The sequence below is a fragment of the Desulfocurvus sp. DL1XJH-121 genome (genome assembly GCF_054819825.1).
Genome location: NZ_JBTVWW010000020.1, coordinates 1 through 56,663 on the forward strand (window position 1 = coordinate 1; position 56,663 = coordinate 56,663).

Annotated in this window: 52 protein-coding genes (1 of these 52 running past the window's edge); 30 read left to right on the forward strand and 22 right to left on the reverse strand. The window is 66.3% G+C overall.

Annotated elements, in window-relative coordinates; all coding sequences use genetic code 11:
* Nucleotides 1-530 (reverse strand): helix-turn-helix domain-containing protein (locus ACYYG1_RS13150; protein ID WP_461210783.1); only part of this gene is annotated, 530 nt, incomplete at its 3' end.
* Nucleotides 531-1,894: 1,364 nt separating this feature from the next.
* Between ACYYG1_RS13150 and rsgA the strand changes: the two genes are divergently transcribed.
* From rsgA to ACYYG1_RS13165, 3 genes are all read left to right on the forward strand, one after another.
* Nucleotides 1,895-3,004 carry a ribosome small subunit-dependent GTPase A gene (gene rsgA, locus ACYYG1_RS13155; protein WP_461210784.1) on the forward strand — a complete coding sequence of 370 codons (1,110 nt, stop codon included), beginning with the start codon at nt 1,895-1,897 and terminating at the stop codon, nt 3,002-3,004.
* 197 nt (nt 3,005-3,201) lie between these two features.
* Nucleotides 3,202-3,723: a CHAT domain-containing protein gene (locus ACYYG1_RS13160; protein ID WP_487247198.1), complete on the forward strand. Its 522-nt coding sequence runs from the start codon at nt 3,202-3,204 to the stop codon at nt 3,721-3,723.
* 244 nt (nt 3,724-3,967) lie between these two features.
* The gene (locus tag ACYYG1_RS13165; RefSeq protein ID WP_461210785.1) at nt 3,968-4,417 is read left to right on the forward strand and encodes a GNAT family N-acetyltransferase; all 450 of its coding nucleotides are present in this window, start codon (nt 3,968-3,970) and stop codon (nt 4,415-4,417) included.
* A 65-nt stretch (nt 4,418-4,482) separates the two neighbouring features.
* Here the strand turns inward: ACYYG1_RS13165 and ACYYG1_RS13170 are convergent, their stop codons facing one another.
* From ACYYG1_RS13170 to flgB, 7 genes are all read right to left on the reverse strand, one after another.
* Nucleotides 4,483-5,826 carry a FliI/YscN family ATPase gene (locus ACYYG1_RS13170; protein WP_461210786.1) on the reverse strand — a complete coding sequence of 448 codons (1,344 nt, stop codon included), beginning with the start codon at nt 5,824-5,826 and terminating at the stop codon, nt 4,483-4,485.
* Nucleotides 5,823-6,581, reverse strand: coding sequence for a FliH/SctL family protein (locus ACYYG1_RS13175; protein ID WP_461210787.1), 759 nt, complete (start codon nt 6,579-6,581; stop codon nt 5,823-5,825). Before ACYYG1_RS13175 ends, ACYYG1_RS13170 begins: the two co-directional genes overlap by 4 nt.
* Nucleotides 6,568-7,563, reverse strand: a complete 996-nt coding sequence (gene fliG, locus ACYYG1_RS13180) for a flagellar motor switch protein FliG (RefSeq protein WP_461210788.1) — start codon at nt 7,561-7,563, stop codon at nt 6,568-6,570. The genes ACYYG1_RS13175 and fliG overlap by 14 nt, the downstream gene beginning before the upstream one ends.
* Complete coding sequence (gene fliF / locus ACYYG1_RS13185) at nt 7,563-9,191, reverse strand: flagellar basal-body MS-ring/collar protein FliF (protein WP_461210789.1); 1,629 nt, start codon at nt 9,189-9,191, stop codon at nt 7,563-7,565. Before fliF ends, fliG begins: the two co-directional genes overlap by 1 nt.
* A gap of 70 nt (nt 9,192-9,261) precedes the next feature.
* Nucleotides 9,262-9,603: a flagellar hook-basal body complex protein FliE gene (gene fliE, locus ACYYG1_RS13190; protein WP_461210790.1), complete on the reverse strand. Its 342-nt coding sequence runs from the start codon at nt 9,601-9,603 to the stop codon at nt 9,262-9,264.
* A gap of 23 nt (nt 9,604-9,626) precedes the next feature.
* Entirely contained in the window at nt 9,627-10,064 is a 438-nt protein-coding gene (gene flgC, locus ACYYG1_RS13195; protein WP_461210791.1) for a flagellar basal body rod protein FlgC, read from the reverse strand.
* A complete protein-coding gene (gene flgB, locus ACYYG1_RS13200; protein WP_461210792.1) occupies nt 10,065-10,475 on the reverse strand; it encodes a flagellar basal body rod protein FlgB in 411 nt (136 codons plus the stop codon).
* A gap of 481 nt (nt 10,476-10,956) precedes the next feature.
* Here flgB and ACYYG1_RS13205 point away from each other — a divergent pair, with 481 nt between their 5' ends.
* The 3 genes from ACYYG1_RS13205 to hflX all read left to right on the forward strand — a co-directional run bounded on the left by ACYYG1_RS13205 (nt 10,957) and on the right by hflX (nt 14,173).
* Nucleotides 10,957-11,520 (forward strand): tetratricopeptide repeat protein, encoded by a 564-nt coding sequence (locus ACYYG1_RS13205; RefSeq protein WP_461210793.1) that lies wholly within the window; start codon nt 10,957-10,959, stop codon nt 11,518-11,520.
* Between the two features lie 220 nt (nt 11,521-11,740).
* Entirely contained in the window at nt 11,741-12,340 is a 600-nt protein-coding gene (locus ACYYG1_RS13210; protein ID WP_461210794.1) for an IMP cyclohydrolase, read from the forward strand.
* A gap of 228 nt (nt 12,341-12,568) precedes the next feature.
* Nucleotides 12,569-14,173 (forward strand): GTPase HflX, encoded by a 1,605-nt coding sequence (gene hflX / locus ACYYG1_RS13215; RefSeq protein ID WP_461210795.1) that lies wholly within the window; start codon nt 12,569-12,571, stop codon nt 14,171-14,173.
* A 118-nt stretch (nt 14,174-14,291) separates the two neighbouring features.
* Here hflX and plsY read toward each other — a convergent pair whose 3' ends face one another.
* Nucleotides 14,292-14,900, reverse strand: coding sequence for a glycerol-3-phosphate 1-O-acyltransferase PlsY (gene plsY / locus ACYYG1_RS13220; protein ID WP_461210796.1), 609 nt, complete (start codon nt 14,898-14,900; stop codon nt 14,292-14,294).
* 202 nt (nt 14,901-15,102) lie between these two features.
* Here plsY and ACYYG1_RS13225 point away from each other — a divergent pair, with 202 nt between their 5' ends.
* From ACYYG1_RS13225 to ACYYG1_RS13260, 8 genes are all read left to right on the forward strand, one after another.
* The gene (locus tag ACYYG1_RS13225) at nt 15,103-15,855 is read left to right on the forward strand and encodes an ABC transporter substrate-binding protein (protein ID WP_461210797.1); all 753 of its coding nucleotides are present in this window, start codon (nt 15,103-15,105) and stop codon (nt 15,853-15,855) included.
* A 102-nt stretch (nt 15,856-15,957) separates the two neighbouring features.
* Entirely contained in the window at nt 15,958-16,641 is a 684-nt protein-coding gene (locus tag ACYYG1_RS13230; protein ID WP_461210798.1) for an amino acid ABC transporter permease, read from the forward strand.
* A complete protein-coding gene (locus ACYYG1_RS13235) occupies nt 16,641-17,405 on the forward strand; it encodes an amino acid ABC transporter ATP-binding protein (protein ID WP_461210799.1) in 765 nt (254 codons plus the stop codon). Before ACYYG1_RS13230 ends, ACYYG1_RS13235 begins: the two co-directional genes overlap by 1 nt.
* Before the next feature lie 2 nt (nt 17,406-17,407).
* A complete protein-coding gene (locus ACYYG1_RS13240; protein ID WP_461210800.1) occupies nt 17,408-18,100 on the forward strand; it encodes an amino acid ABC transporter permease in 693 nt (230 codons plus the stop codon).
* Nucleotides 18,101-18,143: 43 nt separating this feature from the next.
* Entirely contained in the window at nt 18,144-19,535 is a 1,392-nt protein-coding gene (locus tag ACYYG1_RS13245) for an FAD-binding oxidoreductase (RefSeq protein WP_461210801.1), read from the forward strand.
* Nucleotides 19,536-19,715: 180 nt separating this feature from the next.
* Nucleotides 19,716-20,885: a pyridoxal phosphate-dependent aminotransferase gene (locus tag ACYYG1_RS13250; protein WP_461210802.1), complete on the forward strand. Its 1,170-nt coding sequence runs from the start codon at nt 19,716-19,718 to the stop codon at nt 20,883-20,885.
* A 102-nt stretch (nt 20,886-20,987) separates the two neighbouring features.
* A complete protein-coding gene (locus ACYYG1_RS13255) occupies nt 20,988-22,721 on the forward strand; it encodes a sigma-54 interaction domain-containing protein (RefSeq protein ID WP_461210803.1) in 1,734 nt (577 codons plus the stop codon).
* 361 nt (nt 22,722-23,082) lie between these two features.
* Complete coding sequence (locus ACYYG1_RS13260) at nt 23,083-24,531, forward strand: 4-hydroxyphenylacetate 3-hydroxylase family protein (protein WP_461210804.1); 1,449 nt, start codon at nt 23,083-23,085, stop codon at nt 24,529-24,531.
* 99 nt (nt 24,532-24,630) lie between these two features.
* Here ACYYG1_RS13260 and ACYYG1_RS13265 read toward each other — a convergent pair whose 3' ends face one another.
* On the reverse strand, nt 24,631-25,287 hold the full coding sequence (locus ACYYG1_RS13265) for a hypothetical protein (protein ID WP_461210805.1): 657 nt from the start codon (nt 25,285-25,287) through the stop codon (nt 24,631-24,633).
* Between the two features lie 296 nt (nt 25,288-25,583).
* Here ACYYG1_RS13265 and ilvD point away from each other — a divergent pair, with 296 nt between their 5' ends.
* The 9 genes from ilvD to ade all read left to right on the forward strand — a co-directional run bounded on the left by ilvD (nt 25,584) and on the right by ade (nt 37,049).
* Nucleotides 25,584-27,239, forward strand: coding sequence for a dihydroxy-acid dehydratase (gene ilvD, locus ACYYG1_RS13270; protein WP_461210806.1), 1,656 nt, complete (start codon nt 25,584-25,586; stop codon nt 27,237-27,239).
* A 74-nt stretch (nt 27,240-27,313) separates the two neighbouring features.
* Nucleotides 27,314-28,054, forward strand: coding sequence for a class I SAM-dependent methyltransferase (locus ACYYG1_RS13275; RefSeq protein ID WP_461210807.1), 741 nt, complete (start codon nt 27,314-27,316; stop codon nt 28,052-28,054).
* Nucleotides 28,055-28,179: 125 nt separating this feature from the next.
* Nucleotides 28,180-29,430: a histidine--tRNA ligase gene (gene hisS, locus ACYYG1_RS13280; protein ID WP_461210808.1), complete on the forward strand. Its 1,251-nt coding sequence runs from the start codon at nt 28,180-28,182 to the stop codon at nt 29,428-29,430.
* A gap of 245 nt (nt 29,431-29,675) precedes the next feature.
* Nucleotides 29,676-31,490: an aspartate--tRNA ligase gene (gene aspS / locus ACYYG1_RS13285; protein WP_461210809.1), complete on the forward strand. Its 1,815-nt coding sequence runs from the start codon at nt 29,676-29,678 to the stop codon at nt 31,488-31,490.
* Between the two features lie 16 nt (nt 31,491-31,506).
* Nucleotides 31,507-32,019 carry a peptide deformylase gene (gene def / locus ACYYG1_RS13290; RefSeq protein ID WP_461210810.1) on the forward strand — a complete coding sequence of 171 codons (513 nt, stop codon included), beginning with the start codon at nt 31,507-31,509 and terminating at the stop codon, nt 32,017-32,019.
* Nucleotides 31,995-32,999 (forward strand): methionyl-tRNA formyltransferase, encoded by a 1,005-nt coding sequence (gene fmt / locus ACYYG1_RS13295; RefSeq protein ID WP_461210811.1) that lies wholly within the window; start codon nt 31,995-31,997, stop codon nt 32,997-32,999. Before def ends, fmt begins: the two co-directional genes overlap by 25 nt.
* Nucleotides 33,000-33,094: 95 nt before the next feature.
* Nucleotides 33,095-33,925, forward strand: a complete 831-nt coding sequence (locus ACYYG1_RS13300) for a DUF116 domain-containing protein (protein ID WP_461210812.1) — start codon at nt 33,095-33,097, stop codon at nt 33,923-33,925.
* 9 nt (nt 33,926-33,934) lie between these two features.
* On the forward strand, nt 33,935-35,239 hold the full coding sequence (locus tag ACYYG1_RS13305) for an RsmB/NOP family class I SAM-dependent RNA methyltransferase (protein WP_461210813.1): 1,305 nt from the start codon (nt 33,935-33,937) through the stop codon (nt 35,237-35,239).
* A 79-nt stretch (nt 35,240-35,318) separates the two neighbouring features.
* Nucleotides 35,319-37,049, forward strand: a complete 1,731-nt coding sequence (ade, locus tag ACYYG1_RS13310; RefSeq protein WP_461210814.1) for an adenine deaminase — start codon at nt 35,319-35,321, stop codon at nt 37,047-37,049.
* Here ade and ACYYG1_RS13315 read toward each other — a convergent pair.
* The 3 genes from ACYYG1_RS13315 to ACYYG1_RS13325 are packed head-to-tail and all read right to left on the reverse strand — an operon-like array spanning nt 37,046 to nt 39,544.
* A complete protein-coding gene (locus ACYYG1_RS13315) occupies nt 37,046-37,450 on the reverse strand; it encodes a DnaJ family domain-containing protein (protein WP_461210815.1) in 405 nt (134 codons plus the stop codon). The genes ade and ACYYG1_RS13315 overlap by 4 nt on opposite strands.
* Before the next feature lie 24 nt (nt 37,451-37,474).
* The gene (gene rfaE1, locus ACYYG1_RS13320; RefSeq protein ID WP_461210816.1) at nt 37,475-38,551 is read right to left on the reverse strand and encodes a D-glycero-beta-D-manno-heptose-7-phosphate kinase; all 1,077 of its coding nucleotides are present in this window, start codon (nt 38,549-38,551) and stop codon (nt 37,475-37,477) included.
* A gap of 30 nt (nt 38,552-38,581) precedes the next feature.
* Entirely contained in the window at nt 38,582-39,544 is a 963-nt protein-coding gene (locus tag ACYYG1_RS13325; protein ID WP_461210817.1) for a ParB/RepB/Spo0J family partition protein, read from the reverse strand.
* Between the two features lie 87 nt (nt 39,545-39,631).
* On the opposite strand from ACYYG1_RS13325, the gene ACYYG1_RS13330 reads away from it, so the two are divergent.
* Nucleotides 39,632-40,033 carry a hypothetical protein gene (locus ACYYG1_RS13330; RefSeq protein WP_461210818.1) on the forward strand — a complete coding sequence of 134 codons (402 nt, stop codon included), beginning with the start codon at nt 39,632-39,634 and terminating at the stop codon, nt 40,031-40,033.
* Between the two features lie 37 nt (nt 40,034-40,070).
* On the opposite strand, the gene ACYYG1_RS13335 is transcribed toward ACYYG1_RS13330, so the two are convergent.
* The 7 genes from ACYYG1_RS13335 to ACYYG1_RS13365 all read right to left on the reverse strand — a co-directional run bounded on the left by ACYYG1_RS13335 (nt 40,071) and on the right by ACYYG1_RS13365 (nt 46,820).
* Nucleotides 40,071-40,838 (reverse strand): ParA family protein, encoded by a 768-nt coding sequence (locus tag ACYYG1_RS13335; RefSeq protein WP_461210819.1) that lies wholly within the window; start codon nt 40,836-40,838, stop codon nt 40,071-40,073.
* Between the two features lie 260 nt (nt 40,839-41,098).
* On the reverse strand, nt 41,099-42,106 hold the full coding sequence (locus ACYYG1_RS13340; RefSeq protein ID WP_461210820.1) for an NAD-dependent epimerase: 1,008 nt from the start codon (nt 42,104-42,106) through the stop codon (nt 41,099-41,101).
* 64 nt (nt 42,107-42,170) lie between these two features.
* On the reverse strand, nt 42,171-42,932 hold the full coding sequence (locus tag ACYYG1_RS13345) for a slipin family protein (protein WP_461210821.1): 762 nt from the start codon (nt 42,930-42,932) through the stop codon (nt 42,171-42,173).
* A 17-nt stretch (nt 42,933-42,949) separates the two neighbouring features.
* Nucleotides 42,950-44,305, reverse strand: coding sequence for an NfeD family protein (locus tag ACYYG1_RS13350; RefSeq protein ID WP_461210822.1), 1,356 nt, complete (start codon nt 44,303-44,305; stop codon nt 42,950-42,952).
* A 70-nt stretch (nt 44,306-44,375) separates the two neighbouring features.
* The gene (locus ACYYG1_RS13355) at nt 44,376-44,774 is read right to left on the reverse strand and encodes a hypothetical protein (RefSeq protein WP_461210823.1); all 399 of its coding nucleotides are present in this window, start codon (nt 44,772-44,774) and stop codon (nt 44,376-44,378) included.
* A gap of 320 nt (nt 44,775-45,094) precedes the next feature.
* Nucleotides 45,095-46,303, reverse strand: coding sequence for a bifunctional phosphopantothenoylcysteine decarboxylase/phosphopantothenate--cysteine ligase CoaBC (gene coaBC, locus ACYYG1_RS13360; protein ID WP_461210824.1), 1,209 nt, complete (start codon nt 46,301-46,303; stop codon nt 45,095-45,097).
* A gap of 16 nt (nt 46,304-46,319) precedes the next feature.
* A complete protein-coding gene (locus ACYYG1_RS13365; RefSeq protein ID WP_461210825.1) occupies nt 46,320-46,820 on the reverse strand; it encodes a hypothetical protein in 501 nt (166 codons plus the stop codon).
* Between the two features lie 174 nt (nt 46,821-46,994).
* Here ACYYG1_RS13365 and queA point away from each other — a divergent pair, with 174 nt between their 5' ends.
* From queA to ACYYG1_RS13390, 5 genes are all read left to right on the forward strand, one after another.
* On the forward strand, nt 46,995-48,080 hold the full coding sequence (gene queA, locus ACYYG1_RS13370) for a tRNA preQ1(34) S-adenosylmethionine ribosyltransferase-isomerase QueA (RefSeq protein ID WP_461210826.1): 1,086 nt from the start codon (nt 46,995-46,997) through the stop codon (nt 48,078-48,080).
* 66 nt (nt 48,081-48,146) lie between these two features.
* Nucleotides 48,147-48,371 carry a 4Fe-4S dicluster domain-containing protein gene (locus tag ACYYG1_RS13375; protein WP_461210827.1) on the forward strand — a complete coding sequence of 75 codons (225 nt, stop codon included), beginning with the start codon at nt 48,147-48,149 and terminating at the stop codon, nt 48,369-48,371.
* A gap of 3 nt (nt 48,372-48,374) precedes the next feature.
* Nucleotides 48,375-49,433: a 3-methyl-2-oxobutanoate dehydrogenase subunit VorB gene (locus ACYYG1_RS13380; RefSeq protein ID WP_461210828.1), complete on the forward strand. Its 1,059-nt coding sequence runs from the start codon at nt 48,375-48,377 to the stop codon at nt 49,431-49,433.
* A 3-nt stretch (nt 49,434-49,436) separates the two neighbouring features.
* Nucleotides 49,437-50,204: a thiamine pyrophosphate-dependent enzyme gene (locus ACYYG1_RS13385; protein ID WP_461210829.1), complete on the forward strand. Its 768-nt coding sequence runs from the start codon at nt 49,437-49,439 to the stop codon at nt 50,202-50,204.
* On the forward strand, nt 50,204-50,755 hold the full coding sequence (locus ACYYG1_RS13390) for a 2-oxoacid:ferredoxin oxidoreductase subunit gamma family protein (protein WP_461210830.1): 552 nt from the start codon (nt 50,204-50,206) through the stop codon (nt 50,753-50,755). Before ACYYG1_RS13385 ends, ACYYG1_RS13390 begins: the two co-directional genes overlap by 1 nt.
* A 923-nt stretch (nt 50,756-51,678) precedes the next feature.
* Here the strand turns inward: ACYYG1_RS13390 and ACYYG1_RS13395 are convergent.
* Together ACYYG1_RS13395 and ACYYG1_RS13400 are read right to left on the reverse strand one after the other, a co-directional pair.
* Nucleotides 51,679-53,100: a sigma-54-dependent transcriptional regulator gene (locus tag ACYYG1_RS13395; RefSeq protein ID WP_461210831.1), complete on the reverse strand. Its 1,422-nt coding sequence runs from the start codon at nt 53,098-53,100 to the stop codon at nt 51,679-51,681.
* The gene (locus ACYYG1_RS13400; RefSeq protein ID WP_461210832.1) at nt 53,084-55,678 is read right to left on the reverse strand and encodes a PAS domain S-box protein; all 2,595 of its coding nucleotides are present in this window, start codon (nt 55,676-55,678) and stop codon (nt 53,084-53,086) included. Before ACYYG1_RS13400 ends, ACYYG1_RS13395 begins: the two co-directional genes overlap by 17 nt.
* 355 nt (nt 55,679-56,033) lie before the next feature.
* Between ACYYG1_RS13400 and ACYYG1_RS13405 the strand changes: the two genes are divergently transcribed.
* Nucleotides 56,034-56,663, forward strand: partial view of an isocitrate lyase/PEP mutase family protein gene (locus ACYYG1_RS13405; RefSeq protein ID WP_461210833.1) — the 5' portion only. The gene runs 234 nt beyond the window's last position; only the first 630 of its 864 coding nucleotides appear in the window; it begins with the start codon at nt 56,034-56,036; its stop codon lies off the right edge, out of view.

Consider the following 56,663-nt stretch of genomic DNA (forward strand, 5'->3'; position numbering starts at 1 on the left):
TTGAGCGTGCCCACGAAGAACGTGTCCACGGCCACCAGGTCGCCCGTGTGGCGCGTCTCGATGTGCCGGTCACGGAATTCCGGACTGAAGCGCTCCAGGGCCCGGATCTGTTCGTCACTGAGCTTGACGGCCCGGCCGCGCACCGACTGCTCCAGCCGCAAAAGCCGTTCATGGCGCGTGAGCAGGCTGTGGCGGCTCCAGACGCCCCGGACGCCGCCCGAACTGACCTGCACCCCGCGAAGCACGAGCTGCTGCGCAACCCGCACGGCCCCGTGCGTGGGAAACTCCAGGCTGTAGGCCATGATCGCCGCTTCCGCCTCGTCGCCCACACGGTTGGGATGCGGGCCCCTGGGGCCGGGCAGCCGGTCCAGCAGCCCCTGCGACCCGTGCGTCTGGAAGTTGCGTCTGATCTCGTAGAACTGTTGCCGCGAATAGCCCATCACCTGGCAGGCTCGGCTCACATTGCCCAGTTCGGTCGCAAGCTCTAGCAAACTCAGCTTCCTTCGTGCTACCTTCTTCCTCGTGGTCATGACGTTCTCCTGGTCGAGGTTTCGGTGAAGTTTCGTAACTCCAGCCGTACCCCAACCAAGGGCGGCATGACCACGCTCATTTCATGGCCTACTGTCAGGTGATAACCATCTCAGCACAGCCTGCGGCGGACCCAAAGGGGCCGGGGGCGAGCCCCCAGGCCCCTCTGGACTCCCCTGCCCCCTTTGTTAGGCGAAGGCATTGGCGGACCAAGGGAGGGCGGAGGCTGTGCCAAGGTTTGCCCTCCCGGCATGCCGCGCGTGTCGGCGGGGCGGGGGCTTTGGCGGGGCTACACGGTACGCCCCGCGTCGCCCCCAACTGCCCCGATGGGCCGGGTGGGCGTGTGCGTCCGACAGTCGCGTAGCCGGAGGAGAATGGCCACAAAGTCATGACTACTAGGGCGCAGGCGGTCCCTGCGTAATTCCTCGGGCTACACGGTACGCCCGGGAATTCGCCTTACGGTCCCGATTTTCGGGGTGGGTATGGATGTGCGCCGTTGATGTCGGCTGACGAGTTTGGCCGTGGAGCGGATGAGGGGCAGGATCATTGGGCCTTGCCCGACGCCACGGCACATGGTCACAAATTTTCGTATCAATAGTGCCGTGACTCCCGGTCCCGGGAGGCAGCACTGTTTGCGTCCCGGCCTATAGGACTCCCCAAGCCCCGGCGCGCTGCCCGGCGCAGCGGCTGTGATGGAAATCAGCGAAGCGAAGCCGGGCTCGTGCGACGGGGCGGCATCACCTGTGCCGCGACACGAGTGGCAAAATCATCGAAGGACTGCACCACCGCAACGTCCCAGCGCCCCATGCGGGTACGGGGGGCGTAGCGGCTGTGATGGTAATCAAAAAAGCGAAGCCCCCCGTATCCGCATGGGGCGCGACCGCGCCACCTCCCCCATCATTCCCGACAAACCAAAGCCCTACCCGCGAGGAATCGCGGCGGGTGGGGAGGGAGGGCACCGTTGGTTTTGCGCCACGACAATAAAAGCCCACGAGCACCTCAAGACCGCCGCGCAACACCATGCGCGAAAGGCCACCCCGCACCTTGACACGCGTGACGGTTTCCATAAGCATTGCGCCGCCATTCACCAAGGAGTTTGGATGCTTCTCCAGTTCATGGATCTTGCCGCCCGGAATATGGATTAAGGGCACTCCGCAGGTCCACGCCGCCTTTGCGCCGCGCTTGTGCGCGGCACCCATGTGGTTGCATGCAACCAGCCCGGACTTGTTTCATCGGAAACAGGTCTCTTGGCGCGCCCTTGTTCCATATTCCCATTCCGTTCCCCTCGGCCGCCAGCCGCTGTTTCGGCTGGCCGTGATCGAACACGATCGAAGCGCGTCTTCGATGCAACAGCAATGGGATCGACATGAACACACAGGCATCTTCAGCAAGCCTACATGAACTGGCGAACCGGCTTCGCCAACTCGGCTGGAACGATCATCTCGAACGCCTGGCCGCAAGCCGGGAGCTCGACCTGAACCAAGCGGCCAGGGTCCTCAGCGCGCAGCGGGACCAGTTCCTGGTCGGCAATGGACGAGCCGAATGGCTCTGCACCCCTTCGGGAAAGACGCGCCACGACAGGCAGCTGGACTACCCGGTCACCGGGGACTGGGTGCTCGTGGACGAAAGCGTCGTAAAACGGGTCCTCCCGCGAAAGAACACCCTGTGCCGCGGCGAGGCGGGGTCGCGGGGCAGGCAAACCGGCGCGGCCCAACGCGAACAGCCCATCGCCGCGAACATCGACACGGTGTTCATCGTCTGCGGGCTGGACCGCGACTACAACCTGCGCCGGATAGAGCGCCTCCTGGCGCTGGTCTACAACTGCGCCATGAGCCCCGTGATCGTCCTGACCAAGGCGGACCTCCACGAGTCCCCGGACGCGTTCCGCGACGAGGTCGAAGGGGTCGCGATCGGCGTCCCCGTCGTGCCGACCTCGATACGGGACGGCAGCGGGGTCGGGGAGCTGCACCGCCATCTGGCCGCCGGGCGCACCGCCGCCATGGTCGGCTCTTCAGGGGCGGGCAAGTCCTCGCTGGCGAACATGCTCCACGGCAGCGACATCCAGGCCACCGGGGCCGTCAGCGCAAGCGTCGGCAAGGGACGCCACACGACCACGTCCCGGGAGCTCATCGCCATGCCTCAGGGCGGCCTGCTCATGGACAACCCGGGCATCCGCGAAATCGCGCTCGCAAAGGGCGGAGCCGGGTTGGAGGCGACGTTCTCCGACGTCCTCGAACTGGCCGAATCCTGCCGCTTCGCCGACTGCTCGCATCAACATGAACCCGGCTGCGCCGTGCTTCGGGCCGTGGATTCCGGCGAGCTTTCGCAGGCACGCCTGGACAACTACCACAAGATGCGGCGCGAAATGGAATACGCGCAGGCCCGCAGCGAGAAAAGCTCGGACTGCGTCGAAAAGGAGCGCTGGAAGGACGTGGCCATGGAGATAAAGCGCATCACCAAGCGCAAGAAGCACTGACGACGAGAAACGGGGGTTGGGAGGCTTTCCCGACCCCCGTTCATTTCAACCGAAGCCGACGGGCCCCGCTTCCCGGGGCCACGCCGCCCCGCGCTATCGCCCCAGGGAAAAATCGCCGAGAAAGTCCGAGCTGATCCACGGGCGCGGCTTGTCGCCGATCTGCCCGAGACCGCGGACGAGCTTGAAGCCATCGCCAGATATTTCGGCGGGGGAACGGGCAACCGGATATCCCTGCGCGAGCAGGCCACGGAGCGGGCCGTCAATGGCTTCGATTTCCGGGATTTTCCGTGGTCTCCTTCGCCACGCACGGGCTGAAGGCGGGCACCCTGGACGGCAAGGACGGACTGCTGACGGCCGAGGAGATACTCGGCCTCACGCTGCGGGCGGACCTGGTGATCCTCTCGGCCTGCGACACGGCCGCTCCGGAGGGGGGAAGCTCCGAGATGCTTTCGGGCCTGGCGCGCTCGTTCTTCTACGCGGGCGCGGCGTCCCTGCTGGTGAGCAGCTGGCCGGTGGACTCCGTGTCCACGGTGCAGCTGACGTCCCGGATGATGCAGGGCTACACCGCGAAATCCCGGAGCAAGGCCCAGGCGCTGCGCGAGGCCATGCTCGCCCTCATCGACGGCCCGGGCTACGTGGACGCGGCGGGCAACGCGGGCTTCAGCTACGCGCACCCGGTGTTCTTCGGTCCGTTCATGCTGGTAGGGGACGGGCAATAAGCCCCACACAGGGATTCCAAAGGGGGTTACCCCCTTTGGCCGCCGGAGGCCCTCCCGCATTTCGGCCTCATGCCCAGGCCAAACGGGAACTCATGGCCCAACATTCAAATTCAGCTTGCACTCTCGTCAAAATACAGGGAGTCATACCCGGTGCCGGGCTGTCCGCCCGCGCCGCTGCCCGGCCAACAAATGGGTGGAATCAACGGCGAATCCGAACAGCCGCCAACGTCATGGAGCATGCCCCGTGCCGCAGATTGCCGCCGTGTCCCCGGACAAGGTCCCGATGCGCCTCCTCCTGGAAGCCGATCCTTCCGAGCAAAGCATCAAGGCGTATCTTGATAATTCCCTGTGCTACGCCGCCGTGGAATCCGGCGAGGCCGTCGGCGCGTGTGTCCTGGGCCACATAGGCGACAGTACACTGGAATTATATAATATCTCCGTCCTTCCCCGCCGCCAAGGGCAGGGAATCGGGACGAAGCTGCTGCACCACGCCATTGCAGAGGCCAGGGACGCGGGCATCGGGCGCATCGAGTTGGGAACTGGAACATTCGGGTATCAGCTGGCGTTCTACCAGCGCCTCGGATTCCGGGTGCAGGAAGTGATCAGGGATTATTTCGTCGACAAGTATGCTGAACCGATTTTCGAACTGGATATCCAGCTGAAAGACATGCTGCGGCTGGCCCTCACGCTCTAAGCCCCTCCCGCGCCGAACCCGCCGAAACGAGCCCGGACCGCACCGACGGCCACGTAAACACGGCCCTACTTCTTGGCCTTGTCCTTGGGCTTGGCCGGATGGATGAGGGCGGCGAGGTCCTGATAGCTGGAGTCCAGGTCCGCGCCGTGGCCCACGGCCTGCTGCAGGTAGGCCATCTGCGGGCCGTGCATCTCGATGGCGCGGTCTATGTCGTGGTTGGAGCCCTTGTTGTAGGCCCCGATGTTGACCATGTCTTCCACACGGTCGTAGGTGGCCAGGTGGCGGATGAAGGTCTGGCCGGTCTGGATGATCTCGCCCGGGGCCACATCGGCGCGCAGACGGGAGATGGACTTGAGCACGTCGATGGCCGGGTAGTGGCCCTGGTCCGCCAGGTCGCGGGTGAGCACGATGTGCCCGTCCAGGATGGAGCGCACGGCGTCGGCCACGGGCTCGTTGAAGTCGTCGCCGTCCACGAGCACGGTGTAGATGCCCGTGATGGTGCCCTTGGTGCTGCGCCCGGCGCGCTCCAGAAGCTTGGGCAGCTGGGCGAAGACGGACGGGGTGTAGCCCCTGGTGGTTGGCGGCTCGCCCGCGGCCAGGCCCACCTCACGCGAGGCCATGGCGAAGCGCGTCACCGAGTCCATCATCAGGAGCACGTCCTTGCCCTGGTCGCGGAAATATTCGGCCATGGCCGAGGCCGCGTAGGCCGCGCGCATGCGCACCAGGGGGCCGTGGTCCGAGGTGGCGCAGACCACCACGGAGCGGGCCATGCCCTCGGGGCCGAGGTCCTTTTCGATGAATTCCAGCACTTCGCGGCCGCGCTCGCCCACCAGGGCGATGACGTTGACGTCGGCCTTGGTGTAGCGGGCCATCATGCCCATGAGGGTGGACTTGCCCACGCCGGAGCCGGCCATAATGCCCACGCGCTGGCCCTTGCCCAGGGTCAGCAGGCCGTTGATGGAGCGCACGCCCACGTCCAGGGCCTCGGAGATGCGCGGGCGCTTGAGGGGATTCAGGGGCTCGGCGTAGAGCGGATAATACTGGGACGGCGCGGGCGGGAGCCCGTCGTCGAAGGGCGTGCCAAAGGCGTCCACGCAGCGGCCCAGGAAACCCTCGCCAACGGGCAAGAGCGGCGGGGTGGACGTGTTCTTGATCAGCGTTCCCGGGCGCACGCCGCGCATCTCGCCGTAGGGCATGAGCAGACAGGCCCCGTCACGGAAGCCCACCACCTCGGCGTAGATGCCGCCGCCCTTGCGGCCGTCGGGCAGAAGTTCGCAGACCGCGCCCAGGGGGGCCTTGATGCCCTGGCCCTCGGCGATGAGGCCCACGACCTTGCAGACCTTGCCGTAGGTCTTGCAGGGGTCGAGGTCCTTGAGAAGGCTGACGCAGCCCTGGGGATTGAGGCTCACCCGGAGGTTTCCTCCTCCCCGGAGCACGCCACGCAGTCCAGCTGGTCCAGGACCGCCATGACGCTTTTCATGCGGCCCTCCATGGAATTGTCGGCCATGCCCTGGGCGGACTCCAGGATCATGCCGCCGGGGCCGAGCTTCGAGTCGGCGCGCACGCGCCAGCGGTCCAGGCCGGGATGCTGGTCCTTGGCCCGGATCAGCAGTTCGCTGACCAGCTCCTCGTCGTCCGGGCAGACGCGCACCACGAGCTGGCGCAGGGAGTCGATGGCCTCCAGGGACTGGTCCAGCACGGTGGCCAGGATCTCCTGGCGGCGCTGGTCCAGCTCCACGGCCAGGATCTTCTCCACGGCCAGACGCACCAGGGCGGTGACGTCGGCGCGCTGCTCCCGCCACAGGGCGGCTGCGCCCTCTTCCATGGCGGCCATGGCCTGGCCCAGGGTTTGGGCGTGGGCCGCGAACGCCTGATCCACCTGGGCCTGGGCCTGTTCGGCGGCGGAGGCGAAGCCCTCGGCCTCGGCGTTCTCGCGCAGGACGGCGGCGTCGGCCATGGCCTTGGAGATGATCTCCTTGGCTGCCTTGGTGGCGCGCTCGCGCACGCGGGCCATGTATTCTTCCTCGGTGCTCGAGGTCCAGCGGCTGGTGTCGCGCTGGCCCTGGAGGTCGGCCACGGTACTCTCGGACGGGCCGTGGGCGCCCATGCCCACGATGACGCGAGGGGCCCTGCGGGGCGTGCCGTCGTTTTTAGACAAAGACATCCCCGCCTCCCCGGCCGATCATCACGCGGCCCTCGGCTTCCAGCCTGCGCACGATCTTGACGATGTTCTGCTGGGCGCCCTCCACCTCGGACAGGCGCACCGGGCCCATGATCTCCAGGTCCTCGCGGATCATCGCCGAGGCGCGCTCCGACAGGTTCTTGAAGAACTTCTCCTGCAGGTCCTCGGAGGAGCCCTTGAGCGCCTTGGTCAGGTCCTCGTTGGAAACCTCCTTCAGGAGCTCGCGGATGGAGCGGTCGTCCAGGGCGTTGATGTCCTCGAACACGAACATGAGGTTGCGGATGTCCTCGGCCATCTGCGAGGATTCCTCCTCTATCTCCGAGAGCACCTCTTCCTCTGTGGAGCGGTCCACGGCGTTCAATATCTCGGCCACCGCGGCCACGCCGCCGACCTTCTTGCCTTCCTTGCCGCCCATGGCGATGAGCTGGCTTTGCAGGACCTTGTCCACTTCCATGAGCATCTCCTCGGCCACGGCCTCCAGGCGCGCCAGGCGCATGAGGATCTCCGGGCGCACGCCCGCGGGCAGGGCCTGCAGGAGCTCGGCGGCCTGGTCCGGGTGCAGGTGCCCGAGGATCAGGGCCAGGGTCTGCGGGTGCTCGTTTCTGAGGATCTGGGACAGGATACGCGGGCTGACGTTCTCCAGCTCGCGGAAGGGCGCGGGCCCGGAATCCAGCTCCAGGGCGTCCAGGATGTACTTGGCCGTCTCGGAGTCCAGGTTTTTCATGAGCAGCTTCTTGACCTGCTCGGGGCCGCCCATGAGCATTTCGGCGTTCAGGATCAGCTGGTGGTGGTACTCCCGAAGGACCTCCTCCACCTGCTCCTTGGGGATGGTTTCCATCTCGACCATGGCCTTGGATATCAAGGCGATATCAGCGCGGTCGAGGCGCTTGAACACGTCGGCCGTGAACTTCTCGCCCATGGCGAGCATCAGGATGGCCGTCTTTTGGGAACCGGAAAGAGCCATTACGCCTGGGCCTCCTGCTTGAGCCACGTCTTGATTATGGCCATGGCGCCGTCCATATTCTGCTCAGAGAGCTGCAAGGCGTGGGCGCGGATGTCGTCGATCTTTCTGAGCGCGTCCATGGCGTCCTCTTCGTCATCGCCCTCGATGAGGGCTATGCGGCCCTCGCCCTCGGGCAGGCCGGCCAGGCCCTCCACGCCCTCGACCTCGGTCTTGGGCCGGATCAGCGCCATAACGACGGGGCGCACCACCATGACCAGGAAGAGGAAGATCAGCAGGCCGTTGAGGAACGGCTTGCCCAGCCTGTGCACGTACTCCAGGATGAGCTCCATGACGTCGGGCTTGATCTCCTGGTCGGGCCCGCCGAAGGACATGCTGGAGACCTCGATGGTGTCTCCGCGCATCTCGTCCAGGCCCACGGCGTTGGCCACCAGCTGCTTCACTCGGTCCATCTCCGCGGCGCTGCGCGGGGTGAAGGCGAAGTCGCCGGGCGCGGCCTCGGCGCCGTCCGCCTGGGGCTGCTGCACGTACGTCCCGTCCACGATAACCGCGACGGTCAGGCGTTTCAACTCTCCCAGGGGGGAAATGACCTCGCGCTCGATCTTGTTGATTTCGTAGTTGGTGGTGCGGGTCTCGCGGTTGCCCTGCTGGTTGGACAGGGCGTTGCCCGCGCCGTCGCCGCGGAAGTTGGGCTCGGGCGAGCCGGACTCGATGTTGGCTTGGCCCTGCTGCGTCTCCTCGCTGCGCTGTTCGCTGCGCACCACGGCGGAGGCGGGGTCGTATTCCTCGGAATGCGTGGTCTTGTGGCTGAAATCCAGCTCCGCGTTGACCTTGGCGATGACCCGGCCCGGCCCGTACAGGGGCATGAGCATCTGCTCGATGCGGCTCTCCAGGCTCTGCTCCATGGTCAGCTTGTGCTCCATCTGGGAGGTGCTCATGCCGCCGTTGAGGCCTTCCAGGCCCTTGGGGGAGTAGAGGACCTCGCCCTTGGTGTCGGCCACGGTGATCATGTCGGGCTCCATGCCCTCCACGGCCAGGGCCACGAGGTTGACCACGCCCTGGACGTTCTCGGGCTCGAGCTTCTCGCCGCTCTTCATCTTCAGGACCACGGAGGCCGAAGGCCGGGCCTGCTCCTCCAGGAACAGGCTCTTGTGGGGCAGGACCAGGTGCACGCGGGCGCGCTCCACCTGGGGAAATTCGGATATGGTGCGGGCCAGTTCGCCCTGCAGGGCGCGCTGGTAGTTGATGCGCTGCACGAAGTCGGTCTGGCCGACCTTGACGTCGTCGAAGATCTCGAAGCCCAGGCCCTGGCCGTGGAGGTTGCCCTCGCCCGCGACCTTCAGGCGCAGGTCGTAGACCTTGTCGGCGGGCACCAGGATGGTGGAGCCGTCGTTCTCCAGCTGATAGGGGATCTTCTCGTCCTGGAGCATGCTGACCACGGTGGAGGCGTCCTCGGGGTAGAGGCGCGAATACAGGACCCGGTAGTCCGGCTGGTTGAGCCAGAAGATCAGCAGGAAAAAGGTGACGATGACCGTCAGCGTCAGGCCGCCGATGAGGATGCGCTGGGAGACGTTGGTGCGGCCCCAGAAATTTCTGACCCTTTCGGCGACGTCTGCGAATACGGGCGACATGCTTATGCTCCGGATGGAAAATCGTTGTCCGGTCCGTCAGGGACCCTTGGGTGAACGCTCGCCGCACCGCCTAGAAGGAGGTGCGCGACAGCTCCTTGTAGGCCTCCATGACCTTGTTGCGCACGGCGCTGGTCATCTTCATGGCCAGCCCGGCCTTCTGCAGGGAGATCATCAGCTCGTGGACGTTCTGGTTTTCGCCCGAGGCGAACTCCTGGATCATCTGGTGCTTCTCGGTCTGCAGGTCGTTGACGCGCTTCAGGGAGTCGGAAATGACCTCGCTGAAGCCGCCCTTGGCGTGCTGCTGCTCCTCGACGCTCCTCATGGTGCGCGTGGAGCGCTGGGCCGTGCGCTGGGCCTGGGCGGATTCCAGGGCGTTCTTGTAGGCGTTGAGAGCTACGTTCTGGATGGCCATGGCGTGTTACTCCGTATTGCTGGTTATCTGCCCAGTTCCAGGGCCTTGCTCCACATGCCCTTGATGGACGACACCGAGGCCACCGAGGCCTCGTAGGTGCGGGTCACCGAGAGCATGTTGGTCATCTCCTCCACCACGTTGATGTCCGGGTAGAGGACGTATCCTTCCTTGTCCGCATCGGGGTGCCCGGGCTCGAAGACCCGCTTCACGCGGCTGGCGTCGCGGGCGATGCCCAGGATGCGCACGCCCTTGAGCTCCCGCGTCAGGTGGTCCTGCATGGTGCGGGAAAAGGGGGAATCCACGTCCGTGGTGGCCTTGACCACGCTACGCCGCTGGAACGGCCCGCCCTCGGGGGTGCGGGTGGTCTTGGCGTTGGCCAGGTTCATGGAAATGATGTTCAAATGCGCCCGCTCCGCGGACAGGCAGGACGCGCCGATGTCGAGTGCGGTAAGGAAGTCCATTTACTTGCTCCCCTCGTTGATCACCGTCTGCAGGCCCTCGAACTTGGATTTCAGGACCGTGGTCAGGGCGTTGTACATCAGGGTGTTCTTGGCCATCACGGTCATTTCCTTGTCCAGGTCCACGTTGTCCTCGCCGGCGATGACGCGGTGGCGCAGGGTCCTGTCGATGTCCGGGCTGAAGGAGTCGGCCGTGAACACCGAAGGCATGTGTCCGGACTCGGTGCGGGACATCTTGCCCCGGGCGTCCAGGTTCAGGGCGGACTGCAGGTCCTTCTCGAACTCCAGGCGCCTGGCCGTGTATTTGGGGGTGGTGATGTTGGCCAGGTTGCTCATGACGACATTTTGACGCATGAGGCGCATGTCCAGCACCCTTCCCGTGAGGGCCATATCGGTATCGAAAAGGCCTTTCATGCCCGTTCCTCCTGTGTTCCCGCCCGACGGCCCCCTCCTGGGGCTCCACATCCGAAACTCGACGTCCGGCGGATCGCCCAGGTTATGAGCAACCCCTATGCCAACAGAGGCAACATGTCGGTATAACAATATTTTTTACTGAAAATCAAAGCCGGGCTCACGTCTAACAGGGGCCGGGCGTCGGCGCTTCGGCGCAGCGGGCCCGGTGGGCAGGTTTTTCCGCAGGCCTCGGGGGCGTGCGGAAAGTGGTGCCGGAATAGGCACCTGGGAGGGATGGAATTCCGACGCCGGCGCGCGCGGCTCCGGCCGCCTCGCGCGCGCGCATCCTAATATAGGGTGCCTGTATCCGGGGCTTTGGCACGGCGATTGCTAAGGACGCCGTACGGCGCGTTAGCGCCTTTTGAAACCTTTGGCCCGGTTGATGCAAGAGGAAGTGCACCGGGCACAGTTTGCCGTTTTCCCAAAGTGGAGGGGTAACGTTATGAGCAGCCACCTGGACTACGAAATCAACAAGGAACTCGGAGAGTGCTATCTCTTCATGGGTGACTTGGCCAAGGCCGAGGAATATTACGACAAGGCCGTGAAATCCAATGGTGTGCACCCGGATCCGTATCTCGGCCTGGCGACCATCGCCATGCAGCAGGGCGAAATGGACAAGGCCCACGCCCTGTACAAGAAGGCCGCGGACATCGAAATCGACGACAAGTCGCTGGCCGGAATGGCCCTGGTGGAGGTCGAGACCGGCCGCCAGAGCGAGGCCTTCGACCACTTTTCCCAGGCCCTTGAGCTCAACCCCGAGAACATGGTCGCCATCTTCATGCTCATCCAGCTCGGCCACGTGCTGGGTCGCATCGAGGAAGTGATTCCGCGCATGGAAAACTTCCTCGCCATCGACCCCCTGAAGCACGAGGTGCGCTATTCGCTGGCGGGCTGCCTGGCGCGCATAGGCAGGAACGGGGAAGCCAGGGAACACCTGGAGCGAATCCTTGAGGCCGACCCGGACAACGAGTCCGCGCGCGAGCTTCTGGAGCAGATCGGGTCATAACGGCCTTCCCGGGGTTATGTCGGGTTCCCTCCCTTAAGTGCTCCCCGGGACCGGCCGAGATGGCGATATAATCTCCCCTCCCCTGCTTGGTTCCCCAGCCTCGACAAGAGCTGCCGGGGCTGGGGTGCCAAGTCCATTCCGGAGAGATTGCCGCCGCGCTCCCTTCTTGCCTTCCTTCCGTACATTTGGCATCACCCCTGGAGACAGAGAGGTGCTGCTTATGGATTTTCTGCCCATCAGGCGCGCGATTTTGAGCGTGACCGACAAGACGGGTCTCGTGGACTTCGCCCGGTTTCTTTCCGACGCCGGGGTGGAGCTGTTTTCCACCGGCGGAACCCGCAGACAGCTTCTGGACGCCGGGCTCAAGGTGGCCTCGGTGAGTGACGTCACGGGGTTCCCGGAGATCATGGACGGCCGGGTCAAGACCCTGCATCCCCACATCCACGCGGGGATCCTGGCGGACAAGGACAACCCCGAACATCTGCAGACCCTGGCCGGGCTGAGCCTGGAGCCCTTCGACCTGGTCTGCGTGAACCTCTACGACTTCGCCCACGCCGCGGCCAAGGGCCTGGACCTCAAGGCCGCTGTGGAGCAGATCGACATCGGCGGGCCCACCATGCTGCGGGCCTCGGCCAAGAACTTCCACTCCATCCTCGTGGTGCCCGGCACGGAGCACTACCCCCGGGTCATGGAGGAGCTCAAGGCCAACGACATGAAGGCGCCGCTCCCCCTGCGCAAGGACATGGCCTGCGAGACCTTCGCCAAGACCAGCGAATACGACGCCATGATCACCGGCTACCTGGGGAGCCGCAACGCCTAGGACGCCCGCCGGAATGTGCCCGGAACACGCCCGGAGGCCGGTTGACACCGGCCTCCGGTTGTTGTTTGCAGAGGGTGGGGGAATGAACACGCAAACGGGCCGCCGCTATGGCCCGCCGGAGACACGGCCATCGCCCAGAAAGTTCAAGGCAACACCCAAGGCCTGAAGCCCAGCCAGCTCAAGCACCTGGCCCGCCTCTACGCCAGGCGCTATACGGACGCGGGCGTCATGAGCCCGGAGCAGGCCAAGGAGCTGTCCATGCTCTCGGCGGGCACGGGCCGCCAGCTGGGCCTGCTCATCGACCGCAAGGGCCGCCCGGAGATGGTGCTGGTGGGCGAGGCCGGGGGCCTGTTCATCCCCGAGCTGTCCAGGCAACGCCGGTTCGCCGGACGCCTGCGCGGGCTCAGGCTGGTGCACACCCACCTCGGAAACGAGCCCCTGACCCAGGAGGACCTCATGGACATGGTCTTCCTGCGCCTGGACGCGGTCATCGCCCTGACCGTGGACCCCTACGGCATGCCCCAGGAGGCCAGCTACGCGCACCTCCTGCCCCCGAACCCCGACGCCAAGCCCTACGAGATCACGGGCCCCGTGCCCTGGCACCGGGTGGACACGGACTTCCCGGCCCTGGCCGAGGCCCTGGAGGAGGAGCTGGCCCGGGGAGGCGGCACCCTGGCCGAGGACGGCGCGGCCCTGGGCGAGGCCGAGCGCGCACTCCTGGTGAGCGTGGACACGGCCCCGCGCGAGGCCCAGGAAATCTCCCTGGCGGAACTCTCGGAGCTGGCGCGCACCGCCGGCCTGGAGACCACGGGCCGCGTGGTGCAGCGGGTGCGCCAGGTGAACCCCAAGACCATCATGGGCAAGGGCAAGCTGGCGGAATTGGAGGTGCGCGCCCTGCAGGAGAACGCGGGCCTGATCCTCTTCGACCAGGAGCTGACGCCCTCGCAGATGCGCAACCTGGCGTCGGTGACGGAACGCAAGATCCTGGACCGCACCCAGCTCATCCTGGACATTTTCGCCCAGCACGCCACCACGCGCTCGGGCAAGCTGCAGGTGGAGATGGCCCAGCTGCAATACACCCTGCCGCGCCTCGCGGGCACGGGCCGGGCCCTGTCGCGGCTGATGGGCGGCATCGGCGGCCGGGGCCCGGGCGAAACCAAACTGGAGACGGACCGCCGCCGCGTGCGCGAGCGCATCACGCGCATCCGCCAGGACCTCAAAGACCTGCGCAAACGGCGCAAGGCCACGCGCCTGCGCCGGGCCAAGGCCGGGCTGCCCGTGGCCGCGCTGGTGGGCTACACCAACGCGGGCAAGTCCACGCTCCTGAACACCCTCACGGAATCCAAGGTCCTGGCCGAGAACAAGTTCTTCGCCACCCTGGACCCCACCACGCGGCGGCTGCGCTTCCCCATGGAGCGGGAGCTGATCCTCACGGACACGGTGGGCTTCATCCGCCAGCTGCCCGAGGAGTTGAAAGAGGCCTTCCGGGCCACCCTGGAGGAGCTGGAGGCCGCCGACCTCCTGATCCACGTGGCCGACGCCTCGCACCCGGAACTGGAGTCCCACGTGGCCGCCGTGGAGGACATCCTCGCGGAAATGGACCTGGCGGACATCCCGCGCCTGTTGGTGCTGAACAAATGGGACGCCGTGGACCAGGATTTCCGCGACGCGCTCCTGCACACCCATCCCGAAGCCATCCGCGCCTGCGCCCTGGACCGCGCCTCCCTGCGCGAGCTGGCCGACGCCGTCTGCGCCAAGGCCTTCCCGGGCTGGTGCGAGACCTCGCCCCTGGACCACATGCAGGCGCTGGAGGACGACGATCCCCCGGCCTGAGCCGTCCCCCCGGCCCAAAAGGTTTGGGGGAAGAGGGGGAGAAAGCGCGGGAGAGGGGGAGAAGGGGTGATTTTGAGGAAATCACCCCTTCTCCCCCTCTCCCGCAAAGAATCCCGCCCTATTCCTCTTCGGCTTCCGCGTACGCGCCCTTGCGCCAGGGCTTTTCCTCGCCCCGGGCCAGACGGGCGATGTTCTCCTTGTGCCGCCAGTAGACCAGGGCCATGACGATCAGCGAGAAGAACAGGTACGTGAACTGCCCGCTGACCAGCAGGAACACGGGCAGGGCGGTGACCAGGGTCAGGGAGCCCAGGGACACGTAGCCGGACTTGAGGATCACGCCTATGCAGGCCAGGGCCGCGAACACGGCGCTCACCGGGGCCAGGGCCAGGAACACGCCCACGGTGGTGGCCACGGCCTTGCCGCCCTTGCCGTAGAGGAACACGGAGAAGCAATGCCCGGTGATGGCCGCCAGGCCGGTGAGGCCGGGCAGGAACGCGGACTCCGCAAAGGACAGCGCCACGGCCGCGGGCACGAAGCCCTTGAGCAGGTCCAGGGCCAGGGCCAGGACACCGAACTTGAACCCGCAGAGCCGGGCCACGTTGGTGGCCCCGGTGTTGCGGCTGCCCGCTGTGCGCGGGTCCACGCCGCAAAAAACCTTCGCGACCACAAGGCCGAAGGGGACGGCCCCCAGAAGATACGCCAAAGCGATCCAAGCGAGTGATGCCATGCTGCCTCCTTTCCAGGCCGGAAATACCAGCCCCGGCGCGCCAGGGCAAGGCCGGGACACCGGGTTTTCCCCTTGCCCGGGCTGGGGCGCTCTGCTATTTCCTATGATTCCGGCTGCCGCCGGATTCGGGTCGCGGGGAAGGGGTGTTTCCCTTCGGTTCAAGACTGTTCCCACATACGAATAGAGGAAGGAGAGGACGGACATGTTCAAGAAACTGACTGCGTTTTTCGTGTGCGCGGCGGCCTGCCTGATGCTGGCGGGCGGCGCCATGGCCGCTGAGAAGACCTTCGTCAACGGCATCGACTTCGGATTCCCGCCCTTCGGGTTCGTGGACAAGGACGGCAAGCCCGCCGGCTTCGATGTGGAATCCGTGGACTGGATCGCCAAGGAAATGGGCTTCAAGGTCAAGCACCAGCCCACGGACTGGGACGGCATCATTCCCGCACTCAACGCGGGCAAGATCGACTTCATCGCCTCGGGCATGAGCGCCACGGCCGAGCGCAAGAACATCGTGAACTTCACCAACGCCTACTACAGCGTGACCCAGGTGCTGGTGGTGCGCGGCGACGAGAAGATGGACATCCAGGGCTTCCTGAACTCCACCCGCAAGATCGGCGTGCAGCGCGGCACCAACACCGCCAAGTACCTGGCCGAGCAGAAGAAGGCCCACGGCTACAAGTACGAGATCGTGCAGTACGACTCCACTGACCTGTCCATGCAGGATCTGCCCATCGGCCGCATCGACGGCTCGGGCATGGACAGCTCCATCGCCTTCGAGGTCATGAAGGACACGGACTACAAGATCTGCGGCACCTTCGACGCCGCCCCCGAGGACTACGCCTACGCCGTGCGCAAGACCGACCCCGAGCTGCTGGACCTCCTGAACAAGGGCCTCGAGAAGCTCATGGCCGATCCCTACTGGGCCAAGCTCAAGGAGAAGTGGGACATCCACTAGGCCCCACCGGCCCTGACCGCGTTTGACCGCCCGGTCGGGTTCGGGTATCCCGAACCCGCCGGGCGTTTTTCGTGCCCGGCGTACAGCACACGGAAACCGACGATGAATTTCGAAAAGGCATTCAACGCAACCCTCGACGCCCTGCCCTACATGCTCGGCGGCGTGGGCTGGACCATCGCGGCCCTGGTCGGGGCCCTGGCCCTGGGTTTCGTCATGGGCGTGCCCCTGGCCTGCGTGCAGACCTACGGCGGCCGCACCTGGCGGCGCGTGGTGGAGCTCTACATCTGGCTGTTCAGGGGCGTCCCCGTTCTCGCCCAGCTTTTTCTTTTCTATTTCGGCCTGCTGCCGCTCATCAACGTCAGCAGCGCCCTGGTCGCCGGGGTGCTGACCCTGGGGCTGACCAGCGCGGCCTACCAGTCCCAGATCGTGCGCGGCTCCATCCAGTCCCTGTCCGCCGGGCAGCTCAAGGCGGCCCGCGCCCTAGGCATGAGCGACCTGACGGCCATCAAGTCCATCATCCTGCCCCAGGCCCTGCGCCTGTCCATCCCGGGCTGGTCCAACGAATTCTCCATCCAGCTCAAGGACTCGGCCCTGCTCATGGTCATCAGCGTGCCCGAGATCATGGCCCGCACCCGCTCGGTGGCCGGGCGGACCCACGAACCCGTGGCCATGGCCCTGTTCGCGGCGGTCCTGTACTTCATCCTCACGTACCTCGGCATCCGGCTGCTGCGCTCTATCGAGCGCAAGGTGCGCATCAAGGGCTACACCCAGGAAGGGACCATCTAATGTCCGGCAACGACATCATCCTGCACGCGGAAAAAATCAACAAAACCTTCGGCCAGAACCATGTGCTGCAGGACGTCTCCCTGGAACTCAAGCGCGGCGAACTGAAGGTGCTCATCGGCCCCTCGGGGGGCGGCAAGAGCACGCTGCTGCAATGCCTGAACTTCCTCTTGCCCCCGGACACGGGCCGCATCTGGCTGGAGGGCCGGGAAATCGAGTTCGCGCGCAAGAAGGAACTCTATGCCTACCGCCAGGCCGTGGGCATGATCTTCCAGGATTTCAACCTCTTCGACCATCTTTCGGCCATGGAGAACGTGCGCATCGCCCTGGTGAAGGTCAAGGGCATGTCCAAGGCCGCGGCCACGGAGCGGGCCATGGCCGAACTGGACCGCGTGGGCCTGGCCGGCAAGGCGGGCCTGTATCCGGCGCAGCTCTCGGGCGGGCAGAAGCAACGGGTGTCCATCGCCCGCGCCCTGGCCATGGACCCGGCGGTGCTGCTCCTGGACGAGCCCACCAGCGCCCTGGACCCCGAGCTCATCGGCGAGGTCCTGGCCGTGATCAAGGACCTGGCCAAGGCGGGCATGACCATGATCATGGCCACGCACCAGATCACCTTCTCCGCGCAGCTGGCCAACGAATTCATCTTCATGGAGCAGGGCCGGATCATCGAGTGCGGCACCCCGCTGGAGCTATTGGCCGAGGGCGTGGACTCGCGCACCCAGGCCTTCTGCGCCAAGATCAACGAACTCACGGGAGAGGTGCTGTAGGCATGGAGCAGTACTGGCTGTTCGCCTCCGAGCGCATCGTCCCGGGGCTCAACGCCGCGCTGCTGGTGAGCATCAAGCTCATCGTGCCCGCCGCGCTGTACGGGATGCTCTTGGGCGTATTCACGGGCGTGGTCCGCGTGTACGGGCCGCGCTGGACGCGCCGCGTGGCGGACACCTACGTGGCCGTGTTCCGGGGCACGCCGCTGGTGGTGCAGCTCTATTTCTGGTACTTCGCCCTGCCCTACATCACCGTCCACGGGCACCGCCTGGTGCTCACGGCCACCCAGGCCGCCGTGCTGGGCTTCGCCCTGTGCAGCGCGGCCTACCAGTCGGAGTACATCCGGGGCGGGCTGCTCTCCATCCGCGCCGGGCAGTTCAAGGCCGCCCGCGCCCTGGGCATGACGCCGCTGCAGACGGTGCTCTTCATCGTGCTGCCCCAGGCCGTGCGCCGGGCCCTGCCGGGCGTGGGCAACGAGATCATCTACCTCATCAAGTATTCGTCCCTGGCCTCCATCATCACCGTGGAGGAGCTCATGGGCGCGGCCCGCAGCATCGCCAAGTCCACCTGGCGGCCCATCGAGGCCTACGGCACCGTGGCCGTCTACTACCTGCTGCTGGTGACCGTGGCCGTGTGGCTGTTGCGCTTCCTGGAGGATCGGTTCAGCATCCCCGGGTTCGAGCGCGTCAAGGAATAACGTCCCACCCCATGCGCCCGCGTCCGCGGGCCGGAGGCGTTTCATGTCCAGACCCTTTTCCTACGCATCCCTGTCCCCCGATATCCTGGAACGCATCGCCTCGGCGGTGGGCACCGAGAACCTGGACCTCACCGACGCGGCCCTCAAGAGCGCCTCGCGCGACGAGTCCACGGAAATCCTGCGCCCCGGGGCCGTGGTGCGCGCCCGCAGCGCCGGACAGGTGGCCGCGCTGCTCAGGCTGGCCAACGAATACCGCTTCCCCGTGACCCCGCGCGGCGCGGGCACGGGCCTGGCCGCCGGGGCCCTGGCCGTGCACGGGGGCGTGGTTCTGGACATGTCGGGCATGAACCGCATCCTCTGCGTGGACGAGATGAATCTCGTGGCCGAGGTGGAGCCCGGGGTCATCGTGGCGGACCTGCAGGCCGCGGCCCGGGCCAAGGGCCTCTCGTACCCCCCGGACCCGGCGAGCTTGTCCACGGCCAGCGTGGGCGGCACCGCGGCCACCAACGCGGGCGGCCCGGCGTGCGTGAAATACGGGGTCACCAAGCACTACGTGCTGGGGCTCGAAGCCGTGCTGCCCACAGGCGAGATCGTGGGCGTGGGCACGGTCACGCGCAAGGGCGTGGTGGGCTACGACCTGACGCAACTGCTGGTGGGCAGCGAGGGCACCCTGGGCGTGATCACCAAACTCTGCCTGAAACTCATTCCCGCGCCCGAGGCCACCTTCTCCCAGGTGGTGGTCTTCGATTCCCTGAACAAGGCCATGGAGGCCGTTTCCGCCGTCATGGCGGGCGGGGTGCTTCCCTCGGCCGTGGAGTTCCTGGACAGCCGCTGCCTGCACCTGGTGGGCGACCTGCTGCCCTTCGGCGATCTGCCCAAGGACGGCGCGCTGCTGCTCCTGGAGACCGACGGCGCGCGGGTGGCGGCCGAGGCCGAGATGCGCCGCGCCGAGGCCATCTGCCGCCAGGCCGGGGCCCTGCATTTCCTGCCCGCCAAGGACGAGGCCGAGCGCGAGGCCCTGTGGGACGTGCGCCGCCAGGTCTCCCTGCGCATCCACGACATCGCGCCCATCTACGTGCCCGAGGACGTGGTGCTGCCGCTGACGCGCATCGCCGGGTTCGTGGACCTGCTGCCCGGGCTGGAGGAACGCCACGGCCTCACGGTCTTCGCCTTCGGCCACTCCGGGGACGGCAACATCCACATCAACATCGCCGCGCCCGCGGACAGGGCCGCCGACGCCGAGGCCTGCGCCCGGGAAATCCTGGCCCTGGTGCTGGACATGGGCGGCACCATGAGCGGCGAACACGGCATCGGCCTGGCCAAGAAACGCTTCCTGCCCATGGAACTCTCCGAACCCTCCATGCGCGTGCAACGCGCCATCAAGGAAGCCTTCGACCCCCTTTTAATTTTGAACCCCGGCAAATTGTTCGCGTAAGAGGGGAAGTTTGCCTCCGGCGGCCCAAGGGGATAATCCCCTTGGGAATCCCTCTAGGGGCGCAACGCGATTGCGCCCGCACAACCGGACCACCCCCCATACAGGGATTCCAAAGGGGGTTACCCCCTTTGGCGGGGGGCCCGGGGGGCGGCGCCCCCCGGATAACCAAAGGACGAGACCATGACCGTTTTCAGCCGCCGCGTGCAGGCCATTCGTATTTCCGAGACCAAGCTCATGCCCATGATCGCCGCCAAGGTGGGCGGCTGCGTGTCCCTGGGGCAGGGCGTGCCGTCCTTTGCCACGCCGGAGCACGTGGTGGAGGCCGTATGCCGCTGTCTGCGCGAGGACGCGTCCTCGGGCAAGTACACGCTGCAGCCGGGCCTGCCCGCCCTGCGCGAGGCCGTGGCCGACCTGCTGGCCCGGGAAAAGGACGTGCACGCGGACCCGGACACGGAGGTGGCCATCACCGTGGGCGGCATGGAGGCGCTGTTGTGCGCCATCCTGTCCCTGGTGGAGCGCGGGGACGAGGTGCTTTTGCCGTCCCCGGCCTACGCCTCGCACGTGGAACAGGTTTCCCTGGCCGAGGGCGTGCCCGTGGCCGTGCCCCTGCGCTCCGAGGACTGGGGGCTGGATCTGGCGGCCATGGAGGCGGCCGTGACCCCGCGCACCAAGGCGGTGGTCTTCTGCAACCCCTCCAACCCCACGGGCGCGGTTTTCTCCGACGACGACGTGCGCGCGCTGGCGGATTTCTGCCTGCGCCACGGCCTGTATCTGATCACCGACGAGACCTACGATTCCCTGGTCTACGACGGCCCCATGCCGCTGAGCCCGACGTCCCTGCCGGGCATGCGCGAGCGCACGGTGCTGGTGAACAGCTTTTCCAAGCGCTACGCCCTCACGGGCTGGCGCGTGGGCTACGCCTGCGCGCACAAGGACATCATGGCCGAGATGCTCAAGGTGCACGACTGCACGGCCATTTGCGCGCCCGCGCCGTCCCAGGCAGCGGCCCTGGCCGCCCTCACGGGCCCGCAGGAGCCAATCGAGGCCATGCGCGAGGCCCTGGCCCGGCGCAGGGACCTGGCCTGCAAGCGCCTGGACGAGCTGGCCCCGCACTTCGGGTACGTGCGCCCGGGCGGCGCGTTCTACATCATGGCCCGCTACGCCATGACCGACGAGCCCTCCCTGGCCCTGGCCGCGCGCCTGATCCACGAGGCCCGGGTCATCACCATCCCCGGCGGCACCTTCGGGCGCTTCGGCGAGGGCCATCTGCGCCTGTCCTACGGCGGCGACGAGGCCGAACTCGGCGAGTGCTTCGACCGCATCGCGGCCTGGACGGCCAGCCGGGCCTGAGCGCCCCCGGCCCTTGCTCCGCCCGGATTCCCCTGCTACCTGTGAACCAAGGCTGGCAGCACCCCGAATCTCCTCCCCGAACCTCCTCCGGACGGGACCGCCATGACGCACCGCGACGCATCGGGAGCCGACGACCGTTTCGAATCCTGTCTCCACGCCCTGCACAATCCCGTGGCGGCCGTTGACGCCCACGGCCGCGTCGTGTTCGCGAACCTGGCCCTGGCGGGCCTGTTTTCCCTGACCCCGGACGCCCTTGCGGGAACCGACTGCCGGGACGCCCTCGCCCCCCTGCGGCTCATGCAGACCGTGCGCTCCGGCGCGGCGGAGCTGGCGGAGCGGCTGGACATCGGCGGCCGGACGTTCATCGCCAACCGCGCCCCCGTGCGCAGGGACGGGCGCGTCGTCGGGGCCGTGGCCCTGCTCCAGGAGATCACCGGCATCGAGGCCGAATCCAGCGAGCTGGCCCGGACCAGGCAAATCAACCAGGAGCTGGACGCCATCATCGAGTCGTCCGTGGACGGCATCTACGTCTGCGACGGGACGGGCCTCACCATCCGCGTGAACCAGGCCTACGAGCGCATCACCGGCATCCGGCGCGAGGACGTTCTGGGCAAGCGCATGCAGGCCCTTGTGGACATGGACTTCTTCAACGAGTCCGTGACGTTGCGCGTCATACAGAGCCGCCGGACCGAAACCCTGATCCAGACGAACAAGACGGGCAAGACCGTGATGGTCACGGGCAATCCGTTTTTCGACGACCAGGGCGGCATCTCCCTGGTGGTGACCACGGTGCGCGACGTCACGGAGCTCAACCGCCTGCAAGGCGACCTGGAGCGCATGGAGAGCCTGCGCGAGCGGTACGAAAGCGAGCTGGAGAAGCTGCGGGAGGGACGCGGCGACGGGCCCAACACGCTGACTCGCTCCAAGACGATGCAGGAGATCTACGACCTTGCGGTGCGCGTGGCCCAGGTCGACGCCACGATCCTGATCCAGGGCGAATCCGGCGTGGGCAAGGAGGACCTGGTCGACCTGATCCACCTGCGCGGCCCGCGGCACGACAAGCCCCTGGTCAAGATCAGCTGCGCGGCCATTCCCGAACATTTGCTGGAGTCCGAACTGTTCGGCTACGTCCCGGGGGCCTTCACCGGCGCCAGCAGGAACGGCAAGGCCGGCCTGTTCGAAACGGCCCACGAGGGGACCCTGTTCCTGGACGAGATCGGAGAGCTGCCCAAACGGCTGCAGGCCAAGCTGCTCAGGGTCCTGCAACAGCGCGAGATCATCCGCGTGGGCAGCACCGGGCCCGTGCCCGTGGACGTGCGGATCATCGCGGCCACCAACCGGGACCTCCAGGCCATGGTGGAGCGCAAGGAGTTCCGGGCGGACCTGTTCTTCCGGCTGCAGGTGGTGCCCATCCACATCCCGGCCCTCAGACGACGCAGGGAGGACATCATCCCCCTGGCCCGCCATTTCCTGGCGGCCTGCAACGCGCAGTACGGCTGCCGCAAGCGGTTCGAGCCCCGGGTGCTGGACATCCTGGCCAGCCACGACTGGCCGGGCAACGTCCGCCAGCTGAAGAACCTCGTGGAGCGGCTGGTGGTGGTCACGCCCTCGGACGCCATCCGGCCTGGGGACCTGCCCGAGGGCTTCGCTCCCGGGGCCGCACCCGCCCCGCTCCTGGCCGCCGGCTCCCTCCAGGCCGCGCTGCACGACCTGGAGCGCCGAATCCTCGAACAGGCACTGGAGACGCACAAGAGCACCCGCAAGATGGCCCGGGCCCTGGGGATCGACCAAGCCACCGTGGTCCGCAAGCTCAAGCGCCACGGCCTGCGGCCTTGACCCCCGCACCCGCCCGATGCGCAAACGCATCGGCCAAGAATCCCATCACCAGCAAAAATCGCCTCCAATGGCAATAGGTTGTGCTTTTTCAGGCCAAAATCGATGCGCCAACGCATCGCTTTAAAAGCAAGACCCGCTCCCCGACCCCGCCTTTCCGCCGTCCTAAATTACACGACAAGGTTTTGAGATAAATACACATTTTTATCATTCCAAAGACACCATCCGCTCCCAGCCGGACATGGCACCGAACTTGCGAAGGGAGGGCGGACCGCGCCCCGAGCTTGGGGCCCCGGCCGCCTGCGCCTGGATGCGCTGTCCGCATTCGTGTCCTGCAACCAACGTTCATACGAGAGGTACGGCAATGCCCATGATGACCGGCGAGCAGTACGAGGAAAGCCTCCGCAAGCTCAATCTGCACGTGTACATGTTCGGCAAGAAAGTGGAAAACGTCGTGGACGACCCCATCATCCGCCCTTCCATGAACGCGGTGAAGCTGACCTACGAACTGGCGCAGAACCCGCAGTATGAAGACCTGATGACCGCCACGTCCCACATCAGCGGCAAAAAGATCAACCGCTTCACCCACATCCACCAGAACACCGAAGACCTGGTGCGCAAGACCAAGATGGGGCGCCTGCTGGGGTCCATGACCGGCTGCTGCTTCCAGCGCTGCGTGGGCATGGACGCCCTCAACGCCGTGTCCATCGTGACCTACGACATCGACCAGGCCAAGGGCACCCGCTACCACCTGAACTATCTGGACTACCTGGCATACGTGCAGGAGAACGACCTCACCGTGGACGGCGCCATGACCGACCCCAAGGGCGACCGCTCCCTGCCCCCCCACAAGCAGCCCGACCCCGACATGTTCATGCACGTGGTCCGGGAGGTGGACGGCGGCTTCATCGTCAGCGGGGCCAAAGCCCACCAGACCGGCGCGGTCAACTCCCACGAGATCCTGGTCATGCCCACCATCGCCATGCGCGAGGAGGACAAGGACTACGCCATCTCCTTCGCCCTGCCCAGCGACGCCCCGGGCATCACCTACATCCTGGGCCGCCAGTCCTGCGACACCCGCAAAAGCGAGACGGGCGGCATGGACTGCGGCAACCGGATCTACGGCGGCCACGAGGCCCTGGTGGTCTTCGACGGGGTCTTCGTGCCCTGGGACCGCGTGTTCATGTACAAGGAGCACGAATTCGCGGGCAAGCTGGTGGAGGCCTTCGCCTCCTACCACCGCCAGAGCTACGCCTGCAAAGCCGGGGTGGGCGACGTGCTCATCGGCGCGGCCCAGAACATCGCCGAGTACAACGGGGTGGAGCGCGCCTCGCACATCAAGGACAAGATCATCGAGATGAACCACCTGAACGAGACCCTGTACAGCTGTTCCGTGGCCTGCGCCTGCGAGGGGCGGGCGGAACCCTGCGGGACCTACTTGGTGGACACCCTGCTGGCCAACGTCTGCAAGCAGAACGTGACCCGCTTCCCCTACGAGATCAGCCGCCTGGCCCAGGACGTGGCCGGGGGCCTCATGGTCACCCTGCCCTCGGAGCAGGACCTGCGCTCGCCCGAGGTGGGCAAGTGGGTGGAGAAATACTACCGCGCCTCGCCCAGGACCAACACGGAAAACAGGTTCCGCATGCTGCGGCTCATCGAAAACCTGACCCTGGGCACGGCCGCGGTGGGCTACCTGACGGAATCCCTGCACGGCGCTGGCTCCCCCCAGGCCCAGCGCATCATGATCGCCCGCCAGGCGAACATGAAACAGAAGCAGGAAGCGGCGAAAAAGCTCTGCAAGATCGAAGAATAGCCTGGCAACGCCGAGCGCCGAACGGCGGCGCGACGCACAAAGGCCGGCTCCCCCATGGAGGACCGGCCTTGCGCGTTGCGTCGCGTGAAACGGTTTTCGCTAGGCGATGGCGTTCACGCCGTCGGACGTGCCGCCCAGGGACATGGCGCCCTCGCTGGCGGTGTCGTCGGCGTTCTGCAGGTAGGCCTGGATGGCCTGGGCGATGAGATCCTTGGCGAAGTCGGACCCGGAATCGGTCTCTCCGGAGTCCGAGGGCTGGGCGGCCGCGTTGAGCACGGAGCCGAGGTCCGCCACGTCCACGCCCAGGAACTCGGCCAACTCCTCGTCCGTGACCACGCCGTCGCCGTTGGCGTCGGCCTCGTCGGTGGAATCCGAGGTCAGGGCGTCCTCGATGGCCGAGGACAGGGAGCCGCTGGTGCTGCTCTCCTCGCCGCCGGACACGCCCGTGGCGTCGTCGCTGGAGACCTCGACGGCCGTTTCGCCGCTGTCGCCGGTGGCGTTCTCCATCATCTGCTCCAGCATCTGGGCCATGAAGTCCCGCATGCTTTCGAGCTTCTCCTGCAGAGCGGCGGCCTCCTCCTCGGAAAGCTCGCCGTCGCCGTCGGCGTCGAACTCCTGGAGGAGCATGTCCTCCATGCTGGCGTCGTCGCCTCCAAGCTCGGAAAGAAGATCCATGGAGGTGACGCCCGAGTCCTGCATCAGGTCCTTGATGTCCTGCAGGGACATGGTGCTGGTGTCTACGCTGGAAATGGTCATTTCTGCCTCCTAGGCACAGGTTTCGCGGCCCCGGGGGGAGGGTCGCGTGCAAGGAAAATTCTGCCGCCGGCAGCGGCTGTGCGGGGCATCCTGCAAGAACCCTCCCCGCCAACCTGGATTTCTCCGCCTGTTCTGTTAAGAATGTTTAATAATAATAGTCGGAAACGCCACGCCGCCCCCCGGCGTCCGAAACCGCCGGGCCCGGGCTGGAGGCCATACGCGGATTGCCCTTGAACTGCGGAGAAAAGGATTCTAGGCTGGTCGTTCGAATAACCGGCTGTATCGGGAGAAAACACATGAGAAGCCACAAGATCACCAAGGGCCTGGAAAAGGCCCCGCATCGTTCCCTGCTCTACGCCCTGGGCCTGACCGAGGAGGAGATGAACCGTCCCCTCATCGGCGTGGTCAACGCCGCCAACGAGGTCATCCCGGGCCATATCCACCTGCACACCATCGCCAAGGCCGCCAAGGAAGGCGTGCGCCTGGCCGGCGGCGTGCCCCTGGAATTTCCGGTCATCGGCGTATGCGACGGCATCGCCATGAACCACGCGGGCATGAAGTTCTCCCTGCCCTCGCGGGAGATCATCGCCGACTCCATCGAGATCATGGCCACGGCGCATCCCTTCGACGCCCTGGTGATGATCCCCAACTGCGACAAGATCGTGCCCGCCATGCTCATGGCGGCGCTACGCCTGAACATCCCCACGGTGGTGGTCTCCGGCGGCCCCATGATGGCGGGCGTGGACGGCATGGACCTGATGAACGTGTTCGAGGGCGTGGGCCGCGCCAAGCGCGGCGAGATCGGCCAGGCCGAGCTGACCCGCCTGGAGCAGGGCGCCTGCCCGGGCTGCGGCTCGTGCTCGGGCATGTTCACGGCCAACTCCATGAACTGTCTCACCGAGACCATCGGCCTGGGCCTGCCCGGCAACGGCACCATCCCGGCGGTCACGGCCGAACGCGTGCGCCTGGCCAAGACCGCGGGCATGCGCGTCATGGACCTCCTGGCCAAGGACATCAAGCCGCGCGACATCGTCACGGCCAAGTCCGTGGCCAACGCCGTGACCCTGGACATGGCGCTGGGCTGCTCCACCAACACGGTGCTGCACCTGCCGGCCATCTTCGCCGAGGCGGACCTGGACCTGACCCTGGAAATCTTCGACGAGGTCAGCAAGCGCACCCCGAACCTCTGCCACCTGTCCCCGGCGGGCACGCACCACATCGAGGACCTGCACCGCGCGGGCGGCATCCCGGCGGTGATGAGCGAGCTGGTCAAGCGCGACCTCCTGAACCTGGACGTGATGACCGTCACGGGCCGCACCCTGGGCGAAAACCTGGAGGCCCTGGGCGCCAAGGTGCGGGACTACGAGGTCGTGCGGCCCATCGACGAGCCCTACAGCCAGGAGGGCGGCATCGCGGTGCTCACCGGCAACCTGGCCCCCGAGGGCTCGGTGGTCAAACAGTCCGCCGTGGCCCCGGAGATGATGCGCCGCACGGTCAAGGCGCGGGTCTTCGACTCCGAGGAGGAGGCCGGGGCGGCCATCCTGGACGCCAAGATCAAGGCCGGGGACTGCGTGGTCATCCGCTACGAGGGGCCCCGGGGCGGCCCGGGCATGCGCGAGATGCTCTCGCCCACGGCCAACATCGGCGGCATGGGCCTGGGCAACTCCGTGGCGCTGATCACCGACGGGCGCTTCTCCGGCGCCACGCGCGGCGCGGCCATCGGCCACATCTCCCCGGAAGCGGCCGACGGCGGGCCCATCGCCCTGGTCCGCGAGGGCGACGAGATCGAGATCGACATCCCCGGCCGCAAGCTGGAGCTCAAGGTGGACGAGGCCGAGCTGGCCAAGCGCCGCGAGTCCCTGGTGCTGCCGCAGAAGGTCCTGGATTCGCCGTTCCTGCGCCGCTACGGCGCGCAGGTGCGCTCGGCGGCCCAGGGCGCGCGCTACAAATAAAAAACGCCGTGGCGGCCCCGTACGCGCGCGTACGGGGCCGCCACAAAAACTCTTCGACACCGGGGATCACGGCCATGGCCAACAGATGGGACGGCAGCGCGGTGGACCGCTACGAGGCGTGGTTTCAGACGCCCGAGGGGTCCTTTGCGCTCTCGCGCGAGCGGCGTCTCATCGAGCGCCTGGTTTCGCCCTGGCCCCGGCGCGGCCAGCGCCTGCTGGACGTGGGCTGCGGGCCCGGGGTCTTCATGAAGCTGTTCTGGGAGATGGGCTTCGACGTCTCGGGCCTGGACGCCTCCCCGGACATGCTGGGCGCGGCGCGGCGCAGGCTGGGCCCCCACGCCGCCTACCACCTGGGCCGGGCCGAACACCTGCCCTTTGGCGACGACGAGTTCGACTACGTGTCCCTGCTCACGGTGCTGGAGTTCTGCGAGAATCCGCTCACGGCCCTGCGGGAAGCCCGGCGGGTGGCCAAGTACGGCATCTTGGTGGCGTTTTTGAACCGCTATTCCCTGTACTACTACAGCCACGGCGTGTCCTGGCCCTGGAAGGGGGGCAGCGGGGCGCTCATCGAGGCGCGCTGGTTCTCCTGCCGCGAGGTGCGCCGCCTGGTGCTGGAAGCCACGGGCCCCAAACCCATCAGCTGCGGAGCCGTGCTGCCCGGGCCCATCTGGTCCTGGCGCGAGACCCCGCCCTTCGGCTGGCTGAACCGCTGGGTCTACCCCCTGCCCCTGGGGGCTTACGGCGCGCTGCGCGTGGACTTCGCCGGGGAAAAACCCCTCAGCCCCCTCTACGCCCTGTCCAACTCCACCGCATAGCGGCCTCCGCACGCCCCTTTGCGCCCGCCGCGCGGGCCCTGTTTTGACATTTGGGCCGCTTTGGACTAACTGCAAGCGGCTTGGACCCTTTTTGGAAATCTTTCACTTCACCGGCTTGATACGCAATGCAAAGCATACAGAAGATCAAGGGCGTGGCGGACATGTTCCCGCCCGAGAGCACGAAGTTCGCCCTGCTGGAAAATACGGCCCGGGCCCTGTTTAGCCGCTACGGCTACGACGAGGTGCGCATTCCCATCATGGAGCCCACGGGGCTCTTCGCCCGCTCCATCGGCGAGGAGACCGACGTGGTGCAGAAGGAGATGTACACCTTCGACGACCGCAAGGGCCGCAGCCTGACCCTGCGCCCCGAGGCCACCGCGGGCCTGATGCGCGCCTTCATCGAGAACAAGCTGCACCAGCCGGGCAAGGTCTCCAAGCTCTTCACCTTCGGCCCCATGTTCCGCTACGAGCGGCCGCAAAAGGGCCGCATGCGCCAGTTCCACCAGCTGGACGTGGAGATGATCGGGGCCAGCGAGCCCCAGGCCGACGCCGAGCTGGTGCTGATGCTCAACGCCTACCTGCGCGAACTGGGCCTCAAGCAACTGACCTTCGAGGTCAACTCGCTGGGCTGCCGCGAGTGCCGCCCGACCCACCGCCAGGCCCTGGTGGACTTCTTTGCCGGACTGGAGCATTTCGACGAGCTCTGCGACGACTGCAAGCGCCGGGCGAAGACCAACCCCCTGCGCGTCTTGGACTGCAAGGTGGAGCGCTGCCGCGAGCTGACCAAGGACGCGCCGTCCATCGAGGACTGCCTCTGCGACGGCTGCCGCGACTCCTACCAAGAGATCCTGGGCATCCTGGACGCCGCGAACGTGGACTACGTCAAGAACCAGCGCCTGGTGCGCGGGCTGGACTACTACGTGGGCCTGACCTTCGAGGTCACCAGCACGGACATCGGCGCGCAGACAGCCGTGGCCGGCGGCGGGCGCTACGACGGGCTCATCAAGCAGCTGGGCGGCCCGGACGTCCCGGCCACGGGATTCGCCATCGGCATGGAGCGCCTGGCGCTTTTGGCCGCCGACGCGCCCGAGGCGCGGCCCGACTTCTACGTGGCCGTGCTCGCGCCCGAGGCCGCCACCCCGGCCCTGGCCCTGGCCCAGCGCCTGCGCGCCGAGGGCCTCGGCGGCGAGGCCGGGTTCTCCTCGGGCAGCATGAAGAGCCGCATGCGCGCGGCGGACAAGTCCGAGGCCCGGTTCTGCCTGATCCTCGGCGACGAGGAGATCGCCAGCAACACCGTGACGGTCAAGGACATGGCCAGCGGCGAACAACGGACAGTGGGGCAGAACGAAATCCCTGATTGTCTAGAAATTTCCTAGTTTTTTTCGTTTGATACTCTGGAAAAAGGCGGATTCGGCCTCCCTCGAACGAATCTAACCTTTCTCTAACAATTTTAGCATGTTGACATAAAAACGAAGTTTCTGCTTCTGGCGCATTTTCCGGCGATTTTCGACCTGGGGGTCGTCAACCGCCCCAAAACGCGGCACAAGCCAAGCCAGGGCCATTTCCCGCCTTGCGAGGCGAAAAGGCCCAACCGCAGCCCGGAGAGAACAAAGGACATCCCATGGAAGAGACCTACGACATCCAAAAAGAGCATCAGAAATACATCAGCGCCCTGGACGGGTGGCGCCGCACCCACCACTGCTGCGAGCTCACCGCCGGTAACATCGGTGCCGAGGTCTGCCTCATGGGCTGGGCCCAGTACCGCCGGGACCACGGCGGCCTGATCTTCATCGACCTGCGCGACCGCAACGGCCTGACCCAGGTGGTGTTCTCCCCGGACTACAACGCCAAGGCCCACGAAGAGGCCCACGTGCTGCGCACGGAATACGTGCTGGCCATCAAGGGCGTGGTGCGCGAGCGCCCCGAGGGCATGCACAACAAGAACATGGTCACCGGCGACGTCGAGGTGGTGGTCACGGACTGGAAGCTGCTCAACACCTCCAAGACCACGCCCTTCGCCATCGAGAACCGCGTGGACGCCTCGGAGAACCTGCGCCTCAAGTACCGCTACCTGGACCTGCGCCGTCCCAAGCTGGCCGCCAACTTCCAGTTCCGGCACAAGGCCGTGCAGAGCGTCCGCCGCTACCTGGACGAGCAGGGCTTTTTGGAGATCGAGACCCCGATCCTCAACAAGTCCACCCCCGAGGGCGCGCGGGACTTCCTGGTGCCCAGCCGCCTCAACGACGGCCAGTTCTACGCCCTGCCCCAGTCCCCGCAGCTCTTCAAGCAGCTGCTCATGGTCTCGGGCATGGAGCGCTACTACCAAGTGGCCCGCTGCTTCCGCGACGAGGACCTGCGCGCCGACCGCCAGCCCGAATTCACGCAGATCGACTGCGAGATGAGCTTCGTGGACCAGGAGCAGGTCATGAACATGGCCGAGACCATGATCCGCCGCCTGTTCGCCGAGACCATGGACCTGGCCCTGCCCGAGCCCTTCCCGCGCATGACCTGGCACGAGGCCATGCGCGACTACGGCCTGGACAAGCCGGACACCCGCTTCGACCTTCGCCTCAAGGACGTGACCGAGATCGTGCACGGCGGCGGGTTCAAGCTCTTCGCCCAGGCCGAGCTGGTCAAGGGCATGCGCGTGCCCAGCGGCGTGGACATGTCCCGCAAGGAAATCGACGACCTCACCGAGTTCGTGAAGATCTACGGCGCCAAGGGCCTGGCCTGGATCAAGGTCAAATCCGAGGACGAGTGGCAGTCGCCCATCGTCAAATTCTTCTCCGACGAGGAAAAGGCCGGGCTGGCCAAGGCCCTGGGCATGCAGGTGGGGGACATCGTGTTCTTCCAGGCCGGTCCCGCGGACATGGTCAACGCGGCGCTCGGCAACCTGCGCAACGAGCTGGCCGAGCGCCTGGGCCTCATCGAGGAGGGCACCTTCAACCCCCTGTGGGTCACGGACTTCCCCCTCATGGAGTGGGACGCCGAGGAAAAGCGCTGGCAGGCCCTGCACCATCCCTTCACCGCGCCCACGGACCCCAGGGACCTGACGGAGAACCCCGGCCAGGCCCTGTCCAAGGCCTACGACATGGTGCTCAACGGCCACGAGATCGGCGGCGGCTCCATCCGCATCCACACCCAGGAAGTCCAGCAGGCCATGTTCAAGGCGCTGGGCATCGGCGAGGAGGAAGCCCAGGCAAAGTTCGGCTTCCTGCTGGAGGCCCTGGAGTTCGGCGCGCCGCCCCACGGAGGCATTGCCTTCGGCCTGGACCGCCTTATCATGATCCTGTGCGGGTCCTCGTCCATCCGCGACGTCATCGCCTTCCCCAAGACCCAGAGGGGCACCTGCCTGATGAGCGAGGCCCCCGGCGCCGTGGACACCAAGCAGCTCAGGGAACTGCACATCCGCCTGCGCGAAACCAAGAGCGAGTAGGAACCACGGAGCAGCCATGAAACGCACACTCAGCGTCTACCCCGACCCGGTCCTGGCCCAGCGCGCCGAGGAGATCACCGAGATCACCCCGGAGCTCAGGCAACTGGCCGAGGACATGGCCGAAACCATGTACGCCAACGACGGCATCGGCCTGGCCGCGCCCCAGGTGGGCGAGTCCTGTCGCCTGGTCGTCATAGACATCACCGGGCCGGACAGGCGCGAGGACCTGCGCGTACTGGTCAACCCGAAAATCACCGAGAAATGCCCGGACACGGTGGAGACCGAGGAAGGCTGCCTGTCCGTGGCCGGGATGCGGGCCAAGGTGCGCCGTTCGGCCGCCGTGACCGTGGAGGCCACGGACCTGGACGGCCAGCCCGTGACCATCGAGGGCGAGGACCTCATGGCCGTGTGCCTGCAGCATGAGCTGGACCACCTGGAGGGCAGGCTGTTCATCGACCACATCAGCCGCCTGAAACGCTCCATGTACGACAAGAAGGTCCGCAAATGGATGCGCAGCAGCGAGGACTAGACCCCCTCAAGGTGGTCTTCATGGGCACCCCGGAATTCGCCCAGGTCAGCCTGGAGCACCTCCTGGCCTTTGACGGCGTGTCCGTCATCGGCGTGTATACCCAGCCCGACCGCCCCTGCGGCCGGGGCCAGGCCTGCAAGCCTTCCGACGTCAAGGTCTGCGCCCTGGAGCACGGCATCCCCGTGCACCAGCCCGAGAATTTCAAGTCCGACGAGGCCGTGGCCGAGCTGGCCGCCCTCGCGCCGGACCTCCTGGTGGTGGCGGCCTACGGCCTGATCCTGCCCCAGCGCGTGCTGGACGTCCCGCGCCTGGGCGCGCTGAACGTGCACGGCTCCCTGCTGCCCAAGTACCGCGGCGCGGCCCCCATCCAGCGGGCCATCCTAAACGGCGAGACCTCCACGGGCATCACCATCATGCGGATGGACGCGGGCATGGACACCGGCGACATCCTGCACGCCCGGTCCATGACCATCGGCATGTACGACACGGCCGAGACCCTGCACGACGACCTGGCCGACATGGGCGGGCGCATGATCGTGGAGGCCATCGAGCGCCTACGCGAGAACCGCCTGGTGCGCGTGCCCCAGGACGACGCCCTGGCCACCTACGCGCCCAAGCTGGAAAAGGCCGAGGGCGAGCTGGACTGGACCCGCACCGCTCAGGAGGTCCACGACCGGGCCCGCGCCATGCACCCCTGGCCTGGGGCCTTCTTCACCTGGGGCGCGGCCCCTGGCGGCAAGGCCCTGCGCCTGGTGCTGACCCCCGGCCGCGTCGGGGACGAGCTCGCCGAGCCCCGGCCCGAGCCCGGGACCATCCTAGGCGTAGTGGACGGCATGCTGGCCATCGCCTGCGCGGACCGGGCCTATCTCGTGCCCTCGCTGAAGCCCTCGGGCCGCAAGCTCATGGACGCCACGGCCTTTGCCTGCGGCTACATGAACAATTGCCCGACTCCGCAGCAACCCCCGTCCTGCAAGGGCTGATAACCAGTTCGCACGTTGACATTTCCCGCCCCGCCTGCTCATATCGCATCCTGGCGGGACAGAGTCTTTCGAACCGGCACAACGGCATCTCCACCATGAAAAAGAAACCCACCACCCTGGAACGCTTCGACGCCCAGGACCAGAACGCGGGCTTGGCCCGCAAGCGCCTGTTCATCGGCCTGATCACGGGCGCGTCCATGCTGCTGTGCACCTTCCTGGTCCTCTTGTGGGTCATCCCCTTCGTCGGGCTGTCCAACATCCACCCCCTGGCCCCCTGGGTCCTGGGCCTCTTGGTGGGGACGCTGATCCTGCTCATCGGCTGGGCCTCCCTGGGCCTGGTGCTGAACATCCTTCTCGGCCGCAGCCTGCCCTACACCCGCCGCCTGCGCGGGCTGATCATCAAGCTCTTCCTGCCCATGATGGTGTTGCTGGGCAAGGCGCTGGGCATCTCCAAGCAGCGGGTCCGCTCGTCCTTCATCAAGGTCAACAACGAGCTGGTGCAGAGCGAGGCCGGGCGCTACCAGCCCTCGGAAATCCTGCTGCTCATGCCCCACTGCCTGCAGAACAGCCGCTGCGAAATGCGCCTGACCTACGACGTGAACAACTGCAAGCGCTGCGGCAAGTGCCCCATCGCCGCGTTGCTGGATTGCTCCGAGCACTACGGGGTGCACTTGGCCATCGCAACGGGCGGGACCATCGCCCGGCGCATCGTGGTCCAGATCAGGCCCCGCATGATCATCGCCGTGGCCTGCGAGCGCGACCTGTCCAGCGGCATCCAGGACGTCTACCCCCTGCCCTGCTTCGGGGTCATGAACCAGCGGCCCCACGGCCCCTGCCTTGACACCAACGTCTCCCTGGAAGAGCTGGAAACGTCCCTCAGACGCTTCCTGGCACCCGGAACACTGCCGCCCTCCCCGGAAGCCTAGGAGCCCGCCATGGCCCGTTCCCGCCGCAACGGCCACCCCACTCCGCCCCCGGCCCGCAAAGCCGCCCTGGCGGCCCTGCATTCCTGCCTGCGCGGGTCGGACATCCAGGCCGCCCTGGACCAGGCCCTGAACGCGGCCGGCCTGGACCCCCGCGACGCCGCCCTGGCCACGGAGCTGGCCTACGGCACCCTGCGCTTCAAGGCCCGGCTGGACTGGCTCCTGGCCCGGCACCTCCCGGACCCCGAGGGCCTGCCCATGCCCATGCGCCTGGCCCTGGCCGTGGCGGCCTACGAAATTCTGCATCTGGAGCGCATTCCCGCCTACGCCTCCGTGGACTGGTGCGTGGAGCACGTGAAGCAGGCCATCAATCCGCGCCTGGCCAAGGTCGCCAACGCGGTGCTGCGCCGCCTGGCGGACCTGGGCGCGGATGCGGACGACCCCGCCGTATTTTCAGAGGACGGACCGGACCGGGACGAGCTTCTCGCGCGCCTGCATTCCGCTCCGCTGTGGCTGGTCCGCTTGTGGACCGAGGGCTACGGTCCGGAGCGGGCCGAGGCCTACCTGACCGCGTCCGTGCAGGCCCCGCCCCTGGGGCTACGCGCCCGCCCCGGCGGGGAGGACCGCCTTGGGGAACTGGCCGGGTCCGAGGACTGCGTCCTGGCCCTTGCCAACGGCGCGGCCCTGGCCCACGCGCCCGACGATCTGCGCGAACTTCTGGACTCCGGGGCCATGGTGCGCCAGAGCCTAGCCGGTCAGCAGGCCCTCGCGGCCCTCGGGCCGCGGCAGTGGCGGGGGCCCGTGTGGGACGCCTGCGCAGGACGCGGCGGCAAGTCTTTGCTTCTGGCGGACCTGGGGCTGGCGCCCATCCTGGCCACGGACCCCAGCAAGGCGCGCATCCGCGGCCTGTCCCGGGAGCTGCGCCGCCTGGGCGTGGATTCCATCCTGCCCGTGCGCTGCCGCGCGGACCTGGGCGCCCCGGCCACGCGGCCCTTCGGGGCCGTGCTCGTGGACGCGCCCTGCTCGGGCCTGGGCGTGATATCCCGCAGACCGGACACCAAGCTCAAGCGCGCCCCCGAGGACATCGACGGGCTGGTGCGCGTGCAGGCCCGCATCCTTGACGCCTGCGCCGCCACCCTGGCCCCGGGCGGAACCCTGGCCTACATGACCTGCACCCTGAACCCTGCGGAAAACCAGGATCAGGTTCGCGCCTTCCTGGAGCGGCATCCCGGCTATGTCCTGGGCTCCGAGTTCCAGACCCTGCCGGACTCGCCCCTGCGCGAGTTTTTCTACGCCGCCTCCCTCACGGCCCCCTGAACGCCCTGTCGTTGCGCGCTCCTTCGGCCTGGGGCATGATCGACTTTTCCCAGCAACCCCCAGCCACAGGATATTCGCCATGACCGATTCCCTCGCCAGCCGCATCAACATGGCCATGGGGCGCGAGCCCGTGGACCTGCTCGTCACCGACGCCCGGGTCTTGAACGTGTTTTCCGGCGAGATCCAGGATACCTCCGTGGCCGTGGGCCACGGGCGCGTCGTGGGGTTCGGCGATTTCCTGGCCCGCAGGACCGTAAGCGCGGGCGGGCTGTATCTCCTGCCCGGGCTCATCGACGCCCACGTGCACATCGAGTCCACCATGGTCTCGCCCCGGGAGTTCGCCCGCTGCGTGCTGGTCCACGGCACCACCACGGTGGTGGCCGACCCCCACGAGATCGCCAACGTGCTGGGCGCGGACGGAATCCGCTACATCCTGGACGCCACGCGCGGCATCCCCCTGGACGTGCGCGTGATGCTGCCCTCCTGCGTCCCGGCCACGCCCTTCGAGAACGCCGGGGCCGTGCTCCGGGCCAAGGACCTGGCCGCCCTCATGGATCTGCCCGGGGTCCTGGGCCTGGGCGAGATGATGAACTATCCCGGCGTGGTCAACGCCGACCCCGAGGTCCTGGCCAAACTGCGGCTCGCCCGGGAAGCGGGCCGCGCGGCCGACGGCCACAGCCCCGGGCTCTCGGGTCGCGACCTGCAGGCCTACGTGGGCGCGGGCATCCTCACGGACCACGAATGCGCCAGCCCCGCTGAGCTTGCCGAGCGCGTGGGCCTGGGCATGTACGTGCTGCTGCGCGAGGGCTCGGCCACGCGCAACCTCGTGGCGCTCCTGCCCGGCGTGACCGAGGCCAACGAACGGCGCTGCCTGCTCTGCACAGACGACCGCGAGCCCTCGGACGTGCTTGCGCGCGGGCACCTGGACCACAGCCTGCGCCTGGCCGTGGCCCACGGGCTGGACCCGCTGCGGGCCGTGCGCATGGGCACCCTCAACACGGCCCAGTGCTACGGTCTCGCTGATCGCGGGGCCGTGGCCCCGGGCTATCGGGCGGACTTCTTCCTGGTGGACGATCTGGCGGAATTTCGCGTGCGCGAGGTCTATGCGGGGGGCGAACTGGTGGCCCGGGACGGGGAGTGCCTCTGGACGCCAGAGCCCCTGGATTCCGACGAGGTGGCGCACACCGTGCGGCCCGCGCCCCTGGCCGGGGACGACCTGGCCCTGCGCCTCGACGCGCCCCGCGCGCGGGTCATCGGCCTGGTGCCGGACAACGTCCTGACCACGGCCCTGGAGCGGGACGTGGTCCTGGACGCGGAGGGCCTGTTCCACGCGGCGGCCAACCCTGGGCTGGTCAAGCTGGCGGTCATCGAACGCCACAGGGCCACGGGCAACGTGGGCCTGGGCATCCTCTCGGGCTACGGCCTCGCGGGCGGGGCCATCGCCACCACCGTGGCCCACGACTCCCACAACATCGTGGCCGCCGGGGACAACGACGCGGACATGCACGTGGCCGTGCGCGACTTAGTGGACATGGGCGGGGGCATCACCATGGTCCGCCAGGGCCGGGTGCTGGCCCATCTGCCCTTGCCCATCGCCGGGCTGATGAGCGACAGGCCCGTGGCGGAACTGGCCGAAACCCTGAAAAAAATGATCGCCCTGGCTCACAGCGAGTTGTGCGTTCCTAAGGGCGTTCAGCCGTTCATGAACCTGAGCTTTTTATCCCTGCCCGTGATTCCGGACCTGAAGCTCACGGACGGCGGGCTGTTCGACGTGCGGACCTTTTCCTTCGTTCCCGTGAGCGCGGGCTAGGTCCCGCCGCCCTCCCCGGAACCGGCCACGCGCACGCGGTTGGTGACCTTGTCGTAATACAGATCGTTTTTCTCCAGCTGAATGGGCCGCTTGCGCCCCATGTTCAGCTTGGTGATCATCAGGTTCAGCTTCTGCATCTGCTTGAGCTTGGCCTGCTCGTCGCGGCAGTTCTCCAAAAGGTCCAGGGCCCGCTGAATGTCCTTTTCCTGCTGCATCTCCGGGGGCAGGTGCCCGGAGTTCCTGAGCACCTTGTAGGCCATGCGCAGGTCCTCGGGGATCATGGAGTCGTCCTCCAGGACCAGGGGCCGCCCCATGCCCTGCAGGTTGTCGAATTCCCCGCGCTCCTGGGCGGCCTTGATGGCCCGTTCGGCCACCTCGTCGATGATGCTCAAAAAGCCCATGGCCCGAACCTCTTCGGCAGGTTATCAGCCCTTGCCGGCCGTGGATTCCCCGGCGTCGTCCAGGTCCCCTTCAGGGCCGCCGAACCAGGGCTTCAGGGGGGGCAGTTCGCAGCCGTCGGCCAGCTCGCGGCGGATGTCCCCCACCGAGGCCGAGGCCGTGCCCACCTCGGCCACCACCACGCCGGCGGCCAGGTTGGCCAGGGCGCAGGCCTGGGGCAGGGGCACCCCGGCTGCGGTGGCCAGGGCCAGGGTGGCGATGACCGTGTCCCCCGCGCCCGTGACGTCGAAGACCTTGCGCGCGGCCGTGGGGATGTGGGTCACGCTGTCCGGCCCCTGGAACAGCGCCATGCCCTCGGGCCCCAGGGTGATGAGCAGGTTGGCGCAGGCGAGCTTGCGGAAGATGCGCACCCCGGCGCGCAGCACCGAGGCCTTGTCCTGGTCGCGGATCTCGGTCCCCGAGCCCTCCCCGGCCTCCTTGGCGTTGGGGGTCAGCAGGTCCACGCCCTTGTAGAGATGGAAATTGCGGATCTTGGGGTCCACGAACACGGGCGGGCGCTTGTCCAGTCCGTCCAACAGGGTCCAGAACCGGTCCATGAACTTGCGGGTGATGAGCCCCTTGCCGTAGTCCGAAAGGATCACGACCCCGGCGTCGCGCACCTCGGCGCGCAGAAAATCGAACACCTGCTCCAACACTGCGGTTGACAGGGTGTGCGTCTTTTCCCAGTCAACTCGTACTACCTGCTGGTTCTGGGCCACGATGCGCGTCTTGCGGATGGTGGGCCGGTCCGGATCGCAGACCATGTGCGCGGCGACTCCGCCCTCGCGCAGCAGCCGCCCCATGCGTTCGCCGTCCGCGTCGCGGCCGCACACGCCCACGATCACCGGGTCCCCGCCCAGGGACTTGACGTTGCGGGCCACGTTGCCCGCCCCGCCCAGGATGAACCGCTCGTCGTCCACGTGCACCACGGGCACCGGGGCCTCCGGCGAAATGCGGCCCACCTTGCCCACCACGTAATGGTCCAGGACCAGGTCCCCCACCACCAGGACCTTGGCGCCCTTGAGGCCTTCCAGGTAGCCCAACAGTTCGTTCTTGTACGGCATCAGCCCTTCCTTTGGCCCGCTTCCCGCGCCCTAGAGCATCTCGGCCAGGCCCGGAACCTCGGGCCCTTCATGGTCCGGCGGATCGGGAATCTCCGGCTCGTCAACACCCAGGTATTCCAATAAAACTTCCAATTCGTCCTGGCTGGCGTAGGCCAGCACGATGCTGCCCTTGTCCATGGTGCCGCGCACCTGCGCCGTGGCACCCACCACGTGGCTGATCCTGCGGCCCAGGTCAACCACTTCCTTGGACGGCGGCGCGGCCGGGGCCTTGCGCTTGGCGGCCGAGGGCGCGGATCCGTCGCCGGGCAGCACGCCCATGCGTTTCCAATAGGCGGCCACGGCCTCGGTCTCGCGCACGGACAGGCCCTTGTCCAGGATGCGCAGCCGGAATTCCTCCTGGTCCGCCGCCTCGGTCACGGCCAGAAGCGACCGACCGTGGCCCGCGGTCATGTTGCCCTTTCGGATGTCCAGCTGGATGGCGTCGGGCAGCTGCATCAGGCGCAGGGTGTTGGCGATGGCCGAGCGGCTCTTGCCCACGCGCTCGGCCAGCTCCTCCTGGGTCAGGGAGAACTGTTCCTGCAGGCGCTTGAGGCCCATGGCCTCCTCTATGGGATTCAAATCCTCGCGCTGGAGGTTCTCGATGAGCGCGATGGCCAGGCTCTCCTGGTCGTCCAGTTCACGGACCAGAGCGGGGACCTCGACCAGCTCGGCCAGCTGCGAGGCGCGCCAGCGCCGCTCGCCCGCCACCAGCTCGTAGAGGAATTCCTCGCCCTGAATGGGGCGCACCAGAATGGGCTGCAGGACCCCGCTGGAGCGGATGGAGTCCGCCAGTTCGTTGAGGGACTCCTCTTCGAAGTCACGCCGGGGCTGGTTCGGATTGGCCCGGATGTGCCCGATGGGCACCATGGCGATCTCCGGGGCGTTCGACTCGTCGCCGAATCCCTGGAGCAATGCGTCCAGTCCGCGTCCTAGGCCTCTTTTCGCCGCTGCCATACGTGCTCTCCTTGACAAACGTGTTGCCGTTTCGATCTAATCCGCTCGAAGCAAATCCTTAATCCTGCTCAACCAGCCGGGGGACCCATGGACAAACCGTACACGCTGCTCTTCGACGACCAGGGCGCCTTTGCCGGAGTTTACATCTCCCCGGCCCTCTGGGAGCAGATCACCGATCAGATCCTGCCCATCCTGCGGGCCGCCGCGGGCCACGTCCCGGCCGAGCCCGAACTCCAGGAACCCCTGGACGATTGGAACACCCTGTTGGAGTATTGGGATTTCCCCTACCCCCCGGACAAGGGCGTCAGCTGCAAAAACTGCGGCGCCAGCACCGACGACTGGCAGGCCGACGACCCCCGGCGCTTCCGCCTGCGCTCCGCCACCTTCGGCGGCCTAGTGAGCTTCCAGTGCCAGGCCTGCAAGGCCCGCATCATCAAGCGCCATTTCAAGGACGGGGTCAAAAGCGAAACAACACCCTTTGTGGAGTGATCCGCACGCGGGTTTCGCTTTTTCCTAATTCATTCAATTAATGGGCTTTTCTGCCCACCACTTCGCGCGCCAGCTGCAGATAGGCCAGGGCGCCCGAGGACTTGATGTCGTAGCCGATGACGGGCTTGCCAAAGCTCGGGGCCTCGGACAGGCGCACGTTTCGCGGCACCACCGTCTCCAGCAGATAGTCCGGGAAGGTCTTGCGGATCTCGTTCTTGACCTGATGCGAGAGCCTGTTGCGCGCGTCGTACATGGTCAGCAGCACCCCCAGGAGCCTGATCTCCGGGTTCAGGCGCTTGCGCACCAGGCCGTAGGTCTGCAGCAGCTTGGCGATGCCCTCCAGGGCGTAGTATTCGCACTGCAGGGGGATGAGCACCTCGCGCGCCGCGCACAGGGCGTTCAGGGTGATGAGCCCCAAAGACGGCGGGCAGTCGATGAGGATGTACTCGTAGGAATCCTTCAGGGGCTGCACCAGCTTCTTCAAGAAAAATTCGCGGTTGGGCTGGTTCACCAGGTCCAGTTCGGCGGCCACCATGTCCTGGTGCCCAGGCAAGACGGAGAGAAACGGAATGGAGCTCTTCTGGATGGCCCGCGCCGCCTGTTCCGGCTCGCCGAGCACCGTGTAGAGGTTGTCCTCCAGATTTTCCGGATAGATACCGAACCCGCTGGAGGCGTTGGCCTGGGGATCGCAATCCACCACCAGGACATTCTTTTCCATCACGGCGAGGCTCGCGGCCAGGTTCACCGCCGTTGTGGTCTTGCCCACTCCGCCCTTTTGATTGGCGATAACGATCACTCGTGCCACGGTATCCCTCGCTTCAGGCTTCGGTCATGTTTCACGGGAAACAATTTCCTCATGTGCGGCTTCAACAGCTCCGAACCGCTTGCAGCAGGCCGGAAATCCTCATCAAGAGGAACAAGTTGAAGTGAGAGGAAACGAACCACTGCGGCTTGTGCACGGCCACCTTCGGAAGTTGAAAAATGAAGATCGGGGCCAGGATGTGAGAACCACATACCGGACCCCGACCAGACGTGTCAACGAGTCGACCCCAAAAAGGGGGTTGATCAGACCTTGAAGTACTCCCTGTACCAAGTGATGAAGTTCTTGATGCCCACCTCAATGGAGGTGTCGGGCTTGAAGCCCACATCCCGCATCAGGTCGTCAACATTGGCGTAAGTGGCGGGCACGTCGCCGGGCTGCAGGTCCATGTAGTTCTTCTTGGCGGTGACGCCGAGTTCCTTTTCGATGGCCTCGATGAAGGCGCCAAGCTCGACCACGTTGTTGTTGCCGATGTTGTAGATCTTGTACGGCGCGGGCGAGAAGCTGGGGTCCGGGGCCGCGGGATTCCAATCCGGATTCCCGGCGGGCACGTGGTTGGCCACCCGGACCACGCCTTCCACGATGTCGTCGATGTAGGTGAAATCGCGTCGCATCTTGCCGTGGTTGAAGACATTGATGGGCTCGCCCTCGAGGATGGCCTTGGTGAACAGGAACAGGGCCATGTCCGGCCTGCCCCAGGGCCCGTAGACCGTGAAGAACCTCAGCCCCGTGCATGGCAATCCATAGAGATAGCTGTAGGAATGGGCCATCAGCTCGTTGCCCTTCTTGGTGGCCGCGTAGAGGCTGATGGGATGGTCCACGTTGTGGTGCACGGAGAACGGCATCTCCGTGTTCAGGCCATACACCGAACTGGACGAGGCGAACACGCAGTGCTCGACCTCGTTGTGGCGGCAACCCTCAAGGATATTCAAGAATCCGACGGAATTGGAATCGATGTACGAGCGCGGGTTCTTCAAGCTGTAGCGCACCCCGGCCTGGGCCGCGAGGTTCACGACATGGGTGAACTTCTCGGACGCGAACAGGGCGTCCATGTCCTCGGCGTCCTGGAGATTGATGTTCACGTGGCGGAAGCCGTCGCGGCAGGTAAGCTGGGCCAAGCGGTCTTTCTTGATCTGCACGCTGTAATAGTCGTTGAGGTTGTCCAGCCCCACGACCTCGTGGCCTTCGTCGAGAAAACGCTTGCTCAGATGAAAGCCGATGAAACCGGCGGCGCCGGTGACGAGAATCTTCATGCGGGTATCCGGTCCTGTTCAGGATGAAAGTTCGAGAGGGGCTTTTCATGTTTCACATGAAACATCAAAGAGCCTCATCAGTCGCCCGCGCAGAGTTCCAGTTCAACCGCAAAAAATCAAGTGGAATGGGCAAAACCGTGGCCGTCTGGCTCTCGGCGGCCATCTCGCGCATGGTCTGCAGGTAGCGGAGCTGCAACGCGCCGGGGCTGGCGTCGATGATCCGGGCCGCCTGGGCCAGCTTGTCCGCAGCCTGGAACTCGCCCTCGGCGTTGATGACCTTGGCCCGGCGCTCGCGCTCGGCCTCGGCCTGCTTGGCCATGGCCCGCTGCATCTCCTGGGGCAGATCAATGTACTTGAGCTCCACGGTGCTGACCTTGATGCCCCAGGGGTCGGTGTGCAGGTCCAGGATGGACTGGATCTGCTCGTTGACCTTGTCGCGGTGGGCCAGAATCTCGTCCAGCTCCACCCCGCCGCACACGCTTCTGAGGGTCGTCTGGGCCAGCTGCGAAGTGGCATACATGAAGTCCTCCACCTCCACGATGGCCCGCACCGGGTCCACCACGCGGAAGTAGACCACGGCGTTGACCTTGATGCTCACGTTGTCGCGGGTGATGACGTCCTGGTTGGGCACGTCCAGGGTGATGACCCGAAGGCCCACGCGGATCATGCGGTCGATGACGGGAATAAGAATGATGAGCCCCGGACCCTTGGCCGTGAGAATGCGGCCCAGGCGAAAGACCACGGCCCGCTCATACTCGTTGAGCACCCTGAGGGAGGCGGCGAGAAACAGGACCACCAGCACCAGGGCAGGCAAATACACGTACATGGAAACCTCCGTATAGCTCAAGGTTGATTGTCGTTTGCATCCGTCGCATCGGGCGCGGCGGGCTCCACGTGCAGCATCAGCCCCTCCACCGCCACCACGCGCACGCGCTGGCCGGACGACAGATCGGCGTCCGAGGAAGCCCGCCAAAGCTCGCCGCGCACGAACACCACCCCCTCCCGGGCGCGCCAGGTGCGCACCTCGGCCGTGAGCCCGACCATGGCCTGGGCTCCTAGGGCGGGGCGCGCCCTGTGCGCCCGGGAGATGAGCACCAGGCAGCCGCCCATGAGCACGGCCAGGGGAATGATGGTGGACAGGATGAGCCCCAGGGGCAGCCCGGGCAGCCCCGAGGACGGGTCGAACAGAATGGTCGAACCGAAGAACAGGGCCGTGAGGGCGGCCACCCCGAGCATGCCGAAGCTAGTGACGTAGATCTCGAGGATCAGGAGCACCAGGGCGAAGAGGATGAGCAGCACCCCGGCCGCGTTGGTGGGCAGGACCGACAGGGCATACAGCCCCAGGATCAGACACAGACCGCCGAACACCCCCGGGAAAACGGCCCCGGGGGTGGTGAACTCGAAGAACAACCCGGCCATGCCGCCCAGAAGCAGCAGATAGGCGACCTGTGGGTTGAGCAGCCAGGACAGGAGGGTGTGGCGAACGCCGGGTTCGAAGTCCTGGAAGCGCAAGGTTTCGGCAGGAACCTCCAACCGCTTGCCGTGAAAGAAAAAACCCCGGGCCGCAACCTGCCTGAACAGGTCCTCGCGGTCCAGTGCCACGTACTCCACCACCTCGAGCATCACGGCCTCGTCGGCGCTCACGCTCACGGCCTCGCGCACGGAACGCTCGTACCAGGCCACGTTGCGCCCGCGGGATTTGGCCACGCCGCGAACCAGGCTCAGGATGTCGTTCTCGATCTTGGAACGCAGGGTTGCGTCCATGTCCTTGCCGCCCATGGACACCGGACTGGCCGCGCCGATGGTGGACTGCGGGCTCATGGCGGCCACATGGGAGGCCGCCACCAGGAACACGCCCGCGGACGCGGCCCTGGCCCCGCTGGGCCCCACCCAGACCACCACGGGAACGGGGGAAGCCAGGATCTGCTTGACCATCTCGCGCATGGACTCGGCCAGGCCGCCGGGCGTATCCAGACGCACGAGCACGGCCCGGGCCCCCTGCTCCACGGCCTGGTGCAGGAGGCCGCGCAAGGCGTCCTCGGCGGCCGGTGTCACGGGGCCGTCCAGCTCGCCACAGAGGACCACAAACCCCGCGTCGGGGGCCGCGTCCTGGGCCGAAGACGCGACCCAGCCCGAGAACGCCAGAAAGACGAACACCAGGGCCGTGCAGCAGGCCCGAAGGACAAAGGTATTCCGCACGCAGCACCCCCGAGAAGAGTGTTGGCCTAAGAATACGCAAGACAAAAGGAAATGGACAGGAAAAAAGCGCTCAGAAACGAAGGGCGCGCAGGGTGCGCCAGACCAGGCGCTTGGCTTCGACATCCCCGACGATCATGACCTCGGGCCCGGGCAGGGGCTGAACAAGCACGTCGTTGCGCTGCACCGGGGAGATCCCAAAGGTGTCGCGGGGGAACAAGGCGCCGAAGGCCTGTTCGCCGAAACAGATGACCATCTCGGCCCGGGCCTCTCGCACGCCGCGCCAGAACTGGCCGGGCTGGGCCTTGAGCCCGCCCTGGTGCTCAAAGGTCAGCGGCCAAAAGGTGGCGCTCCCGGAGGGCCACTGCAAGTGCGTGAGGATGTCGCGGAAAAGCTGGCGTCGGGCGTCGTCGGGATGCGCGCCGAAGTCGGACCCGAGGTCCCAATAGGTCCAGACGGTGCGGCTGGGCACTCGCAGCCGGGGACGGAACGCGTCCCAGGGAAACACGGACAGCGCTTCGCCCGAATCCTCGAACCGGGGTGAGGCGGGAGCCGCAGGAGATTCGGAAGCAGATGCGGCGGGAGGCGACGTCGAACGCGTTTCGGAGGCCTGCGTGGCAGGCGCGGGCCGCTTCCTGGCCCCGCTCCAGCCCTCGCGCTTGGCCCGGGCCATGTCGGGCTCTTGTGCTGCGGGCCGTATGACATCTTGATGGACAAAGGACTCGACATCCTGGTCGCACAGCACGTGCGAAAGGCCGGCATTGGCCCAGGAACGCAGGCTTTCCGGAAGGCCTAGAGTCCGAGCATCCAATCCCAAATCCTCCAAGCGATCTCGGTCTTGGGCTGCACGGGCCAGGTCTCCACGCGGCCCTTGGCGTCCAGCACCGTGACCCCGTTGGTGGCCCCGGCAAAGCCGCAGCCTTCGTCCGTGACGTTGTTGGCCACGATGAGGTCCAGGTTCTTGCGCTCAAGCTTGCCCTGGGCGTTGGCAACGAGGTCCCCGGACTCGGCCGCGAAGCCGATGAGGAACTGCCCTTCCCTCTTGCGCTGGCCCAGGCCGCGCAGGATGTCCGGGTTGTCCTCGAACACGATGTCCGGTCCGCCGGAGCCCTTCTTGAACTTGCCCTCCACCTGGCTGGCCGGGCGGTAATCAGCAACCGCCGCGCTGCAGCAGGCCGCGTCCATGTCCGCGAACACGTCCATGCAGGCATCGTGCATGTCCCGGGCGCTGGTCACGTCCACGCGCCTGACGCCCGGGGGCATCCAGAGGTCCACGGGCCCGCACACGGCCGTGACCTCGGCCCCGCGCAGCCAGGCCGCCACGGCGATGGCCGCGCCCATGATCCCGGAGGACGGGTTGCTCCAGAAGCGCACGCAGTCGAAGAACTCCCGCGTGGGCCCCAGGGTCACCAGCACCCGCCTGCCCGCCATGTCCTGGTCCGCCAGGGCCCGCAGAGCGTGGCAGTAGATGACCTCCAGCTGCGGCAGCCTGCCCTTGCCTTCCTCGCCGCAGGCCATGTCCCCGCACTCGGGCTCGATGCACACGGCGCCGCGTTCCTTGAGCTGCGCCCAGTTGGCGCGGGTGGCCGTGGCGTTCCACAGCCGGGGGTTCATGGCCGGGGCCAGCACCAGGGGCCCGGGAAAGGCCAGGGCCTGGCAGGAGAGCATGTCGTCGGCCGCGCCGTGGGCCAGCTTGGCCAGGGTGTTGGCCGTGGCCGGGGCCACGAGCATGGCGTGGGCGTCCTGCCCGGGTTCCAAGTGGCCGAAGACCACGTCCGGGCAGTCGAACATGTCGCCGTACACCGGGGCCGCGCCCAGGGCCTCGAAGGACAGGGGCGTCACGAAACGCTGGGCCGAGGCCGTAAGCGTGGCGCTGACGTGGGCCCCGCTGCCCTGGACCAGGCGCAGGATCTCCAGGGCCTTGTAGGCGGCGATGCTGCCGCATACGCCCATGTGCAGGCGGCGGCCGAGAAAGCCACTGAAGCGAAGGTGCGCTTGCATGGTTGTGCGACCGGCCCTACTTGGGCAGGTTCTCCTCCACGGGCGGGGCGCCCACCACGCTGGGAGCGGCCGTGCCCGAGTCGTTGCGCGGGGCGACCATGATCTCCAGGTATGTGGTGAAGGTCTCGTCTATGATGTTGATGATGCAGTCGCGGTCGGGCTTCTCGAAGACCATGATGGTGCGGTTGTACTTGATCTTGGAGCGCAGCTTCCAGTTGTCCTTGGGCAGCTCGGTCTCGAAGAAATTGGCCAGGGAAACGGCGTCCACCTTGCCCTTGTAGGTCAGGATGCCGGTCTTGAACTGCGGGGTCTCGAAGACGAAGGAATTCTTGCCCACCAGGTCCAGATCGTTGGGAATCAGGACGTCGTCGAACTCCTGGTAGGTGCCCACGGACGCGGCCTTGGACTGCGCCGGGGCCGAAGCCTGGGACTGGTCATGCTGCTGCAGGGCGGACGGACAACCGGCCAGGGCCAGGGACACGACGATTGCCAGGGCGGTGAGAAAAATCCTATGCATGTCTCCTCCTTTGGAGATAAGCTTTTGCCGCGGCGGGACGCGGCGGATTCGCTGCTTTCAGGGCCGGAAGCATACCCGAGGTTCCGGCAAACCGCAATTTCCTCGTCACACGGCGGAGACATCAAACCGCCCGGAAAACCGCACCTTCCCTCAGTACAGGATACAAAGAGCCCCATGATACCCGAAGACTTCCTCCTCGATTCCTATCGCTACGAACTGCCCCAGGATCGCATCGCCCAGGCTCCGGCCGAAAACCGCGACGGATCGAAGCTCATGGTCCTGGACCGGGCGACGGGCGAAACCCTGCCCACCGCCTTCACGAAAATCGCCCAATACATCCCGGAAAACGCCCTGCTCGTGGTCAACAACACCAAGGTCCTGCCGGCCAGGGTCTACGGAACCAAGGATTCCGGCGGCCGCGTGGAATTCCTGATCCTGACCCCGCTGCCGCTCATCGAGGCCCAGGGACCCGACGCCGAAGGCATGTACTGGGCCGACGTGCAGGGGCTGCTCAGGGCCTCCAAGGCGCCCAAGAGCGGCCAGCGGGTGACCTTCAGCGAGAACTTCTCCCTCCTGGTGCAGGAGCGCGGGGACTTCGGCCAGAGCCGGGTGCGCCTGTTCTGGCGCGGCGAGCTGGCCGGGCTGTTCAAGACCCTGGGCCACTACCCCCTGCCCCCGTACATCAAGCGCCCGGACACGCCCGAGGACGCCGAGCGCTATCAGACGGTGTACGCAAGCGAAAACAAGCTCGGAAGCGTGGCCGCGCCCACCGCCGGGTTGCATTTCACCCCCGAAGTGCGCAAATCCTTGTCTGAACGCAACGCAAAATGGGCTGAAATCACGTTATATGTTGGCTATGGAACGTTTTCGCCGGTGAGGTGCCGAGACATCCGCGACCATGAGATGCACCGCGAGTACATAGAGGTTCCCGAAGACACGGCCCGGGCCGTGTCGGAAGCCAAGGCCGAAGGCCGTCCGGTGGTCGCGGTGGGCACCACCTCCGTCCGGGCCCTGGAAGGGGCCTTTGCGGCCAGAGGACGGATGGAAGCCTTCGCCGGATGGACGAGCATCTATATCTCGCCCGGTTATACGTTCAAGATTGTTGACAAGATTATAACGAATTTCCATTTGCCAGAGTCTTCTCTGCTAATTATGGTTTCCGCATTTGCTGGGCGGAGTAAAATTCTCAACGCGTATTCCAAGGCGCTTTTCGAGGGTTTCCGGTTCTTCTCCTATGGCGATGCCATGCTGATCACCTGAACGGACCGAGCCGCCCCGAAGACACTTCGGCAATATCAAAACCGGCATCAAAAAAAGGAGCCGCCTATGTCAAGGATCGAGATCCGGGAAGACAGGTGCAAGGGTTGCCTCCTGTGCACCACGGCCTGTCCCGAGGAGATCATTGTCCAGTCGGACAGGTTCAACAACCAGGGCTACAAGGTCATCGAGGTCACAGACATGGAGAAATGCATTGGCTGTGCATCCTGTGCCAAGATGTGCCCTGACTTCTGCATCACGGTCTACAAGACCACGAAGAAGAAGGAGGGCTGAGTCATGGCCAAGACCGACCGTATTTTCGTCAAGGGCAACGGAGCCATCTGCGAGGGCGCCCTGGCAGCCGGCTGCAAGTGCTTTTTCGGATACCCCATCACCCCCCAGAACGACATCCCGGAGACCATGTCCACGGCCATGTTCGAGGCGGGCGGCGAATTCGTGCAGGCCGAGAGCGAAGTGGCCGCGGCCAACATGGTGCTCGGCGCGGCCGCGGCGGGCGTGCGCTGCATGACCTCCTCGTCCAGCCCGGGCGTGTCCCTGAAGCAGGAGGCCATCTCCTACATGGCGGGCTCCGAGCTGCCGGCCGTCATCGTGAACATCAACCGCGGCGGCCCCGGCCTGGGCGACATCGGCCCGGCCCAGGGCGACTACTACCAGTCCACGCGCGGCGGCGGCCACGGTGACTACCGGACCCTGGTCCTGGCCCCCGGCACCTGCCAGGAGGCCTACGACCTGACCATCGAGGCCTTCGACCTAGCCTTCAAGTACCGCAACCCCGTGCTCATCCTGGGCGACGCCATCTTGGGCCAGATGAAGGAGCCCATCACCCCCTGGGTTCCCGAGCCCCCCAAGGACAACGCCGAGAGCTGGTGCCTCACCGGCAACAAGGGGCGAGAAAAGCGCCTGCTCAAGTCCCTGTACCTGGAAGAGGGCGAGCTGGCCGGGCAGAACATCAAGCTGCGCAAGAAGTACGAGGCCATGAAGGCCGAGGTGCGTTACGAGGCCTTCGAGACCGAGGACGCCGAGATGATCGTCTGCGCCTACGGGTCCATCGGCCGCATCGCCAAGTCCACGGTCCGCAAGCTGCGCGGCATGGGCAAGAAGGTCGGCCTGTTCCGGCCCATCACCCTGTACCCGTTCCCCGAAGAGCCCCTGGCCAAGCTGGCGGAACAGGGCAAGCGCTTCATGACCATCGAGCACAGCCTGGGCCAGATGGTGGACGACGTGCGCCTGGCCATCCGCATGAAGGCCGATTCCACCTTCTTCGGAATCATGCCCGGAGAGCTCCCCAATCCCGATGATTTGGAAGAGCCCATCCTCAAGAACCTGGAGGGTTGACCCATGGAAGCCGCAGAAAAGATCATGTTCAAGCCCACGGAGGTCCTGGTGGACCGTCCGACCCACTACTGCCCCGGCTGCCAGCACGGAACCTCCCACCGCATCGTGGCCGAAGCGCTGGACGAGATGGGCCTGGCCGGCGACACCGTCGGCGTGGCCTCGGTCGGCTGCTCCGTGTTCCTGTACAACTACCTGAACGTCGACTGCGTGGAGGCCGCCCACGGCCGCGCCCCGGCCACGGCCACGGGCGTGAAACGCGCGCGCCCGGACAAGGTCGTCTTCACCTACCAGGGCGACGGCGACCTGGCGTCCATCGGCATGGCCGAGATCGTCCACGCCGCCAACCGCGGCGAGCGCATCACCGTGATCTTCGTGAACAACACGGTGTACGGCATGACCGGCGGCCAGATGGCCCCCACGACCCTCATCGGCCAGCACACCACCACCTGCCCCGGCGGCCGCTGCCGCGAGCGCGAGGGCATGCCCATCAAGATGAGCGAGATCATCTCCCAGCTGGGCGGCGTGGCCTACTGCGAACGCGTGGCCGTGAACAACGTGAAAAACATCAACAACACCAAAAAGGCCGTGAAAAAGGCCTTCCAGTACCAGCTGGACGACCTGGGCTTCTCCTTCGTGGAGATCCTGTCCACTTGCCCCACCAACTGGGGCATGACGCCCATCAAGGCCAACGAGCGCGTGGAAACGGAGATGATCCCCTACTTCCCGCTGGGCGTGTACAAGGACATCAAGGCCGAAAAGGAGGAGAAATAATGCTGTACCAGGACGTCATCATCGCCGGGTTCGGCGGCCAGGGCGTCATGCTCATCGGCAACCTCCTGGCGTACGCGGGCATGCACGAAGGGCTGAAGGTCACCTACATGCCGGTCTACGGACCGGAAATGCGCGGCGGCACCTCCAACTGCACCGTGGTCATTTCCGAGGACGACATCGGCTCGCCCATCATCCGCTCGCCCAAGAGCACCATCGTCATGAACCGCCCGTCCCTGGACAAGTTCCAGCCGCGCATGCAGGACGGCGGCGTGCAGATCGTCAATTCCTCGCTCATCGACGAGGAGCTGGTGGAAAAGACGCGCGTGAAGAGCTACATGGTGCCGTGCAACGACATGGCCGACGAGCTCGGCAACACCAGGATGGCCAACATGATCATCCTGGGCGCGTACATCCAGGCCACGGGCGTGGTGCCGGTCAAGGCCGCGCAGGACGCGCTGGAAGACGTGATCTCCGAGCGCTACAAGCACCTGATCCCCAAGAACGCCGAGGCCATCCAGGCCGGAGCCGACCTCGTGGCCGGGATGATGTAGACAAACCGACTACCTGACGCCATGGGGCGGGGCCGCCCCAAAGGACGCCTCGCCCGCCTCCCGTCTCCCCCGCACGGTTTCTGCCTGCCGTGCGGGGGTAGATTTTTTTTGGGGGAGGAGGAAGGGAGAAGAAAAGAAATGGGAGGAGAGAGGAGGCGGGGAGGTAGATGGGGCGGGGGCTGATAAGTTGTAGAGGGAGAGTTTGGAGGAGGATGGGAGTCGTGATGCAAAACCATTTCCGCCCTCCCGCCCGCCCACCGCGTTCCCGCGCGGGCAGGGCGTTGGTTTGTCGGGAATGATTGCAGGTGAAGCGGCCGCGCCCCTGGCGGGTACGGGAGGCTTCGCTTCGGGGGTTACCACCCAGGTCGCTTCGCCCCCCGCACCCGCCAGGGACGCTGGGTCGTCGCGGTGGTGCTGTCCCTCAGTGTATATTCCCCTCGTGTCGCGGCACAGGTGATGCCGCCCCGTCGCACGAGCCCGGCTCCGCTTCGCTGATTTCCATCACAGCCGCTGCGCCAGGCAGCGCGCCGGGGCTCGGGGAGTCCCAAAGGGCGGGGCGCGAGTAGTGCGGCGGCACGGGGTCAGGTATGATTTCAGCCAGTACCTCTTCCCCATCGTCAAGTAGGATACTTCTTCTATTTCCCTGTCGCGTTCTCGGATCGGGAGGCTTTCCGTCGGTGCCCTGGCGCGGGGCGCGGGAGAGGTGTGCGACCGCCTGGATTTGTCCCGCCCCTGCGGCGAAGCCGCGCGGCGGGGGAAATCCTTCGAAGGGAGCGCGCCTCTCCCGCGCCTTGCGCCCGCAACACTAAATACCCTCCCCCAAAACCACCCCCTCATACCTGTTGCGGAACGCGGCGGGAGGGTGGGAGGACACGTTTGGTTTTGCGTTACAACTCCCCGGCCTTTCCAACGCAATGCAAAACTCAAACTTCCTTGTGCCTCTTCAAATGCCGACTCAACGCCGGCTGCGTAATCCCCAAATACCTCGCCGCAATGGACTGATTGCCCCCGGCGCGGCGTAGCGCCTCGTCAATGAGCTGCATGCGCGACTCCTGCAACGTAGGCAACGAATCCACATGGCAAAAGAAATTCCCGCCCTGGTCCTCGTCCTGGACCTGGGCCGCCCCGTGTTCGGCGCTGAAAATCCGCTCCTTGAGCGACGACAGGGACAGGACCCCTCCCTGGTGCTTGCTCACGGCGTCGAAGAGCATGGTCTTCAATTCGCGCACGTTGCCCGGGAACGCGTAGCTTTGAAGCAGGGAGACCAGCTCCTTGGGTGCCTTGGGGGCCTTGCGGCCCATGCTCTCGGCGGCCATGTCCAGGAAATGGCCCACCAACAGCGGCAAATCCTCCTTGCGCTGGCGCAAGGGGGGGATGTGCACGAGGTGGGTTTGCAGACGGTAATACAGGTCGCGGCGGAAGGCCGGGCCGGTCTTGTCGTCGGACAGGTCGCGGTGCGTGGCCACGAGCACGCGCACCTGGGCCTTGCGCGGCAGGTCCGAGCCCAGGGGATAGTATTCGCGCTCTTGCAGCAATCTCAGGAGCTTGACCTGCAGGGCCGGGGTCAGGTCCCCGATCTCGTCCAGGAACAGGGTCCCGCCCTCGGCGGTCTTGAGCAGGCCGTCGCGGTTGCTGTCCGCGCCCGTGAAGGCCCCCTTGCGGTGCCCGAACAGGGTGTCCGAGAAGCTCTGTTCGTCCAGCCCGGCCACGTTCACGGCCACGAACCGGCCCTGGCGGCAGCTCAGGTCGTGGATGGCCCGGGCGAAGAGCTCCTTGCCCACCCCGGTTTCGCCGGTGATGAGCACGGCCTCGGGCGAAGCCGCGATGGCTTCGGCGTACTGGAACAGGGAGAGCATGGCCGGGCTGCGGGTTACGACCCCGGAAAAGGCCTCGGGGTGCTTCGCGCTGGCGGACAGCACCCGCTGCTTGAGGGCCCTGTTCTCCAGGAGCACGGCCTGGTGCTCGTAGGCGTGGCGCACGCAGGAGAGCAGGCGCACCTTTTCCACGGGCTTGACCAGATAGTCGAAGGCCCCGGCCTTCATGCAGTCCACGGCCGTGGACAGCTCGTCCAGGGCCGTGATCACGATGACCGCCACCTCGGGATAGGTCTCGCGGATGGATTGGAGCAGGTCCTGGCCGCCCATGTAGGGCATGATCAGGTCCAAAAGCACCAGGTTGATTTCCTTGTCCTTTTCCAGCAGGGGCAGGACCTCGCGGCTGTCATGGCAGATGACCACGTTGGACAGCCCCCCGGAAAGCAGGGTCAGGCGGAAGCTCTCCAGGACCTCCCGTTCGTCGTCGACCACGAGGATCTTGTACTGTTCCTGTTCACAAAGCTGCTGCATGGCGTCCTCCCGTGGGAGCGGGCCTGTCTTTCAGGGGGAAGGTGAGGGTGACGGTCGTGCCGATTCCTTCCTGGGAATCGAAGTGCATGCTGCCGCCCAGGTCGTGCACGATGGTTGACGAAACCGCCAGGCCGAGCCCCGTGCCCCCGGTTTCGCGCTTGGTAGTGAAGAAGGGGTCCATGACCCGCGCCAGGTCCTTGTCGGAGATGCCCACGCCCTGGTCCCGGACCACGATCTGGGCCGTGCCCCTGGCCTGGTCCACGCGGGACTCCACCACGATGCCCTTGTCCGGCCCGGGCAGGGCCTGCAGGGCATTCTGGATGATGTTGATGAGCACCTGCTCCAGGCGCTGGAAATTGCCCTGGATGAAGACCTCGCCCGGGGCCAGGAGCATCTCGAAACTGTGGGTGGACTTTTTGATCATGCTGGAGAGCAGGATCTCCGAGGTGCGGATGACCTTGTTCAGGTCCAGGGCCTCGGTGGTGCCGATGGACTCGCGGCGCGAGAACACGAGCAGCTCCTTGATGATCCGCCCGATGCGCCGCGACCCGTCCAGGATGCGGTCGTTGAGCGACGGCAGGGTCTCGCGCATGGCGGAATAGGGGATTCCGCCGATGATGAAGTCCCCGTTCTCCTCGTAGTACTCGTCCAGCACCACCTTGGCCTCCTTCCAGGCGTCGGACAGGGTCTGGGCCGAGGACAGGATGTAGGTGTTGGGGTTGTTGATCTCGTGGGCGATGCCCGATGTCAGGATGCCCATGGCGATCATGCGGTCGGCCTCGAACAGCTGCTGCTGCTGCTCGGCGGCCTCCTTTTCCGCGCGCACCATCTTGGTGATGTCCTCGAACAGCGAGACCATCTCCGCCACGCGGCCCTCGCGGTCGAACATGGGCGCCACGCTCACGGAAACGACCACCTGACGGCCGTCGGCCCACTGCAGGATGCAGCGCTGGTTGCGCACGATGGTCCGCCTGCTGCGGGCGCGGCGCGCGGGCTGCTCGTGGTCGGACAGGAGCTTGCCCTCCGGGTCCAGCATGGTGAATTCCGGGGGCGAATAGCCCGCGTCGGACCCCGGCTGGGGACGGATGCCCAAGAGCGCCTCGGCGTGGGCGTTGGCGTAGGTCACGCGGCCCTCGCCGTCGCTCAAGATGATGCTGGCCGGGCTGGTGGCCATGATGCGCGAGAGAATGTCGCGCTCGCGCTTCAGGGCCTCCACGGCCTCCTTCTTGTCGCTCACGTCCAGGCAGAAGCCCTCGATGAACTGCTCCTCCCGGTCCTCGCCCACGGCCAGGCGGCTGGACAGGGAGACCCAGATGGGCGTGCCGTCCTTCTTCAGGTAGCGGGTCTCGAAGCCGCTGAACTGCTCGCGCTCGGCCAGGAGGTTGAGCCACACGTCGCGGTCGTAGGGGTTGTAGTAGATGTCGCGCATGTCGTGCACGGACTCGATGAGGTCCGCCGGGCTGTCGTAGCCCAGGATGCGGGCCATGGACGGGCTGGCCTCGAAGAACCGCCCGGCCGTGGTGCTCTGGTATACGCCCATGACCGCGTTCTCGAAGATGCTGCGGTACTTCTCCTCGGCGCGGCGGAGCATCTTCTCCGTGAACTTGCGGTGCTGGATGTTCACGGCCAGGAAGAAGATCAGCACGGCCATGCCCCCGGTGACGGACAACCCGCCCAGGATCTGGAACTGCTGGAAGGGCGTCAGGGGCTCCAGGGGCTGGCTGCGGTCGCAGGACAGGATGTACCAGCCCGGGATGGGCAGGGGCTCGCGGGCGATGCTGTAGGCGGCCCTGTCCATGCGCACGCGCTCACCCGTGAGATCCACGTCCAGGGCCTCGATCTCCCCGGCCCCGAACTGGCGGGAATCGCGCAGGCGCAGGCGCGCGCCCGGGGACAGCGGCATGAGGGAGTGCAGCAGCCAGTCCGACTGGTTGGTGGACAGGATCACCCCGTCCGGGGAAACCATGGCCAGCTTTTCCTCCTGCGCGGCCAGGATCTCGTCGATCTCGGTCATGCCGATCTTCATCACAAGCACGCCGATGGGATGGGCGCCTCCGGCCCCGTGGATGGGCACGGCGATGTGTATGCCCCGGCGGCCGGTATAGAAGCCCTGGGCCGGGTAGACGGCGATCTCCCCGGCCATGGCCTGGTGGAAATAGGGCCTGAAGCTGTAGTTCTTGCCCACCAGGAGCGCCTCCTGGGAGTCGGCGCTGGCGAAGGTCCGGCCCGTGGCGGACAGGGTGTAGATCAGCGACGTGGCGGCCATCTCGTTGACCGTGTTCAGGAGCACCCGGGAGTCCAGGGACCCGGCGTCGCCGTCCTCGTACATCTGGATGATGGTGGGGTTGCGGGCCAGGCGCTGGGCCATGTCGATGCGTTCGTTGAGGGTGATCCGGATCTGCTCGGCCACGAGCCTGGCCGAAAGCTCCTGGGCCGCGCGCTTGTTCTCCAGCTGCATCAGCCTGGAGATGCCGAACCCCACCACGAAAAGAACCACCACCAGGGTGACCAGAAAGGCCATGGTGCGCCGCAGATGCGCGACCCTGGGGAAACCGGGAGCGGAAAACATGGAAGGCATGGTCGGATACCTGCTGGGTTTCTGGACGGTTGTGCGGCCCCGGGGACACTTCGCCGCCATCAACCCAATATCATATATTGAACCAAATCAAAGCCCTATGACTTATGTAATAGTCATTACCCTGGTCATGGCCCCGGCGGGGCCCCGGCCCGTTCCCCGCGTGACGGGCCGCCATCGCCGGGCAACGGGTTTCCAGCCCCGGCCGGACCATAACCTTTAGCATACCGCCGCCCCGCGGGGAAAGGGGCCTTAACATATCAGTAACGATTCAAGATCATTCTCCTTTCGCGCCGCGTCACGGGCATGGCACGGCCCTTGCCTTGGGGAGGAAAAACCACAAGGAGGATTCCTTCCCATGAAAAAGACCACGCAACTTCGCAACCTGCTCGCCGCCAAGGAGCTGCTCGTGGCTCCCGGCGCCTATGACATGCTCAGCGCCAAGATCATCGCCGCCAGCGGCTTCAAGGCCGTGTACATGACCGGCTACGGCCAGTCCGCCAGCGTCCTTGGCCAGCCCGACGTGGGCCTGTTGACCATGAGCGAGATGGCCCGCCGCGCCGCCGACATGGCCGAGGCCGTGGACGTGCCCATCCTGGCCGACGGCGACACCGGCTACGGCAACCCCCTGAACGTCATGCGCACCGTGCGCGAGTACGAGAAGGCCGGCGTCTGCGCCATCCAGCTGGAGGACCAGGTCTTCCCCAAGAAATGCGGACACATGCTCGGCCGCAAGGTCATTCCCCAGGAAGAGATGATCAACAAGATCAAGGCCGCCTGCGACGCGCGCATCGATGACGACTTCGTGATCATCGCCCGCACCGACGCGCGCACCAACTTCGGCATCGACGCCGCCCTGGAGCGCGCCCAGGCCTACAAGGAAGCCGGCGCGGACCTGCTGTTCGTGGAGTCCCCGGAGAGCGAAGAGGAAATGAAGAAGATCAACGAGGCCTTCCCCGACGCCTTCACCCTGGCCAACATGCTCGAG

Bases quoted from the DNA above. Each gene is read 5' to 3' on its own strand.
- rsgA (WP_461210784.1), top strand. From the start codon at position 1,895: ATGAACACACAGGCATCTTCAGCAAGCCTACATGAACTGGCGAACCGG.
- ACYYG1_RS13175 (WP_461210787.1), bottom strand. From the start codon at position 6,581: ATGTCTTTGTCTAAAAACGACGGCACGCCCCGCAGGGCCCCTCGCGTC.
- fliG (WP_461210788.1), bottom strand. From the start codon at position 7,563: ATGGCTCTTTCCGGTTCCCAAAAGACGGCCATCCTGATGCTCGCCATG.
- fliF (WP_461210789.1), bottom strand. From the start codon at position 9,191: ATGTCGCCCGTATTCGCAGACGTCGCCGAAAGGGTCAGAAATTTCTGG.
- fliE (WP_461210790.1), bottom strand. From the start codon at position 9,603: ATGGCCATCCAGAACGTAGCTCTCAACGCCTACAAGAACGCCCTGGAA.
- flgC (WP_461210791.1), bottom strand. From the start codon at position 10,064: ATGGACTTCCTTACCGCACTCGACATCGGCGCGTCCTGCCTGTCCGCG.
- flgB (WP_461210792.1), bottom strand. From the start codon at position 10,475: ATGAAAGGCCTTTTCGATACCGATATGGCCCTCACGGGAAGGGTGCTG.
- ACYYG1_RS13205 (WP_461210793.1), top strand. From the start codon at position 10,957: ATGAGCAGCCACCTGGACTACGAAATCAACAAGGAACTCGGAGAGTGC.
- ACYYG1_RS13210 (WP_461210794.1), top strand. From the start codon at position 11,741: ATGGATTTTCTGCCCATCAGGCGCGCGATTTTGAGCGTGACCGACAAG.
- hflX (WP_461210795.1), top strand. From the start codon at position 12,569: ATGAGCCCGGAGCAGGCCAAGGAGCTGTCCATGCTCTCGGCGGGCACG.
- plsY (WP_461210796.1), bottom strand. From the start codon at position 14,900: ATGGCATCACTCGCTTGGATCGCTTTGGCGTATCTTCTGGGGGCCGTC.
- ACYYG1_RS13225 (WP_461210797.1), top strand. From the start codon at position 15,103: ATGTTCAAGAAACTGACTGCGTTTTTCGTGTGCGCGGCGGCCTGCCTG.
- ACYYG1_RS13230 (WP_461210798.1), top strand. From the start codon at position 15,958: ATGAATTTCGAAAAGGCATTCAACGCAACCCTCGACGCCCTGCCCTAC.
- ACYYG1_RS13235 (WP_461210799.1), top strand. From the start codon at position 16,641: ATGTCCGGCAACGACATCATCCTGCACGCGGAAAAAATCAACAAAACC.
- ACYYG1_RS13240 (WP_461210800.1), top strand. From the start codon at position 17,408: ATGGAGCAGTACTGGCTGTTCGCCTCCGAGCGCATCGTCCCGGGGCTC.
- ACYYG1_RS13245 (WP_461210801.1), top strand. From the start codon at position 18,144: ATGTCCAGACCCTTTTCCTACGCATCCCTGTCCCCCGATATCCTGGAA.
- ACYYG1_RS13250 (WP_461210802.1), top strand. From the start codon at position 19,716: ATGACCGTTTTCAGCCGCCGCGTGCAGGCCATTCGTATTTCCGAGACC.
- ACYYG1_RS13255 (WP_461210803.1), top strand. From the start codon at position 20,988: ATGACGCACCGCGACGCATCGGGAGCCGACGACCGTTTCGAATCCTGT.
- ACYYG1_RS13260 (WP_461210804.1), top strand. From the start codon at position 23,083: ATGCCCATGATGACCGGCGAGCAGTACGAGGAAAGCCTCCGCAAGCTC.
- ACYYG1_RS13265 (WP_461210805.1), bottom strand. From the start codon at position 25,287: ATGACCATTTCCAGCGTAGACACCAGCACCATGTCCCTGCAGGACATC.
- ilvD (WP_461210806.1), top strand. From the start codon at position 25,584: ATGAGAAGCCACAAGATCACCAAGGGCCTGGAAAAGGCCCCGCATCGT.
- ACYYG1_RS13275 (WP_461210807.1), top strand. From the start codon at position 27,314: ATGGCCAACAGATGGGACGGCAGCGCGGTGGACCGCTACGAGGCGTGG.
- hisS (WP_461210808.1), top strand. From the start codon at position 28,180: ATGCAAAGCATACAGAAGATCAAGGGCGTGGCGGACATGTTCCCGCCC.
- aspS (WP_461210809.1), top strand. From the start codon at position 29,676: ATGGAAGAGACCTACGACATCCAAAAAGAGCATCAGAAATACATCAGC.
- def (WP_461210810.1), top strand. From the start codon at position 31,507: ATGAAACGCACACTCAGCGTCTACCCCGACCCGGTCCTGGCCCAGCGC.
- fmt (WP_461210811.1), top strand. From the start codon at position 31,995: ATGGATGCGCAGCAGCGAGGACTAGACCCCCTCAAGGTGGTCTTCATG.
- ACYYG1_RS13300 (WP_461210812.1), top strand. From the start codon at position 33,095: ATGAAAAAGAAACCCACCACCCTGGAACGCTTCGACGCCCAGGACCAG.
- ACYYG1_RS13305 (WP_461210813.1), top strand. From the start codon at position 33,935: ATGGCCCGTTCCCGCCGCAACGGCCACCCCACTCCGCCCCCGGCCCGC.
- ade (WP_461210814.1), top strand. From the start codon at position 35,319: ATGACCGATTCCCTCGCCAGCCGCATCAACATGGCCATGGGGCGCGAG.
- ACYYG1_RS13315 (WP_461210815.1), bottom strand. From the start codon at position 37,450: ATGGGCTTTTTGAGCATCATCGACGAGGTGGCCGAACGGGCCATCAAG.
- rfaE1 (WP_461210816.1), bottom strand. From the start codon at position 38,551: ATGCCGTACAAGAACGAACTGTTGGGCTACCTGGAAGGCCTCAAGGGC.
- ACYYG1_RS13325 (WP_461210817.1), bottom strand. From the start codon at position 39,544: ATGGCAGCGGCGAAAAGAGGCCTAGGACGCGGACTGGACGCATTGCTC.
- ACYYG1_RS13330 (WP_461210818.1), top strand. From the start codon at position 39,632: ATGGACAAACCGTACACGCTGCTCTTCGACGACCAGGGCGCCTTTGCC.
- ACYYG1_RS13340 (WP_461210820.1), bottom strand. From the start codon at position 42,106: ATGAAGATTCTCGTCACCGGCGCCGCCGGTTTCATCGGCTTTCATCTG.
- ACYYG1_RS13345 (WP_461210821.1), bottom strand. From the start codon at position 42,932: ATGTACGTGTATTTGCCTGCCCTGGTGCTGGTGGTCCTGTTTCTCGCC.
- coaBC (WP_461210824.1), bottom strand. From the start codon at position 46,303: ATGCAAGCGCACCTTCGCTTCAGTGGCTTTCTCGGCCGCCGCCTGCAC.
- ACYYG1_RS13365 (WP_461210825.1), bottom strand. From the start codon at position 46,820: ATGCATAGGATTTTTCTCACCGCCCTGGCAATCGTCGTGTCCCTGGCC.
- queA (WP_461210826.1), top strand. From the start codon at position 46,995: ATGATACCCGAAGACTTCCTCCTCGATTCCTATCGCTACGAACTGCCC.
- ACYYG1_RS13375 (WP_461210827.1), top strand. From the start codon at position 48,147: ATGTCAAGGATCGAGATCCGGGAAGACAGGTGCAAGGGTTGCCTCCTG.
- ACYYG1_RS13380 (WP_461210828.1), top strand. From the start codon at position 48,375: ATGGCCAAGACCGACCGTATTTTCGTCAAGGGCAACGGAGCCATCTGC.
- ACYYG1_RS13385 (WP_461210829.1), top strand. From the start codon at position 49,437: ATGGAAGCCGCAGAAAAGATCATGTTCAAGCCCACGGAGGTCCTGGTG.
- ACYYG1_RS13390 (WP_461210830.1), top strand. From the start codon at position 50,204: ATGCTGTACCAGGACGTCATCATCGCCGGGTTCGGCGGCCAGGGCGTC.
- ACYYG1_RS13395 (WP_461210831.1), bottom strand. From the start codon at position 53,100: ATGCAGCAGCTTTGTGAACAGGAACAGTACAAGATCCTCGTGGTCGAC.
- ACYYG1_RS13400 (WP_461210832.1), bottom strand. From the start codon at position 55,678: ATGCCTTCCATGTTTTCCGCTCCCGGTTTCCCCAGGGTCGCGCATCTG.